The sequence below is a fragment of the Pseudomonas sp. genome, from assembly GCF_035554175.1.
GTDB lineage: Bacteria > Pseudomonadota > Gammaproteobacteria > Pseudomonadales > Pseudomonadaceae > Aquipseudomonas.
This window is the reverse complement of sequence record NZ_DATMIV010000007.1, coordinates 56,071-104,132: the sequence shown is the minus strand read 5'-3', so window position 1 is coordinate 104,132 and position 48,062 is coordinate 56,071. Positions and strand designations below refer to the sequence as shown.

At 59.4% G+C, this 48,062-nt stretch carries 46 protein-coding genes and 1 pseudogene (1 of these 47 running past the window's edge); 21 read left to right on the top strand and 26 right to left on the bottom strand.

All coding sequences use genetic code 11. The features are described 5' to 3' along the window. The 3 genes from VNV36_RS03195 to VNV36_RS03185 form a co-directional block, all read left to right on the top strand. Nucleotides 1-204, top strand: a 204-nt coding sequence (locus VNV36_RS03195; protein ID WP_325716170.1) for a hypothetical protein, incomplete at its 5' end; no start/stop codon positions are given. Between the two features lie 39 nt (nt 205-243). Continuing rightward, the gene (locus tag VNV36_RS03190; RefSeq protein ID WP_325716168.1) at nt 244-1,218 is read left to right on the top strand and encodes a 2-hydroxyacid dehydrogenase; all 975 of its coding nucleotides are present in this window, start codon (nt 244-246) and stop codon (nt 1,216-1,218) included. Between the two features lie 150 nt (nt 1,219-1,368). After that, nucleotides 1,369-1,878, top strand: a complete 510-nt coding sequence (locus VNV36_RS03185) for a DUF2165 family protein (RefSeq protein ID WP_325716166.1) — start codon at nt 1,369-1,371, stop codon at nt 1,876-1,878. Nucleotides 1,879-1,897: 19 nt separating this feature from the next. Here the strand turns inward: VNV36_RS03185 and VNV36_RS03180 are convergent, their stop codons facing one another. After that, nucleotides 1,898-2,800, bottom strand: coding sequence for a DMT family transporter (locus tag VNV36_RS03180; RefSeq protein ID WP_325716164.1), 903 nt, complete (start codon nt 2,798-2,800; stop codon nt 1,898-1,900). Between the two features lie 139 nt (nt 2,801-2,939). On the opposite strand from VNV36_RS03180, the gene VNV36_RS03175 reads away from it, so the two are divergent. Then, nucleotides 2,940-3,815 (top strand): helix-turn-helix transcriptional regulator, encoded by an 876-nt coding sequence (locus VNV36_RS03175; RefSeq protein WP_325716162.1) that lies wholly within the window; start codon nt 2,940-2,942, stop codon nt 3,813-3,815. Nucleotides 3,816-3,908: 93 nt separating this feature from the next. Here VNV36_RS03175 and VNV36_RS03170 read toward each other — a convergent pair whose 3' ends face one another. The 6 genes from VNV36_RS03170 to VNV36_RS03145 form a co-directional block, all read right to left on the bottom strand. After that, nucleotides 3,909-6,335: a TonB-dependent siderophore receptor gene (locus tag VNV36_RS03170; RefSeq protein WP_325716160.1), complete on the bottom strand. Its 2,427-nt coding sequence runs from the start codon at nt 6,333-6,335 to the stop codon at nt 3,909-3,911. A 194-nt stretch (nt 6,336-6,529) separates the two neighbouring features. Continuing rightward, the gene (locus tag VNV36_RS03165) at nt 6,530-7,519 is read right to left on the bottom strand and encodes a FecR family protein (protein ID WP_325716157.1); all 990 of its coding nucleotides are present in this window, start codon (nt 7,517-7,519) and stop codon (nt 6,530-6,532) included. Beyond that, nucleotides 7,516-8,082, bottom strand: a complete 567-nt coding sequence (locus VNV36_RS03160) for an RNA polymerase sigma factor (protein WP_325716155.1) — start codon at nt 8,080-8,082, stop codon at nt 7,516-7,518. The genes VNV36_RS03165 and VNV36_RS03160 overlap by 4 nt, the downstream gene beginning before the upstream one ends. Beyond that, nucleotides 8,076-8,249 carry a hypothetical protein gene (locus tag VNV36_RS03155; RefSeq protein WP_325716153.1) on the bottom strand — a complete coding sequence of 58 codons (174 nt, stop codon included), beginning with the start codon at nt 8,247-8,249 and terminating at the stop codon, nt 8,076-8,078. The genes VNV36_RS03160 and VNV36_RS03155 overlap by 7 nt, the downstream gene beginning before the upstream one ends. 265 nt (nt 8,250-8,514) lie before the next feature. After that, a complete protein-coding gene (locus tag VNV36_RS03150; RefSeq protein WP_325716151.1) occupies nt 8,515-8,922 on the bottom strand; it encodes an HPF/RaiA family ribosome-associated protein in 408 nt (135 codons plus the stop codon). A gap of 200 nt (nt 8,923-9,122) precedes the next feature. After that, on the bottom strand, nt 9,123-10,070 hold the full coding sequence (locus tag VNV36_RS03145) for a LysR substrate-binding domain-containing protein (RefSeq protein ID WP_325716149.1): 948 nt from the start codon (nt 10,068-10,070) through the stop codon (nt 9,123-9,125). A gap of 135 nt (nt 10,071-10,205) precedes the next feature. Between VNV36_RS03145 and VNV36_RS03140 the strand changes: the two genes are divergently transcribed. Both VNV36_RS03140 and VNV36_RS03135 read left to right on the top strand, forming a co-directional pair. Then, on the top strand, nt 10,206-11,582 hold the full coding sequence (locus tag VNV36_RS03140; RefSeq protein ID WP_325716147.1) for an L-serine ammonia-lyase: 1,377 nt from the start codon (nt 10,206-10,208) through the stop codon (nt 11,580-11,582). A 263-nt stretch (nt 11,583-11,845) separates the two neighbouring features. Then, nucleotides 11,846-12,163: a DUF3509 domain-containing protein gene (locus VNV36_RS03135; protein WP_325716145.1), complete on the top strand. Its 318-nt coding sequence runs from the start codon at nt 11,846-11,848 to the stop codon at nt 12,161-12,163. On the opposite strand, the gene VNV36_RS03130 is transcribed toward VNV36_RS03135, so the two are convergent. Continuing rightward, nucleotides 12,160-12,660, bottom strand: coding sequence for a phosphate-starvation-inducible protein PsiE (locus VNV36_RS03130; protein ID WP_016771633.1), 501 nt, complete (start codon nt 12,658-12,660; stop codon nt 12,160-12,162). The genes VNV36_RS03135 and VNV36_RS03130 overlap by 4 nt on opposite strands. Nucleotides 12,661-13,022: 362 nt before the next feature. Here VNV36_RS03130 and VNV36_RS03125 point away from each other — a divergent pair. Then, a pseudogene (locus VNV36_RS03125) lies at nt 13,023-13,277 on the top strand (YebG family protein); the annotation flags it as partial. A gap of 176 nt (nt 13,278-13,453) precedes the next feature. Here the strand turns inward: VNV36_RS03125 and VNV36_RS03120 are convergent. Then, entirely contained in the window at nt 13,454-14,473 is a 1,020-nt protein-coding gene (locus tag VNV36_RS03120; RefSeq protein WP_325716142.1) for a Glu/Leu/Phe/Val dehydrogenase family protein, read from the bottom strand. A gap of 182 nt (nt 14,474-14,655) precedes the next feature. Between VNV36_RS03120 and VNV36_RS03115 the strand changes: the two genes are divergently transcribed. Beyond that, a complete protein-coding gene (locus tag VNV36_RS03115) occupies nt 14,656-15,459 on the top strand; it encodes a SirB1 family protein (RefSeq protein ID WP_325716141.1) in 804 nt (267 codons plus the stop codon). A 144-nt stretch (nt 15,460-15,603) separates the two neighbouring features. On the opposite strand, the gene maiA is transcribed toward VNV36_RS03115, so the two are convergent. The 3 genes from maiA to hmgA are packed head-to-tail and all read right to left on the bottom strand — an operon-like array spanning nt 15,604 to nt 18,864. Beyond that, a complete protein-coding gene (gene maiA / locus VNV36_RS03110; RefSeq protein ID WP_325716140.1) occupies nt 15,604-16,239 on the bottom strand; it encodes a maleylacetoacetate isomerase in 636 nt (211 codons plus the stop codon). Between the two features lie 12 nt (nt 16,240-16,251). Next, complete coding sequence (gene fahA / locus VNV36_RS03105; RefSeq protein ID WP_325716139.1) at nt 16,252-17,556, bottom strand: fumarylacetoacetase; 1,305 nt, start codon at nt 17,554-17,556, stop codon at nt 16,252-16,254. A gap of 3 nt (nt 17,557-17,559) precedes the next feature. Next, nucleotides 17,560-18,864: a homogentisate 1,2-dioxygenase gene (hmgA, locus tag VNV36_RS03100; protein ID WP_325716137.1), complete on the bottom strand. Its 1,305-nt coding sequence runs from the start codon at nt 18,862-18,864 to the stop codon at nt 17,560-17,562. A gap of 164 nt (nt 18,865-19,028) precedes the next feature. On the opposite strand from hmgA, the gene VNV36_RS03095 reads away from it, so the two are divergent. After that, nucleotides 19,029-19,808: an IclR family transcriptional regulator gene (locus VNV36_RS03095; protein ID WP_325716135.1), complete on the top strand. Its 780-nt coding sequence runs from the start codon at nt 19,029-19,031 to the stop codon at nt 19,806-19,808. A 42-nt stretch (nt 19,809-19,850) separates the two neighbouring features. Here the strand turns inward: VNV36_RS03095 and VNV36_RS03090 are convergent, their stop codons facing one another. From VNV36_RS03090 to VNV36_RS03055, 8 genes are all read right to left on the bottom strand, one after another. Beyond that, nucleotides 19,851-23,315: a dermonecrotic toxin domain-containing protein gene (locus tag VNV36_RS03090; protein ID WP_325716133.1), complete on the bottom strand. Its 3,465-nt coding sequence runs from the start codon at nt 23,313-23,315 to the stop codon at nt 19,851-19,853. Between the two features lie 156 nt (nt 23,316-23,471). Further along, nucleotides 23,472-26,015 (bottom strand): helix-turn-helix transcriptional regulator, encoded by a 2,544-nt coding sequence (locus tag VNV36_RS03085; RefSeq protein ID WP_325716131.1) that lies wholly within the window; start codon nt 26,013-26,015, stop codon nt 23,472-23,474. 138 nt (nt 26,016-26,153) lie between these two features. Continuing rightward, entirely contained in the window at nt 26,154-27,521 is a 1,368-nt protein-coding gene (locus VNV36_RS03080; protein ID WP_325716129.1) for a DUF1329 domain-containing protein, read from the bottom strand. A gap of 23 nt (nt 27,522-27,544) precedes the next feature. After that, nucleotides 27,545-29,338 carry a DUF1302 domain-containing protein gene (locus VNV36_RS03075; RefSeq protein ID WP_325716127.1) on the bottom strand — a complete coding sequence of 598 codons (1,794 nt, stop codon included), beginning with the start codon at nt 29,336-29,338 and terminating at the stop codon, nt 27,545-27,547. Nucleotides 29,339-29,848: 510 nt separating this feature from the next. Next, nucleotides 29,849-30,760: an SDR family oxidoreductase gene (locus VNV36_RS03070; protein ID WP_325716125.1), complete on the bottom strand. Its 912-nt coding sequence runs from the start codon at nt 30,758-30,760 to the stop codon at nt 29,849-29,851. Between the two features lie 154 nt (nt 30,761-30,914). Beyond that, nucleotides 30,915-31,817 (bottom strand): alpha/beta fold hydrolase, encoded by a 903-nt coding sequence (locus VNV36_RS03065; protein ID WP_325716123.1) that lies wholly within the window; start codon nt 31,815-31,817, stop codon nt 30,915-30,917. Further along, nucleotides 31,817-32,599, bottom strand: coding sequence for a class II aldolase/adducin family protein (locus VNV36_RS03060; RefSeq protein ID WP_101159273.1), 783 nt, complete (start codon nt 32,597-32,599; stop codon nt 31,817-31,819). Before VNV36_RS03060 ends, VNV36_RS03065 begins: the two co-directional genes overlap by 1 nt. 175 nt (nt 32,600-32,774) lie before the next feature. Further along, complete coding sequence (locus tag VNV36_RS03055; RefSeq protein ID WP_325716119.1) at nt 32,775-33,230, bottom strand: flavodoxin; 456 nt, start codon at nt 33,228-33,230, stop codon at nt 32,775-32,777. Between the two features lie 152 nt (nt 33,231-33,382). Here VNV36_RS03055 and VNV36_RS03050 point away from each other — a divergent pair, with 152 nt between their 5' ends. Both VNV36_RS03050 and VNV36_RS03045 read left to right on the top strand, forming a co-directional pair. Next, nucleotides 33,383-33,859, top strand: coding sequence for a PAS domain-containing protein (locus VNV36_RS03050; protein WP_325716117.1), 477 nt, complete (start codon nt 33,383-33,385; stop codon nt 33,857-33,859). 54 nt (nt 33,860-33,913) lie between these two features. Then, entirely contained in the window at nt 33,914-34,519 is a 606-nt protein-coding gene (locus tag VNV36_RS03045; RefSeq protein ID WP_325716115.1) for a hypothetical protein, read from the top strand. Between the two features lie 3 nt (nt 34,520-34,522). On the opposite strand, the gene VNV36_RS03040 is transcribed toward VNV36_RS03045, so the two are convergent. Beyond that, nucleotides 34,523-35,482, bottom strand: coding sequence for a MerR family transcriptional regulator (locus VNV36_RS03040; RefSeq protein WP_325716113.1), 960 nt, complete (start codon nt 35,480-35,482; stop codon nt 34,523-34,525). Between the two features lie 211 nt (nt 35,483-35,693). On the opposite strand from VNV36_RS03040, the gene VNV36_RS03035 reads away from it, so the two are divergent. From VNV36_RS03035 to VNV36_RS03015, 5 genes are all read left to right on the top strand, one after another. Then, nucleotides 35,694-36,263, top strand: coding sequence for a putative antibiotic biosynthesis monooxygenase (locus tag VNV36_RS03035; protein ID WP_325716111.1), 570 nt, complete (start codon nt 35,694-35,696; stop codon nt 36,261-36,263). Between the two features lie 58 nt (nt 36,264-36,321). Beyond that, nucleotides 36,322-37,032 carry a dihydromonapterin reductase gene (folM, locus tag VNV36_RS03030; protein ID WP_325716109.1) on the top strand — a complete coding sequence of 237 codons (711 nt, stop codon included), beginning with the start codon at nt 36,322-36,324 and terminating at the stop codon, nt 37,030-37,032. 73 nt (nt 37,033-37,105) lie between these two features. Continuing rightward, nucleotides 37,106-37,477, top strand: a complete 372-nt coding sequence (gene folX, locus VNV36_RS03025; RefSeq protein WP_325716107.1) for a dihydroneopterin triphosphate 2'-epimerase — start codon at nt 37,106-37,108, stop codon at nt 37,475-37,477. Nucleotides 37,478-37,576: 99 nt separating this feature from the next. After that, nucleotides 37,577-37,873 carry a DUF1244 domain-containing protein gene (locus VNV36_RS03020; RefSeq protein ID WP_325716105.1) on the top strand — a complete coding sequence of 99 codons (297 nt, stop codon included), beginning with the start codon at nt 37,577-37,579 and terminating at the stop codon, nt 37,871-37,873. Further along, nucleotides 37,866-38,204 carry a HopJ type III effector protein gene (locus VNV36_RS03015; protein ID WP_325716103.1) on the top strand — a complete coding sequence of 113 codons (339 nt, stop codon included), beginning with the start codon at nt 37,866-37,868 and terminating at the stop codon, nt 38,202-38,204. The genes VNV36_RS03020 and VNV36_RS03015 overlap by 8 nt, the downstream gene beginning before the upstream one ends. 190 nt (nt 38,205-38,394) lie before the next feature. Here VNV36_RS03015 and trxB read toward each other — a convergent pair whose 3' ends face one another. Beyond that, complete coding sequence (gene trxB, locus VNV36_RS03010) at nt 38,395-39,357, bottom strand: thioredoxin-disulfide reductase (RefSeq protein ID WP_325716102.1); 963 nt, start codon at nt 39,355-39,357, stop codon at nt 38,395-38,397. Between the two features lie 313 nt (nt 39,358-39,670). Here trxB and cysZ point away from each other — a divergent pair, with 313 nt between their 5' ends. Continuing rightward, nucleotides 39,671-40,423 (top strand): sulfate transporter CysZ, encoded by a 753-nt coding sequence (gene cysZ, locus VNV36_RS03005; RefSeq protein WP_325716100.1) that lies wholly within the window; start codon nt 39,671-39,673, stop codon nt 40,421-40,423. Between the two features lie 41 nt (nt 40,424-40,464). Continuing rightward, nucleotides 40,465-41,664: a glycosyltransferase family 4 protein gene (locus tag VNV36_RS03000; protein ID WP_325716098.1), complete on the top strand. Its 1,200-nt coding sequence runs from the start codon at nt 40,465-40,467 to the stop codon at nt 41,662-41,664. A 109-nt stretch (nt 41,665-41,773) separates the two neighbouring features. Here VNV36_RS03000 and VNV36_RS02995 read toward each other — a convergent pair whose 3' ends face one another. From VNV36_RS02995 to VNV36_RS02985, 3 genes are all read right to left on the bottom strand, one after another. Continuing rightward, nucleotides 41,774-42,877 carry an NADH:flavin oxidoreductase gene (locus tag VNV36_RS02995; protein WP_325716096.1) on the bottom strand — a complete coding sequence of 368 codons (1,104 nt, stop codon included), beginning with the start codon at nt 42,875-42,877 and terminating at the stop codon, nt 41,774-41,776. 196 nt (nt 42,878-43,073) lie between these two features. Further along, complete coding sequence (locus VNV36_RS02990; protein ID WP_325716094.1) at nt 43,074-43,556, bottom strand: glutathione peroxidase; 483 nt, start codon at nt 43,554-43,556, stop codon at nt 43,074-43,076. A gap of 123 nt (nt 43,557-43,679) precedes the next feature. After that, the gene (locus tag VNV36_RS02985) at nt 43,680-44,165 is read right to left on the bottom strand and encodes an FKBP-type peptidyl-prolyl cis-trans isomerase (RefSeq protein ID WP_090281801.1); all 486 of its coding nucleotides are present in this window, start codon (nt 44,163-44,165) and stop codon (nt 43,680-43,682) included. On the opposite strand from VNV36_RS02985, the gene VNV36_RS02980 reads away from it, so the two are divergent. Genes VNV36_RS02980 through yihG form a run of 3 tightly spaced genes read left to right on the top strand, consistent with a single transcriptional unit; the run spans nt 44,134 to nt 47,514 of the window. Further along, nucleotides 44,134-44,460: a DUF3565 domain-containing protein gene (locus VNV36_RS02980; protein ID WP_325716090.1), complete on the top strand. Its 327-nt coding sequence runs from the start codon at nt 44,134-44,136 to the stop codon at nt 44,458-44,460. The genes VNV36_RS02985 and VNV36_RS02980 overlap by 32 nt on opposite strands. Before the next feature lie 51 nt (nt 44,461-44,511). After that, on the top strand, nt 44,512-46,611 hold the full coding sequence (pta, locus tag VNV36_RS02975; RefSeq protein WP_024011632.1) for a phosphate acetyltransferase: 2,100 nt from the start codon (nt 44,512-44,514) through the stop codon (nt 46,609-46,611). Continuing rightward, entirely contained in the window at nt 46,612-47,514 is a 903-nt protein-coding gene (gene yihG, locus VNV36_RS02970) for a 1-acylglycerol-3-phosphate O-acyltransferase, YihG family (protein WP_325716088.1), read from the top strand. A gap of 177 nt (nt 47,515-47,691) precedes the next feature. Here the strand turns inward: yihG and cysN are convergent, their stop codons facing one another. After that, on the bottom strand, nt 47,692-48,062 hold the final stretch of the coding sequence (gene cysN / locus VNV36_RS02965; RefSeq protein ID WP_325716086.1) for a sulfate adenylyltransferase subunit CysN. Its footprint extends 1,528 nt past the window's final position; the window shows 371 of its 1,899 coding nt (coding positions 1,529-1,899); its start codon lies beyond the right edge, outside the window; it ends in the stop codon at nt 47,692-47,694.

The window sequence follows — 48,062 nt, the reverse complement described above, 5'->3', positions numbered from 1 at the left end:
ATCCCGCAGCGAAGGAACCCGAGCCTGCGAGGGCCGAACGCAGGAGCAAGCCTTTTTGGGTACTTTTTCGGCGTCTGGAAAAAGTGCCTCGCCGTAAGGGCGAAACCGCCAGCAGCCGCTACCGAAGCAACGGATATTCACACCAGACAAACCCAAGGCATGGCCGGCCCGGACGCCGCCAAGACAACCCAAGCGAGAAAATGATAGCGTGCTTGCAATCAAGCCCCGACGAGCCCAAGCCCAATGAAAAAAACAGTCCTGGCCTTCAGCCGCATCACCCCGCCCATGATCGAACGCCTGCAAGAAGAATTCGACGTCATCGTCCCCAACCCGAAGAACGGTGACATCAACGCCCAGTTCAACGAAGCCCTGCCCCATGCCCACGGCCTCATCGGCGTCGGTCGAAAACTCGGCCGCGCGCAACTGGAAAACGCAACAAAACTCGAAGTGGTTTCCAGCGTCTCGGTCGGCTACGACAACTACGACCTCGACTACTTCAACGAACGCGGGATCATGCTTACCAACACCCCGGACGTGCTCACCGAAAGCACCGCCGACCTGGCGTTCGCCCTGATCATGAGCAGCGCTCGCCGCGTCGCCGAACTTGACGCCTGGACCAAGGCCGGCCAATGGCAAGCCAGCGTCGGTGCGCCGTTGTTCGGCAGCGATGTGCACGGCAAGACCCTCGGTATCGTCGGCATGGGCAACATCGGCGCCGCCGTCGCGCGCCGTGGCCGCCTGGGCTTCAACATGCCGATCATCTACAGCGGCAACAGCCGCAAGACCGCACTGGAACAGGAACTGGGTGCGCAAATGCGCAGCCTGGATCAATTGCTGGCCGAAGCGGATTTCGTCTGCCTGGTGGTGCCACTCAGCGACAAGACCCGTCACCTGATCAGTCATCGCGAACTGGCGCTGATGAAGCCCAGCGCCTTTCTGATCAACATCTCTCGCGGCCCGGTGGTCGACGAACCCGCGCTGATCGAAGCTCTGCAAAACCAGCGCATCCGTGGCGCAGGCCTGGACGTCTACGAAAAAGAACCGCTGGCCGAATCGCCACTGTTCCAGTTGAGTAACGCCGTCACCCTGCCGCACATCGGCTCGGCGACGAATGAAACCCGCGAAGCCATGGCCAATCGCGCATTGGCCAACCTGCGCAGCGCCCTGCTCGGCGAACGCCCGCAGGATCTGGTCAACCCGCAAGTCTGGCGCGGATAAAACAACGGGCCAGCGCACGAATGCGCTGGCCCGGTATATATTCCCCCTTACATAACTTGCAACCGAACAACAAAGCCAGACCAAGCACCCGCCCTATATGCTCTCGCAACTTATCAACTAACTGATTGATTGCCATGGAGAGCACATCCCGTGAACACCCTGACCACCGACAAACTCATTCGTTACAGCAAAGTCATCTTGATGGCCTATATAAGTTTCTTTGGCCTGCTGGTCATGTTCCACAACTTCACCGACTACGAATCAAATTACACTTACGTCGCGCACATTCTCAGCATGGACACTACCAATGCCAGCGAAAACATCATGTACCGAGCAATCGATTCGCCCATGATCCATCACCGCATCTATTGGTTCATCATCACCATGGAAGTCATTTACACGGTGCTTTGCCTGATAGGCACTTATCAGTTATACCGCTACGTCAATGCGCCGGCCGAAGAGTTCCATGAAGCCAAGAAGTTCTCGATCATGGGAATACTGGTCGCCATCTTCATTTATTACGTGTGCCTGCAAACCGTCGGCGTCGAGTGGTTCGACATGGACACTTCGCAATCATGGAATGCCAAAGACTGGGCAAGGCATATTGTCGACTTCATTTTTCCGGCAATGATTTACATTACCTTGAAAGTCGAGCGCTGAACTTCGGCGCTCACTTCAGTCAAGCCAACTTTGCCTGCGTCGGCGATTGCAACGCTCTGACTTTGCGAAACACCAGGACATTGCCCAGCATCACCATGACCAACCCGCCAAGGGCCGGCGCCGTCCACTGATACCCCTCGGCAAACGCCGACACATTCAGCGCCACCACCGGGAACAGCACCGTGCAGTAGGCCGCACGCTCCGGCCCCATGCGCCCGACCAGCGTCAGGTAAGCGGTGAAGCCAATCACCGAACCGGGGATCACCAGATACAACAATGCCCCGACATAACGCGGCGACCAATCCATGTCGAACGGAACGCCCTTGACCAGACACCACACCGACAACATCGCCGCACCATAAGCCATACCCCAGGCATTGGTGGTCAGTGGCCTCAGTCCTGCTTTCTGCTGCAAACTCGAGAGCATGTTGCCCGCCGAGAAACACAGGGTTCCGCACAGAGCCAGACCAAGTCCCAGCAGCGTTTGCGGACTGGCCTGATGCCCGGCCAGCTCCGGCCAGAACAACAGCCCCAGCCCGAGCAGCCCCAGCGCGCCGCCCATCAGCACATTGCGCGCAATGCGCTGGCCGAAGAACACCCGCGCATTCAGCGCGTTCCACAGCGTCGCGGTGGAGAACACCACCGCGACCAGGCCGCTGGGAATCCACTGGCTGGCGGTCAGAAAGCACATGAAGTTGACGCAGAACAGGCACAAGCCCTGTGCCACGCAGATCAGGTGTCCACGCCGGTTCATCGCTTGCAGGCGCCGGCTCAGCAACAACAGTGCGAACAACACCAGCGCGGCGAGGCCGAACCGATAAACGATCGACACCGCAATCGCCACCACGCCCAATTGCCATTTAAGGGCAATCCAGGTGGTGCCCCAGATCAGCACGGTCAGCAAGTACAACGACAGGTTCATGGCAACACTCCCTTAACAGGCCCTGAGTGTCTGCCTCGAGTGCGCATCCACGCTTGCACAATCTTGCGCTTTTGTCTGGCGGCAGGCTGGCAGCGCGACATCTACGGAGTAGGATGCAAGGCGTTGAAGAGAATCTGTCATGGCCGCCATCGATACCCTGCAAGTTTTTCAAGCGTTGAACAGCTCGCCGAACGCACGCCTGGTGCACAGCGCCGAACTCGGTGACGGCTTGTCTGCTGCTTTGTGGACCAACCACCACGATGCACAGGATTATGAAGCGCCGTCCCACCATACGTTGTCCTGCTATATCGCGGGTGGCACCGGCACGTTCCGCCGCGACCGGCCCGGTCAAACAGGCGGACCGGACAAGCTGTGCATCCTGCCGGCCGATCACCAGTCCGGCTGGGTGATCAACGGTGATATCCGCCTCGCACACCTGTATTTCAGTGCCGAACAATTCGCCCTCGGTTGCGTCACTTTGCTTGATCGCGAACCGCGCGAGATGCAGTTGCGCGAACAGACCTTTCTCGAAGATCCGCAACAGGCGCAACGCTTCCGGCAGTTGCTGACGCTGAACTGGGACGAACCGGCCGAGCGCTTGCTGACCAGCAGCCTCGCCCACGAATTGATCAGCCACACGTTGCTCAGCCAGGTAGGCGTGCGCCAGGGCTTGCGTTTGAAGGGCGGGCTTGCGCCGCATCAGCGTCGGCAGCTTGCGGAGTTCATCGACAGCCAGTTGAGCGAAGCGATCAGCCTCGGGCAGCTGGCCGGGTTGTGTGCGCTGTCGGAATATCACTTTGCGCGGATGTTTCGCGTCAGCTTCGGGTTGCCGCCGCATCAGTACGTACTGGCGCGCCGCTTGAGCCGGGCGCGGGAGTTGCTGCGCGGGACGGCGTTGCCGTTGGGTGAGATTGCACTGGCGTGCGGGTTTGCCAGTGCCAGTCATTTTACTAACCGGTTCAGGCAGGTTTTAGGTGGGACGCCGGGCGATTATCGGCAGGCGTTTTTGCGTTAAAAGGTCAAAAGATCGCAGCCTTCGGCAGCTCCTACAGGGGAAACGCATTCCAAATGTAGGAGCTGCCGAAGGCTGCGATCTTTTGACGTTGACTCAAAACTCCAGAGTGCTCGACAAGGAAACCTGCCGCGAATCCCCCATCGAGACAAAGAAGCGGCTCGCCGAAGAGGTGTAATACGTGCGGTCAAACAGGTTCTTCACGTTCAACTGAAACTTGACCTTCTGCCCCTCAACCGTGGTGTCGTAAGTGGCAAACGCATCCGCCACGGTATAGCTCGGCAGGTCAAAATCATTCACCGCGTTGCCGGCACGCTCGCCGACATAGCGCGCGCCCGCCCCGACACGTAACTGATCGCCGCCAAACACATTGCCGAAGTCATACACCGCCGACAGCGAGCCGGAATTCTTCGCTACGTTCTGCAGGCGCTTGCCTTTGTAATCCGGATCTTCGGTGACTTCGGCATCGGTGTAGGCATAGCTGCCGATCAGGTTCCAGTGCTCGCTGAGTTGCCCACTCAGGTCGACTTCCAACCCACGGGAACGCACCTCGCCCGCCGCACTGTAAATCGTTGTCGGACCTTCGGAGTTGGCCACCAGCACGTTGCGTTTCTTGATGTCGAACAGCGCGATATTGCCGGTGATGCTGCCGGGCATGTCCAGCCGCGCACCCAGCTCCCAGGACTTGGCCTCTTCCGGTGCGATGCTGCCGTCGAGCACGGTGCTGCTGCCACTGAGCGGGGCGATGGTCGAGTTGGGTTTGAACGATTCGGTGTAGCTGCCGTAGAACGACAACGCATCCGTGTAGCGATACACCAGACCGGCGCGCGGCACCCACTTCTGGCCGTTGCTGTCGGTGTTGGCCTTGAACGGCACGCCTTTGCCGGCGTACTGGTCGTACGCCTGAAAGCGTCCGCCGGCGACCAGAATCCACTGATCGGTGAGGTGAATCGAGTCCTGGACAAACACCGAGTCGCTGCGCAGTTCATCGGTCTGGGCGCTGTCGGGCGCGCTGACGGTGGTGCCCATCACTTCGCGGCCATAGACCGGATTGAGGTAGCTGAAGGTGCTCAGGCTTTTCTGCCGGATCAGATCCTCGCGGTAGATTTTGCGGTACTCATCGTCGACGCCAAACACCAGGTCATGTTGCATGCCCAGCACATTGACTTTGCCTTCGAGGCTGGCGGTGGTGAAACGGTCGGTGCTGATCGCGTTCTGTGTGCCGTCCATGCTGCGCGTCAGTGTGCCGTTGCGGGTGTTGATCGCGGTGACGCGAACCTGGCTGGCGTCATAGGTTTCGCGGTTCCAGCTGTAGCCGAAGTGAGCTTTCCAGTCGTCGTTGAGTTGGTGGTCGGCTTCAAAGTGGTACAGATCCGAGCGCCCTTCCATGTCGTTGAACGGCTCATCGAGACGCTCCTTGCGCGAGATGTCCAGCGGATGATTGGTGCGTGGATCGATCAGGGTGCCACGGTCGAACGGGGTGAGAAATTCGCGATGCTCGTAGGCGAACAACAGCTTGGTGCTTTCGCCGAACCAGGCCAGCGACGGTGCGATCAGGCTCTCGCGGTGCGTGCCGAAGTTGCGCCAGTAATCTTCGTCTTCATGATCGAGGACCATGCGATAGGCGAACTCGGAATCGCCCAGCGCGCCGGTGCTGTCAAAGGCGCCGCCGCTGCCGTTCTTGCCGTCGCCATAAGTGGAGCCGCGCAGGGTCAGGGCGTTGTATTGAGTGAGTTCAGGCTTCTTGCTGACCAGATTGACCACACCGCCCGGATCCTGAATCCCGTAGAGCAACGAGGCCGGGCCTTTGAGCACTTCAACACGATCTACGGTGGCGTTCATCCCCCGCCCCTGCACAAGCGGCATGCCGTCGCGCATGATCGAGCCGTTGCGGTTATCGCCGAAGCCGCGGGTCATCACCGAATCCTGTGTGCTGCCCAAGGTGTTGCCCTGAGTGATGCCGCTGACGTTGGCCAGTGCGTCGTCGAGATTGCGCGGCGCCTGATCACGGATGACCTGCGCCGGGATGACATTGACGGTTTGCGGGATCTCTTGCAGCGATGCCGATGAGCGCATCACCGAACTGGTCTGCGGCGGCTGATAACTCGTCGATTCATCGCGAGTTGAGGTGATGGTTGTGGCGCCAAGATTCAGCGCGCCTGCGGTCGGGGTCGGCTCCAGCGCCAGGGTGTGACTGTCGGTACGGCGATAGCTCAGGCCGGTGTTGCCGAGCAAGCGTTGCAGCGCCTGCTCGGCGCTCATTTGGCCGTTGACTGCCGGAGCATTGAGGCCGTACGGCGCATCATCGGTGTAAACCACGCTCTGCCCGGTCACGCGGCTGAAGTCGCTCAACGCTTGCGGCAGTGGTTTGGCGGCCAAGGCAAAATTGAACTGCTGCGACTGTTTGCTGACCGTTTCAGCGGCCTGCGCCACGCTCATCGGCAACAGCGCCGACACGGAAAAACTCAACGCCGACACGCTTAACCACTGTTTGACCGAACCGGATTTTGCCCTGGACTTCATTGCTCAATGACCTGTGTAGAACCGCAACGGATGCGAATGGCTCGCAGTTTCAGTCACTACACGGATGGGGCCCGGAGTTACCTCACCATAGAGTGAGAATAATTTTGAAGATCAAGAGATCGCAGCCTTCGGCAGCTCCTACAGGGGATCGCGTTCGAATGTAGGAGCTGCCGAAGGCTGCGATCTTTGCTGCTTCAGCGCAAAATAATCAGTTGCCCCAACACCCGATGCTGCTCAAACCCCAACACCCCCTGCAGCGAATTGAGCACCACCTGCGGATCCTTGCTCGGAAAACTGCCGCTGACCTTGCGCGCCGCCAGCTCATCGTTGAGCACAACGATCCGCCCTGGGTAATAACGACGCAGATCTTCCACGACATCGGCCAGCGTTGCCTTGTAGTACGTCAGCCAACCCTGCCGCCAGGCCAGTTGCGCTTCACTGTCCACGGCATGCAGTTTTCCCGCCGCGCCGTCAGCGTAGGCGACTTGCTGGCCGGCGCCGAGAATCTGCGGTTCGCCATGATCGTGCGCTGTCACCGCGACACGCCCTGACAACACTGTCACTTGCGCACCGTGAGGTTGCCGACGCACTTCGAATTGCGTACCCAGCACCCGCGCCTCGCCCTGCTGCGCCGCCACCACGAACGGTTCGCCGGTGTGGCTGACGCTGAAAAAAGCGGCGCCGCGGATCAATTCCACGCGCCGCTGGCCATGGCTGAAATCCACGGCAATCGCACTGTCGGCATCCAGGGTTACTTGCGACCGATCGGTCAAGGTCAGCGTGCGGATTTCGCCGGGCGCCGAGACATGATCGGCGCGCAAATCGTCGATCCAGCGCTGTGCCTGCCAGCCGCTGCCAACCCCGACCATCAGCAGCAGGCACGCCGCCATCGCCAACGCGCCGGACCAACGCAACAGCGGTGAGCGACGCGGGCGATCCATGGCTTGCAGGTAACCTTGCAGGGCAAGTGCGTCTTCGTCAGCCAGGGTGCGCGCCGGGCCTTCGCTCAATTCCCAGATCACCTGCGCCTGCGCATACGCTTGGGCGTGGGCCGGGTCGGCGCGCAGCCATTGACTGAACGTCAGTTGATCGCCGCAAGTCGGGCGGTCATGCAACAGGCTCAGCCAGGCGAGCGCAGCCTGCTCTTGGGCCGGCGTCGGTACGATCGTGTCTGATGGCTTCACGGTGCTTTCCCTGGCAGGCGTGGCGCGGGTTCGCGCAGGCTGGCCTTGCAGGCCTCGAGGGCGCGCATCATATGTTTTTCCACGGCACTTTGGGACAGGCCCATGGCCTCGGCGATCTCGGCGTATTTGCGCCCGTGAATGCGATTGAGCAGAAAAATCTGCCGGGTACGTTCGGGCAAAGCGCGCAACGCCGCTTCGACATGGCGCAGATCGTTGCCAGCTTCGAGCGCTGCCTGGGGTTCGCTGCCGTAGCTGTCGGGCTCGTCCGGCTGCCAGCCTTCGTTAACCCGCGAGCGTGCGCCCTCACTGCGCAAATGGTCGATGGCGATGTTGCCCGCACAGCGCAGCAGGTAGGTGCTGAGCTCCTCGACCTGCACCAGCGGCCGGCGCCAGAAACGCAGAAACAGATCCTGCACCAGATCTGCCGCCGTCGCTCGACAACCGACTCGCCGGTTCACCAGCGCTTCCATCTGCGCACGCTGGGACAGAAACACCTGCAGAAAATGCGCACGCGCTCCACGCGCTTCGTCGTCGCGCGATTCCGGTGGCAGGCCGATCAGCACCTCAGCACTGCGCCCAGGCTTTCCCGGCCCTGCACCTGGGCTCCGGTTTGTGCATCGAGGGTTCGCGATTCGAAGCGGTCGGACTTGCCCGGCGCCTGCTGCCAGCGCGAGCGTCCCCCGAGACAATCGCGAGAATCACGCTCGGTACTGGTGAATTTGCCTTTCATGTTTCGACCCTGAAACGAAAAACGTCCGGCTGACAAGCCGGATCTACAGGCGAGCGATATTAATGATAAATATTCTCATACGCAAAAGCATCCGATTGCCGGGCGCCTGCTCACTCGGTCGTTCAGGTCGATGTATCTCCTCAGACGCCTCGGTCGGCCCCTTTCCCTCCGGGAGAGGGCTGGGGCGAGGGTTGCGTAACCACTAAACAAAAACGGGCCTGCATTCGCAGGCCCGTTTTATTGGGTGGCTTATGAAATCAGCGCCTCAACTGTTGATCGCTGCCTGTTCGTTCTCGTCAAATTCTTCTGCCAACAGCTTGTCATTGGCTTTGCCGCTAAATGGCACTACCGCAGCGCGTGGCTTGCCTCGCAGTTTGCCGAACAAGTGCTCCAGTTTGTGCTCGAGTTTTTCGGCAGCTCCATCGATCGCCTGTTCCAGCGAATCGGCTTTGTGGGTCACGGAAATCGGTTGGTGGCCTTTTGGTCGCGCTTCCAGTTGGCAGCGCAAGTCATGGGGACCTGGTTTCTCGCCGTTCTCGTCGCTCAGGTGGACTTCGACACGGGTCAGGTCTTCTTCATAACGGTCGAGCGTGCTCTCAATAGTTGTACGTACCCACTCCTCCAGTCGCTTACTGCTTTGAATATGGTTATCGCTGTTGACTTGGATTTGCATAGTTCATCCCTTATTTCAGCTAGCTCGCTGGAGGCCTTGAGTTGAATTTCCTGACCTCCTGGTTACAACAATCGGCCCGACTGCCGAACATTTCAACCCCTGAAAAAAGAAAAATATTCATTCGCAAAAAAAGCCGGACAACCGAGTGAGGCGCTGGTAAGGTCGGGAGTTGACTCGCCTCGCCTCCCGGCAAAATCTACTCACAATTGACCGTCGTTCAGGGGATGCAGGCTGCGAAAAATCCCCGCTTCCTCCACCAGCCAGTCATGCACTGCGCGCACGCCCGGGTGGCTCAACGCTCCAGGCGCATACAGCAGCACATAGCGTTTATGGTTCGGCACCGACAGGCCGAACGGCACGATCAAAGTCCCGCGTTCCAGCTCATCGTTGAGCAGCGTACGCCGGGCAATTGCCACGCCCATGCCGGCAATCGCCGCTTCGATGGTCAGATGATTGCGATTGAAGGTATGCCCACGCCGCACATCCGCGCCTTCGAAACCGATGGCATTCAAATAGAACTCCCATTCCGCGTATTCATAACTGCCTCGCCAGGCGGTGATGTCGTGCAGCAGCGGGAAATGCACCAGATCCGCCGGCCCGTGCAGCGGCGGCCTCCCGCGCAGCAGGCCTGGCGCGCACACCGGGAAAATCTGCTCGTCGAGCAGTGCTGTGGATAACAATCCGGGGTAACTGCCATCGTTGAGGTCGATGGCCAGATCGAAATCGCCTTCATGCAACGGCACGCTGCTGTCCTCGGCCACCAGGCGCAACTGGATGTCCGGGAAACGCTGTTGCAGGCGCGGCAGACGCGGGGTCAGCCACTTGCTGAGAAACGACGGGATCGAACGCAGCCGCAGCGTGCCGCTGATCATCCCGGCGTCCAGCCGCTGCAGCTCGGCATCGATACTGCCATACGCTTCGTTGACGGTAATCGCCAGCCGCTGGCCCTCTGCACTCAACTCGACCCCGCGCGCGCGTCGGTGAAAAAGGCGAAAGCCCAGGCGCTCTTCCAGTTGGCGAATCTGCTGGCTGACCGCACCCGGAGTGATGTGCAGTTCTTCGGCACAACGGGTGAACGACAGGTGCCGCGCGGCACAGGCAAAAACCTGCAGCCAGACGTACGTCTGGGCATGCAATTGACGACTCATCGTTTAGTCCTGCTAAAGGCTGTCTTAGGAAGTTTCGTTGGTCACCTCGGACCGACGCAGGCAGTATCGCCGACATTGCGCTTGTCCGACAAAAAATGGCAGCGATTCCTCCTCCATTGCTTGTAAGGGTTTAGCATGGCTATCAGTGTTTTCGATCTATTCAAAGTCGGCATCGGCCCATCCAGTTCCCACACGGTCGGGCCCATGCGTGCAGCGGCGACGTTTGCCCAGGCCCTGATCGACCGGCATCTGCTCAATGACGTGCGGCGGGTGGTAATCCGTTTGTACGGTTCGCTGTCGGCCACCGGCGTCGGCCACGCCACCGACCGTGCGACGGTCATGGGCCTGATGGGCGAGTGGCCGGACAGTATCGATCCGTCGACCATCGAGCCACGCATCCAGCAACTGCGCGAAACCGGGCAATTGCCCCTCGCCGGTCAACGTGCGATTGCCTTCGACTGGTCGAGCGATCTGCTACTGCTCGACGAGAGCCTGTCCTACCACCCCAACGCCATGTCGCTGACAGCCTTTGGCGAAACCGCCGAGCTGTTCACGCAAACGTACTACTCGGTTGGCGGCGGTTTCATCATTGAGGCGGCAGAAGCCGAGTCCGGTGTGCCACCGGCCAGCGACGTGGTGTTGCCGTACGATTTTTCCAGCGCAGCTGAACTGCTCGGGCTGTGCAAACAACACAATCTGCGCGTGTCCGAGTTGATGATGGCCAATGAGCGCGCCTGGCGCAGTGACGCCGAGATCCGTCAGGGCCTGCTGCATATCTGGTCGGTGATGCGTGAGTGCGTCGAGCAGGGTCTGCGTCACGAAGGCATTCTGCCCGGCGGTCTGAAAGTGCCGCGGCGCGCGGCGAAACTGCACCGCAGCCTGCTGGAAATCGGAAAACCCAATGTGATCAGTTCGACCCTGTCGGCGATGGAATGGGTCAACTTGTTCGCCCTCGCCGTCAACGAAGAAAATGCCGCAGGCGGGCGCATGGTCACCGCGCCGACCAACGGTGCTGCCGGGATCATTCCGGCCGTTCTGCACTACTACATGAAATTCAATCCGGATGCTTCTGACGACGACGTCGTCGCGTTCTTTCTCGGCGCGGCCGCGGTCGGCATTTTGTGTAAGAAAAATGCCTCGATTTCCGGGGCCGAAGTCGGCTGCCAGGGTGAAGTCGGCTCGGCTTGCGCGATGGCCGCTGCCGGTCTTGCCGACGTGCTCGGCGCGACGCCGGAGCAACTGGAAAACGCCGCCGAAATCGGTCTGGAACACAACCTCGGCCTGACCTGCGATCCGGTGGGTGGTCTGGTGCAGGTGCCGTGCATCGAGCGCAACGCCATCGCCGCGGTGAAGGCGATCAACGCCACGCAGATGGCCCTGCGCGGCGACGGCAACCACTTCATTTCTCTCGACCGGGTGATCCGCACCATGCGCGACACCGGCGCCGACATGCACGACAAATACAAAGAAACTTCACGCGGCGGCCTGGCGGTAAATTGGGTGGAATGCTGATCTGCCGGTTTGCACTGACAACGTTCATCGACGCATTCCTGCCCTGAAAACGCGCGATAAAAAAAGGCGAGCTGTAGTGCTCGCCGACTTTTGCGCCGTGTTCATTGTTCGACAATTTTTCCGGCATGCCCCTTGCTATATCGCCTTTGAGGCAAACGGAGATTGCGAACCTCAGCGAACGAGATGCCAGTGGTCTGGTATGGCGAACCAAATCCGATCACGGCCGGTCAACAACTGCACGTTCAATCAGGCGGTGACGCATCATGGACAACCCATTTCAAATCATTACCGATGCCTTCGCGCCGGACTATCAGATCAATCTGAGCATTCAGGGCCTGGACGGCAGCATCATGCTGACCCTGTCCAACGCCGGCCGCGTCGTGGCCAAGCGCATGATCAGCGCCGAACAGCGCAATGATCCCGAGCGTTTGAAACGCTTGGTGCAAAGCATCCAGTTCGGCATCGCCATCGAGCAGGGCCACAGCGCCATGTCGATTCTCGAAGCCATGACCAGCGGTGCCGGGCTGACCCCGCCACCGCCTCGGGTCAAAGGCCAGCCCGGTCAGGCGGCGGGCCTTTAGAGCTCGCCTTTCTCGACTTCGGGATGCTCGCTGGAGCCCGTGCCGATCTTGCGCTGCGGGTTCTCGATCTTCACTGACGGGAACTGCGACGAAGCATAACGCACTACCAGAATCGCGAACGCCAGCAACAGAATGCCGCCGCACAGGTAGATGATGCCCATGTCCGGCGGGTTGTGGTGCGAGACGTTGGAGATCAGCAGCCGCGTCAGCGCGGTGATCGCGACGTAGATCAGGAAGCGCACTGGCATGTGGTTGGTCTTGAAATAAATCCCGACCATCGCGCCCAGTTCCAGGTAGATGAACAGCAGCAGGATGTCATCGATCTTGATGTGCCCGACTTCGAGCATGCCGAGAAACTCCATCACCGCTGCCCAGGCCGTCACCGCACCGATGGCGAACAGCGCCAGGTAGTGAAAGGTTTCGACGAACAGGTTGCCCAGCGACTCGGCCAGTTGATGCACGTTACGCCGCAGTTTCTCGGCCCAGTTGATTTTCACGATGAAGTTCCTTAGCCCGTTTCGGGCGGATGATGCGTATTGGACGTGACGGTTTTGCGCACGCGCCCTTTTGCTACGGTTTTCATGCAGATTCAGGGCCACGCATCATGGCGATCCGCCGCGAAACACGCGCCGTGGCGTTTGGTCGCAGGCTCGCCGCTCTGCACAATCCCTCTGACAGCGAGCCCTGTGGGAGCGAGCCTGCTCGCGAACAACAGCAACACCGCCCCCCTGACAAACGCCAAATCCGGTCTACATTGAAAAGCCACTACCCATGGCGCAGGGATTCGCTTATCCTTTTCGCTGTATATGGATACAGTAGTCGTCAAGACAACTTAATGTGAAGGCATGTGAGGTGGTGAATGGCCGTCGAAGTGGTATACCGCAGCAGCCGAGATCTGGAGCGCTTGTTCATGGATAAAGCCGAAGCTGATCGTCATGACAAAATGCTCGAACTGGCCGAATATCTGGCCGATGTGCTGCAAAAAGCCGTTCCGTCCCTGACCGAACAGCAAGTCGAAGAAGCCGGCATCTACATGGCGAAAAATCGCGATGTATTCGCCCGGGCGTTCAAGAGCCAGCCTGACGCGCTGTCGGAGCTGATCAACGCGCCGGCCGAACCGGTCGAAAAAGCCGAGGCAGCAGAACCTGGTGAGGCGCCAGCGAAGCCAGCCAAAGCAGCGAAAGCGCCGAAGTAATTCGCGCCCAATTAAAAGATCGCAGCCTTCGGCAGCGCCTACAGGGAATAGGCATTCCAGTGTAGAAGCTGCCGAAGGCTGCGATCTTTTGCTTTTTACCGATACAAAACCTTTTCCGCCAACTCATCCGCCACCCGCGCCGGCGAACGCTTTTCCGCCTGCGCGTGAGCAAAGACTTCAGTCAGGCGCGAACTGATTTTCGACAGATGCGCGGTGATGATCGGCAACGCTTCACCGCGATGCTTGAGCGAAACGTAGATCAGCCCGCCGGCATTGATCACATAATCCGGCGCATAAAGAATCCCGCGCCGTTCCAGTTGATCCGCCACATCCAGATGGGATAGTTGATTGTTCGCCGAACCGGCCACAGCCGAACAGCGCAGTTGCGAAACCGAGTGACTGTTGAGCACACCGCCCAGCCCACAGGGCGCGAGAATGTCGCACGGCGTGCTGAGCAGTGCATCGTTGGCGATCGGATGGGCATTGAGTTGCTCCATCGCCAGTTGCACCTTGCCGTGATCGATATCGCTGACCAGCAGCTCGGCGCCCGCCGCGTGCAGTTGCTCGGCCAACGCGTAACCGACATTGCCAAGGCCCTGAATCGCGATGCGCAAACCTTCGAGATTATCGCTGCCCAGGCGCGCCATCGCCGTTGCGCGAATGCCGGTGAACACGCCCATGGCCGCGTGTGGCGCGGGATCGCCCGCCGAGGTGGTGCTGGTAACATGCCGGGTCTGCTGGGCGATGCAGTCCATGTCCGCCACGGAGGTACCGCTGTCGATTGCAGTGATGTAGCGGCCGTCGAGTTGCTCGATGCAACGACCGAAGGCCTCAAACAACGCTGCGCGGTTCTCGACATGCACCGGGCGTACAATCACCGCCACCCCGCCGCCCTGCGCAAGACCAGCCAGTGCCGCTTTGTAGCTCATGTTTTGCGCCAGGCGCATTGCGTCCTCGACGGCGGATTCGTCATCGGGATAGGCCAGGTAACGGCACCCGCCCAGGGCTGGCCCCAGACGGCTGTTATGAATGGCAATGACCGCCTTCAACCCGGTGACCGGATCAACGCTCAGGTGCAGCGATTCCAGGCGAGTGCTTTGCATGAGAGCGAACATCGACAGGCTCCCGAATCACTTCTTGTAGAACGCCAGTATAGGCTTGCCCATGGAAATTGCTGGAGCGTGCCGGAATAAGCCGCCGAGCGGACAATCGCCTGCGGTATATCTGACGTACGCGGGCCAGGCACTGGACGAATAGCACGGACGGGGCTAAAACGAGGCATTGGAGGGAGATGTCGATGAGTCCGCGCCAACGCTTTTTCGAATGCTTGCACCGTTCACCGCCCGCCCTGCTGGAGGCCGCGCTGTGGATTGGCGCCGAGCATGAAAAAACCGTGGAGCCCGACGCGCTGCTGCGCAGCTTCAAGGATTTGCAGCAACGGGTCAGCTACGGCTTGCCGATGCTGCCGGTCAGCGAACTGGCGCAACCGCTGTTGCGGCGCATGGTCGATCTGGGCTTTGCACAGGATGATTTCCTGCCGTTGCGCCCGCAGGCGGCGTTGCTGCATCGTGTATTACAGACCCAACGCGGTCAGCCGTTGGCACTGGCGTTGATCGCACTGGAACTGGCGCATGGGCTCGAGATTCCCTTGGTCGGGGTCAACTTCCCCGGACATTTTCTGCTGCGGGTTCCCGGTGCCGACCATTTGCTCGACCCTTGCGGCGGGCGGCGACTCTATCCCAATGACTGCCGCGAACTGTTGCAGCGCCAATACGGGCCGAACCTGCAACTCAGCGCTGAGCATCTGCTGACGGCAACGCCTGTGCAGATGCTCCAGCGCCTGTCGCGCAACCTGCGCCAATTGCATCTGACCCACGACGATTTCATCGCCGCGCTGATCGATGCGGAACGGGTGCTCGAACTAGGCGGCGCCACGGCCGCCGACTATATGGCCCGGGCCAGTCTGTATCAACGGCTCGACTGCCCCAACGCCGAACGCTTCGATCTGGAGCACGCGCTGCTGCTCAGTGAAGACCCGATCCAGCGCCTGCGCTTGACCGAACGTCTCGGCCATTTGCCGCCCGACTCCGTCGTCCATTAACCACCTTCTGCAGGCTGGCCCCCATCCTTGATGGCCCACACAAAGTCTGTGTGGAAGCGAGCCTGCTCGCCAAAGCGGTGTGTGAGCTGAAGAAAAGCGACTGACATTCAGTCTTCGCGAGCAGGCTCGCTCACATTGAGAGGACTAAGGTGTGTCTGGTTGATTGGCGGGATGGGCTTTTGTGAACGCCGGGTGTTCAGCCGCCAGCGCAGCCACACGACGGATTCGCGGATAAGCCTCGAGGCTGACGTTGAATCGCTCAGCCGCATACAGCTGTGGGATCAGATATACATCCGCCACACACGGCCATTCGCCAAAACAGAATCCGCTATCGCCGATCAACAGTTCCACTGTCGCCAACCCCTGGCTGATCCAGTGGCTGATCCACTCCATCACCTGTGTTTCATCCTGCCCTGCCTGGCGCAGGCGATTGAGCACGCTGACGTTGTGCAGCGGATGCACATCACAGCCGATCAGCGCCGCGACAGCGCGCACCTGCGCACGCGCCACCAGATCATCGGGCAACAATGGCACCTGTGGATAACGTTCCTCCAGGTACTCGATGATCGCCGGTGACTGAATCAGCAGCGCACCGTCATCGGTGCGCAGGGCCGGCACCCTGCCCTGCGGATTGATCGCCAGATACGCCGCTTGCCGATGCTCGCCACCGGGCGGCGCGATCAGGTTGACCGGCAACGCCTGGTAATCGAGCCCCTTCAACGCCAGCGCAATTCGCACGCGATACGACGAGGTGGAACGGTAATAGGTATAAAGATCCATGAGCCGCTCCTGTCAGCGTGCCGCGACCACTGTGCCGCGACATTCGCCGAAGCCGATCGAGGCAAAACCATCGCGAGCGCAACGGGCACGCAGGATGATTTCGTCGCCGTCTTCAAGGAACTTGCGCACTTCGCCGGAGGCCAGTTCAATCGGCTTCTTACCGCCCTCAGTGATCTCCAGAAGGCTGCCGAACTGACCATTTTCCGGGCCGGACAAAGTGCCGGAACCAAACAGGTCACCGGCTTGTAACTGGCAACCGTTGACACTGTGATGGGCGACCATTTGTGCGACGGTCCAGTACATATAGCGAGTGTTGCTAAGCGTCAGGCGATGGGCCGGCAGGTTCTGCTCGCGCATGGCTTCGGTGAGCAGCAGCACCTCCAGCTCGATGTCGAAGGCGCCACCGTCCTGATCGCGCTTGTCGAACAGGTACGGCAATGGCTGCGGATCCCCTTCAGGGCGCGCCGGTTGCGCCGTGCGGAACGGCGCCAATGCCTCGGCCGTCACCACCCAGGGCGAGACGCTGGTGATGAAACTCTTGGACAGAAACGGTCCCAGTGGCTGGTATTCCCAGGCCTGAATATCCCGCGCCGACCAGTCGTTGAGCAGGCAGAAACCGGCAATGTGCTCGGCGGCGTCACCAATGGCAATCGGATCGCCCATTTCGTTGCCCGGGCCAATCCAGATGCCCAGTTCCAGTTCGTAATCCAGCCGGGCGCAGGGGCCGAACACCGGTTCGGTCTGACCGGCCGGTAGCGTCTGGCCCTTCGGCCGCCGCACGTCGGTGCCGGACGCCCGCACGGTTGAGGCGCGACCGTGGTAGCCGATCGGTACGTGCTTGTAGTTGGGCAGCAGTGGATTATCCGGGCGGAACAGTTTGCCGACGTTTTGCGCGTGCTCGATGCCGACGTAGAAGTCGGTGTAATCGCTGATCCGCGCCGGCAGGTGCATCTGGCAATCGGCAGCCAATGGCAGCACTGTCGCGCCTTGGGCTTCGATGCTGCCGCGCAGGGTGCTGCCCTCGCTGAACAGTTCGATCAGGCGTTCGCGCAGGGCAACCCGAGCTTCGCGCCCGAGTTCGAAGAAAGCATTCATTTGCCCGCCGTGCATCGCCTCCACCGCACTGCGCGCAACGCCGTCGAACAGACCGGCCTCAAGGGCGACTTGCAAATCGAAGATGTGCTCGCCAATCGCCACGCCAGCGCGCGGCGCCGAATCGTTGCGGCTGAACACGCCCAGCGGCAAATTCTGCAACGGAAAATCGCGGTGACCGTTGGCCGAAGCGACCCAGCTGCGGGTGATGGAATTCTGTGTCATGGATTATCTCCGGGTCGGGTCGAACGTGGCGGGCAGCGTAGCCCAGCAGGCGTCGTAACTGGATTGCAATTGTGGGCAGTCGAGGGCAAAACGGCTTGGGCGCAGCACCTGACTGGTCTCGAACATGAAGGCCATGGTGTTATCGATCTTCACCGGTTTCAGTTCGGCATTGATCGCTCTGGTGCAGGTTTCGCCGTCCGGGCCATGGGCGCTCATGCAGCTGTGCAGCGAAGCGCCGCCTGGCACGAAGCCTTCAGCCTTGGCGTCGTATTCGCCCTGGATCAGGCCCATGAATTCGTTCATCAGATTGCGGTGAAACCACGGCGGCCGGAAGGTGTTTTCGGCGACCATCCAGCGCGGCGGGAAAATCACGAAGTCGAGGTTGGCCAGACCGTGCACGCTGGTCGGTGAGGTCAGCACAGTGAAGATCGACGGATCCGGATGATCGAAACTCACCGTGCCGATGGTGTTGAAACGGCGCAGGTCATATTTGTACGGCACGTTATTGCCGTGCCAGGCGACCACGTTCAGTGGTGAGTGATTGAGCTCGGTGGCCCACAACTGGCCAAGAAATTTCTGCACAAGGGTGGTCGGGTGCTGCAGGTTTTCATAGGCGGCGACCGGCGTGAGGAAATCCCGCGGGTTGGCCAGACCGTTGCTGCCGATCGGTCCGAGATCCGGCAGGCGCAGGGGCGCACCGTGGTTTTCTGCAAGGTAACCGCGAGCTTGCGGATCGAGCAGTTCGACACGAAATTTCAGGCCACGCGGCAGTACCACGATTTCCAGCGGCGCCACTTCGAGCACGCCCAGTTCAGTGACGATACGCAGACGGCCGAGTTGTGGCACCAGCAGCATCTCACCGTCGGCATTGAAGAACACGCGCTCCATCGAGCGATTGGCAGCGTAGTTATAGATGCTGATGCCGGACGGTTTTTCGGCACCGGCATTAGCCGCCATGCTGATCAGTCCGTCGATGAAATCCGTCGGCTCGGTCGGCAGATCCAACGGATTCCAGCGCAGGCGATTGGGAGTCACTTCACCCAACGGTCCGCCCGCCAGTTGCCGCTCCAGTTTGACGAACGCTGGATGATTGGCCGACGGCTGAATCCGGTACATCCAGGTACGCCGCGCTTCACCGCGCGGCATGGTGAACGCCGTGCCGGAGAACAATTCGGTATAGAGACCGTAAGGGGCTTTCTGCGGGGAGTTCTGGCCAACGGGCAACGCGCCAGGCAACGCTTCAGTGCTGAACTGGTTGCCGAAGCCGGACTGGTAAACCAGGGCCTGCGCGGTTGAATCGAGGTTCATGGAGCCTCCTGAACAGGGAGTCGGCAGTGGCCCATCGCTCTGGCTCAGAGGTCTTGGCACGCCGGGGTTGTTATTATCGTAATCTGATTACGCATAACGTAATTTGCTCGCTATCCAGCGTCAAGCTATAAAGACGCCCATTCGAACCGGAACCGCCAGCCCCCATGGAAAAAACCAGCGACAGCAACGGCAAACAGAAAGTCCGCTCCGCCGAAGTGGGCACTGACATCCTCAAGGCTCTGGCCGAGTTGTCGCCCTCCACTTCACTGTCGCGTCTGGCCGAACATGTGCAGATGCCAGCGAGCAAGGTGCATCGCTATTTGCAGGCGTTGATTGCCTCCGGGTTTGCCGAGCAGAACGCCGCCACCAATCACTACGGCCTCGGTCGTGAAGCGCTGCGTGTGGGTCTGGCCGCGCTCAACAGCATGGACGTATTGAAAGTTGCCGCCCTGCCGCTTTCCGAGTTGCGTGACGAACTCAACGAAACCTGCTTCCTCGCGGTATGGGGCAATCAGGGCGCAACCGTCGTGCATATTGAACCGGCGGTGCGTGCGGTGACGGTGGTAACGCAATTGGGTTCGGTGCTGCCGCTGCTCAGTTCGTCCACTGGACTGGTGTTCAGCGCTTACCTGCCGCATCGGGAAACCGATGAATTGCGCGAGCAGGAAATTGCAGTAGGGCAACATCCGCTCAAGGATGAACAAACCTACGCCACCTTGTGTGAACAGATTCGCGAGCGCGGCCTGCATCACGTGCATGGTTTGTTGTTGCCGGGTGTGGATGCGCTATCGGCACCGGTGTTCAACGCAGTCGGACAGATCGCTGCGGTGCTGACCATCGTCGGTCCGACTTCGTTGTTCCACGCCGACGAAAACGGCCCGGCGGCGCAGCGATTGCTGGCGGCGACGCGGGCCGTAAGTTGGCGGATGGGGTATGAGCGCTAAATACCCTTATGCATTGAACGAGCAGTAGACGCTCGAAATCACTCAATGAACCGTAGTTTTACTCAGACTGGAATCGGCGCTCTCCATCAATGTCTTGAAGAACTCGACCAACATCTCTTGCGGCTCTTGCTGGCCGGTGTAATAAGTAACCACTTCCGCGACCGTCCGCGCATCCTCGAACAAACTCAGTAACGACCGTTGTGCATGGGTGATTTCCTTGGCAGGGGCACCCGCCGCCGCTGCCTTGCCCAACGTCAGCAGACCGACCAAGGTGTCTTGTACATGACCCAGCGCAGCGCGATAGTCACCGCGCCTGTGCGACTGGGACGCGTCATAGATACTTTTCATCATCTGCACGGCCACCACGACGGTGCCCACGGGGGGAACCAGCAGGCTAACGATGTTCGCGGCTTTCAACAGGTTGTCGTAAATCAGACCAGCGATTATTTCGTTCAAACTGATGGTGCGTTCATCGATATCACTGAGCACACGGCGAACGCGCTCGTGATGGAAAGTGAACAAATCAGTAAGTTTTGCTCGATTCTGTGTGCGGATAACCGGCCTGGTATCGACAGTCGCAACAAGTTGGTCGAAATAATCACTGATCACCTTTTGGTCGACCAGGAGTATCCGCTCACTGTAGTACTCCCTGAACGGGCCATTTCGGAAACGAATCGAAGGAATGAAATCGGCGACAGGCCGGAAGCTGACAAGATCCGGCGCATCAGGCGTATAGAGCAAATCATGGAAACCTGAAGCCAGCTTCAGGCGGAATATATAGACGCCACCCACCGTGCGGTCCCGAGCCGCGGTCAAACCCGACGGGCCGATGTTGAACTTGTACAACCCCATGTCACCTTCAAAGGTGTTATCAGGGATTGATTGATAGCCGCCACTTTCTTTCAGATCAGCAATGACGTGTTGCACTGCCGAAAAAAGCTCCGACGACAACCTTCCATTAACGAAGTCGGATAGTGCATTGCAGTGCATTTCACAACGAATTTTGCGGGCGTGTACCGCGCGTTTGAATGCGTAACCCGGATGAGTCTTGTCCTGATACTGCTCTTTCAGCAGCGCGGTATAACGATCACCGGGACGAAAGGTTTTCGACAGCGAAGAAAGGTCGCGGATGTCCAGTTTTTCAACAGCGGGATGCCCATTCACCAAATAATATTTCGGGCTGAATTTCGTTTCGTAGGCCGGATGTACCGCTTCAAACGCGAGCCCCTCAACCAGCAGGTCAGTCACACTCTTACGAAATTCTTCGGTCTGAACGATTATATGGTCAGGGTTGACCGCAACATGCCCCCCGCGAGCACGCAAGATATCTTCGATCTGTGCCTTCACCGAGTCATGGGTGAATTGTTCGAAGGTCGGAAATCCATTGTCTCGCGCATCAACCATCGACAGCGCCTTGAGCTCCGTCGTCAAACGGGAGTAGCGCTTTCGGCCTTCGACACCAAGCGCCCGATAACCGACCGGTGCAATGGCCTTGTGCAGGGCGACCTCGGCACGGTAAGCGACATTGACGTAGTCTGCCAAGGGTGCTTTTGGATCCAGCGCAAGATCGACCGTTCGGCCATCAAGCTTGTAGCGATAGTTGAGCTGTGTGCGAGCACTGCCGAGCAACTCACCAGCGCCGTGCAGGTAGTCTGGATGAATCATCAACGCTGCATATTCACGGCTCGCTGACAACGCCGACTCCAGCCAGCGATTCGCTGCGTAAATATCGGAAAATTTTCGCAGTTCGAATTCGCCTCCAGGCGTTCTGACAAACATCAGCGACGGAGCGTATTCTCTGGCTGCAATAATCAGGACATCTTTCAACGCGGGTCCGTGTAATCTGATTTTCAACCCATTAATAGATACCGCCGGGTCATTCGCCAAGGCTCGGGCGATGATATTGGCATCAGTGGAGTCCAGCGTTCCCGAATGACGGGCCACGAACACTGCAAACTCCATCTGGCTGAACAGATAGTTACGGTAAGCCTGCTGGTAAGCAACAGAGGGCGAGAATGGGAGACTGCCTGTGAACTCAAGTCGAAGATTGCGATTCTCCAGCCACTGCTCAAGGGCTAGTGGCGTCAGCCGACTTCCGGTGGGAGCACCAGTGATAGTGAGCTTGGCTTTATAACCGCTGTCATGCAGACCGAAAACAATAAACTCTGTCAGCGTCCGGGTTTCTTCCTGCTCGATAGTGCGACCGGCAATTTGCAGGGTGTACGAACTATGTACGCTAATCGTTTCGGGATTCAGTTGCTCCCCGAGAACCCGGTCCGCCCATGCAGCGAATGTACGCAATACATAATTCTTAAACGAAAAACACGTTTCGAAAACGCTGGAGTAATCGGCCTGGTACTTATCTTTGGATGCCTCAAGCTCGGAATACTGTTGTTGAATACTGCCGCCGGCGGCCTTCAACCAAAGAGGCCAATCGGTACGTTTCAATTCGGCCCACAAGAGAAAAAAGCGCGTATCAAAACCGTACTGCAGCACATGCAAGTTCTGATTGTCCTGCAGTGCAGACGTCAGCGTACTTTCCAATTGGTCACGCCCCTGACAAAGAGACGAAACACTCTCAAGCTGACCGTTGATATGCGACTCAACACAGTAGGCAGACAGACTCTGCGCGGCTTTCAAATACTTTATCTGATCGCCGCCAAGGGACAACCGAGCTTGCAGCTTGCTATGCAGATCGATGTTCTTGTCAAAAAACTCGAAGCCGTTTTCCGGGGTGTGCATAAGGTAACCGGTGGACTCGTTCACCAGAGGCATTTGTGTCTCCGGACGCTCGGCATTGTCCAGAACGAAACACGGCTGCAATGAGGCGAGGTAATCCTGGCGCGGTTGCAGGTGAACTTCGAACACACCCCGGCCAGTCGCGGAGTCGAGCAGGTCCGCAAATCGCTCGCCCAGATAGGCATCGAAGCTGTTGGCCATGACCGCCAACGATAACTCGGCACTGGTGACCAAGGCGTACGCCTCGGTGAAAGCCTGCTTATTGGTCCACGATGGATTGCCCGGACGAACGGGTTTCGCCGGCGCCGCCCAGAACTTCGCGATCTCGGTACGCAGCGTTTTTTCCAGTCCGGATGCCACAGCAGCGATCAGATCTTCGACAATCAAAGTGTTGAGCACATTGACTTTGAATTGCTCACTGAGCGTGTCAGGCAGAAAAAACACCCCGTCACCACCCATGATGTAAGCGGGGCTGACATTATTATCCAGACAATAAACAGTCACATCCCAGAGCGTTCCCGAAGGACGATTTTCATTGGCAGGGAAAGCAGGATCCGTATTGACATAAACATTATCGATATCGACAACTTTGCCCAGACGCCTCAACTCGCTTTCAAGCATGTTACGGAGGATATCCTTTACGCTTGGCATGGCCTCGACGATTTTGAAAAGATCCGCTTTAGCACGGCTTGCCTTTTCCCACTCCTCAGCCCAGGTGAGCTGTTCACCCCGCGTATTACGCATCAGACTCTTGAATAACTTAATCACGACCTATCCTTGTTTTACTATCCAGAGCTGCGATTGCAGCCACTGCAGATAGTTTGCAAGGTAGTTTCTTTTTCAATCAGCATGAAGCTCAAACAATTTACAAAACATGCACTACAGAAAAACAGATCCATCTGCAGACACCAGTATTAAAAATTACTAGACCAGTATGCCCATCAACTTTGCTTTCGCCACGGCCTGGGTTCTTCGCTCCACGCCCAACTTTCCGTTAATTCGTCTTGCGTGAGTTTTTACTGTATGTAATGAGATAAAAAGTTTTTCCGCGACTTGCTGATTCGAGGCACCTTGAGCAATCAACATCAGCACTTCGCGTTCACGCCGACTCAAGCCCGGCGCATGAGCACCGTCCGCGCATTGCAAGAAAGGAATCTGCGCGCCTGCGCTGCCTCTGCGTAATTCCCACTCGCGCATGGCTTGCTGCAACTGGCAGCGCTCCACCAGCATCCCCGCCCGCTGGAAAGCCTGCTGCGCCGCCACACTGTCGCCGCGCGATTCAGCCAGTTGCGCAAAGGCCAGCAGCAATTCCGTTTCCGCGGTCAACCTCCCTCTGGTCTGGGCCTCTTTCAACAATCGTTCAATGCATGGCAGACAGTTTTCATCCGGGTTCAATTGCGCCTGCGCGCAGGCCAGCAGGTATTCGATACGAGTAATCAGCTCGAACGTCGCGGGCGGCGCCTGCAGAGCAGAGGGGCCGCGATAATGTCGTAACAGCCTGCCCAGCGTTTCATGTGCCAGTTGCGCGCGGCCCTGCTGCAACCAGAACTGGCTGCTGACCTGCAGTACCGCACCGCGATAGACCGTATCGGGAATCTGCCGTTGCTGCATGACCCTTTCAGCCTCGCGCAAGCGTTCGAACGCGCAGGCGTAATCGCCTCGATTGCCGGCCAGTTGAGCCTGCCCCAGATAGCCATACAAGACTCGCTTGTCTTCACTGCGCAGGCAGTCTTCAAGGCCTCGGCGAAACAGCTCGGCAGCCTGTTCTTCAAGCCCCATGCACAACGCCAGACGGCCTCGACGAAGTGCAATTCGGCCCAGCAGTGGCGTGGGTACCAGGGTGCGCTGGCGTAACAGATGCTCGATGTCCGCCAGCAGATTTTCAGCACGTGCGGGCGCTCCTCGCTGCTCGAGCCATTGCGCATGGTCAAGCTCAAGCAACCCTTCGAACAGCAGGGAGCCATGGGCGCGTGCCAGGCGCAGGGCTTCGCGGTTGAGGGCATGGGCCTGATCGAGTTCACCGCACAGTAACGCCTGCTGAGTCAGCCCCGACAGACACATCAAACGATCCTGCCAGGCATCGCCGGCCAGCGCCGCCAACGCCTCCTGGAAACAGGCGCGCGCCGGTTCCATCCGCCCTTGCAGGTGACAGAGCCAGCCTTGTTGCGCTTGCCAACGAGCGAGCAGTTGTTGCTCCAGATGCGCTGCCGGCTGCGGCATGAAGCGGGAGAAGTGGGCCATGCATTGCGCGGCCTGTTCGAGCCGGCCGGCAAAAAATAATGCCGCCGCGACCAGCCCGATCAACTGCGGGGTCATCAGTGTCAGCTCCTGACTTTGTTGCTCATGCAAGCGCAACAACAGGACAACCGTCTGATCTTCAAGCAAATCCTCGAAGCTCAAATGTTGCAACAGGCTCACGGCGGTTTCGTATTCTTCGGCCAACAACGCTTGCTCGAACGCCGCTCGCCAATCCTGCGCCGTCGTGAACCACTGACAGGTGCGCCGATGCCAGGAACGCGCGCACGGCCAGTGCGACTCCTGGATGACTCGTGACAATGGCGGCGAGACCTGCAGCCAGTCGGCAGACGCCTGCCAGGGCTCGATAAAACACCCCAGCACTTGCAGATCATGCAAGAGCTGCGCGCCTTCGCCGGCGCCGAACAGGTGCTCGCATAACTGCGCGTTGAACCGTGGCAGGTGGGCCAACACGCGCCATGCCTCGTCCTGTTCCGGCGTCAGATTGCTGAAGAGTTCGTGCTGCAGATAATCCAGCAAGGTGTCGACGCGCTGCTGTGGCTGCAGGTTTTGCGACCAGTCGCACTGTTGCAGGAGCGCCATGCGCGCACCCGCGCACCACCCCCCGGTACGCTGAATGATGCGGGCCGCGACACGATCCGCCTGGTCTGGCGGTAAATGACGCAACACCGCGACAATTTCAGCGTGGGTCAGCGCCAGACTGGCGCGCTCGGATTCGTACAGTTCATCATCGAGCAACAGCCGCGGCCAGTTGCACTGTGGCCGGCGGCGAGTGCTGATCCACCATGTGAGCGCCGGGCTGCTGACCGCGAGCAGACGATCCAGCAAAGCATCCAGAGCCGGATCGGGCAGGCGACTGTAATCGTCGATAAACAGCGAAGTGGGCCGAGACCAACGTGCCAACGCCGCCGTCAGTCCCTTCTCGCCGAGATCATCGGCCAGGCCCAGCGCCCGCGTCAGACGCAGGCAGAAGTCCTCGCAGCCGAGCGCTGCTCCCGCCAGCGGCAACCAGATCGTCTCGCAGTCAGCCTGGACCTGAAGCAGGCACTCGGCGAGCAAAGCGGTTTTGCCACTGCCTGCGGGCGCGCACACCAGCCTGACACGCGCCGCCGACGTCAGCAGCGGTGCGCTCAGGCGACTGCGAGGCTGGTGATGGGAAGAGAGTCTGGGCAAAAATCCGGGTCGATCCAGGCACGGAGTCATGGCGGTCATCGGCTGAGCCTTGTTATCGTTGTGCGCCCACCCTAGCCCTCTCCCGCACGCTTGTTGACAAGTATTCAGCACGCTGATTGATGGTCATAAAAAAGGCGACCGTGCAGTCGCCTTTTGTCCAGTTGCGTGGCAGGGCAGCTACCGCACGCCCTCTGCACGCAGAGCCGATGGTGTGTAGTCAGCCGCCTTGGCTTCGAAGCCGAATTCGAAACTGTGCTTCTCTTCGTTCTTCATGCCCAACGCAATGTAGCGGCCGGCAATAATGTCGTAGAGCGCTTCGAGCGTGTAGGCCTGGGTCTGGTGATCGTAGTAGTACTGCGCATGACCTTCGGCGACGCGCCACAGTTGCCCGCGACCGTCATAGTGGTCAGCCAGTGCCACTTGCCAGCTGTCCTCGTCGATGTACATGTGGCGCTTGGCGTAGATGTGACGCTCGTTCGGCTTGACCGTGCCGATCACCTCCCAGACGCGATGCAGCTCGTAGCGGGTCAAGTCCTGATTGATGTGCCCGGCCTTGACGATGTCGTCGTACTTGAGTGTCGGCGAGTCAAGTTTGTAGCTGTTGTAGGGAATGTACATTTCCTTCTTGCCCACCAGCTTCCAGTCGTACCGATCGGGAGCGCCGGAAAACATGTCGAAGTTGTCGGAAGTACGCAGGCCATCGGCCGCCGTGCCCGGGCCGTCATAAGCCACTTGCGGCGCCCGCCGCACCCGGCGCTGACCAGCGTTGTAAATCCACGCCAGACGCGGTTCCTTCACCTGATCGAGGGTTTCGTGTACCAGCAGCACGTTACCGGCCAGCCGCGCCGGGGCGGTTACTGACTGCTTGAAGAAGGTCAGAACGTTGGCGGCTTTCTCCGGATCGATGTCCTTCATCAATTGCGGCACAGCGATCTCTTCTTCGAAGCGGATCGGCGTGTAGCTGCCGTTGGTCTGCGGTGTCACCTGGGTGATGATCCGCCGCAGGTTGCCACCGTGGTAACGGGTGATGTGGTTCCACAGCACCTCGACGCCATTCTTTGGAATCGGGAAGGCGTAGTAACGATTGCCGGTGAAATTGGCCAAGCCGTTGCCGTCGTTGATAGCGTTAACGTTCAGCGCGCTGCGCTTGGCCGACTCGTAGATTTGCGCCGGTGCACCCACGGTGCGGTGGGTCGGGTACACCGGGATCCTGTAGGTTTCCGGGTAGCGTTTGAACATCGCCACCTGGCCGTCGGAGAGCTTGCTCTTGTACTGCTCGACGTTCGCCGCTGTGATGGTGAACAGCGGTTTTTCATTGGCGAACGGGTCGGCAAGAAAGCCCTTGCTGTCTACCGCACCGGCGTTTTTCGCAATGCCGCCAGTCCAGGCCGGAATCGAACCGTCAGCATTGCCAGCCTTCTCGGCCCCCAGCGGGGTCAGACTGGTGCCGAGTTTGTTTGCCTCATCCGGCGACACCGCCGCCATCACGTTGGCCGCCAGCAGACTCAGGGCCAGCACGCCACATTGCAGAATCGTTTTGCGCATTGCAGTCATCCTTCTCGGGCAGATCAGAAGTTCACGCCGAAGCTCAGGGCCACGAAGTCACGGTCTTCGAGGACGTTGTAATCGCCACCGAAATAGTCGGTGTAACTCAGGCTCGCGGTGTAGGTATTGCGGTAGTCGGCATCGACGCCGACGCTCACAGCTTTCGCACCCTCGTTGAACAGCCCGTTGGGGCCGTAACCGGCAACGTCGTGCGACCACGACAGGTTGGGCTTGAGGTTGATCCCGCCGATGACGTTGGCGTAATCGAGAATCGCCCGGGCGCGATAGCCCCATGAGGTCGAGGTGACGAAGCCGTCGGTGTCACCGCCGAAACCGTACTGGCCGTAGACCGAATCACGGCCATAACGCAGCTCACTGCGCGACTCCAGGCCACCGACATGCACCACCGCCGCTTCGCCGACCACCGTCAGGCGCTCGGCGCCCAGTACCTGGTCGAAGAAGTGCGTGAGGGTGCTCTGGATCTGCGTGACTTCCTTGCGCCGGTAGCCCTTGTTGTCCGCGCCTGGCGAAGTCGCGAGTGGCGATGCGGCGCCGCCGGCAATCGGGTTGACCAGCGCCAGCGTCAGGTCGTTGGTGTTGACCTGCACCGGCGCATTCGGCCGATAGCTGATCTCGCCGGTCCACGCGGTGCCGGTAGGCAGAGTGGTGGAAAAACTCGCGCCGTACAGGCGAATGTCTTCCGGATATTCGAGGTAGTACTGACCGCGCCCGAGCATCACGCTTTGCGCCAGCCCGGCACCGCTGCCAGGCGCGAGGCCGTTGGCAATGCCGACCATGGCGGGCAGTGCCGCCAGCGTCGAAAGCCCCGCCGTAGTGGTGCCGACCGTTGGCGTACGACTGTGGTAATTCATGAAGTAGAGACCGTATTCGGTGTCCTCCCCTAGCCAGCGCAGTGCCGTGCCCCACTGTCCCGAATCGCGCGCATCGCGATCGCCGCCACGGGGGATCACCACGCCTTCGCGGGTGACCTGAATGCCTTGGCCGAACGCGGTGGTCAGCGGCACCAGTGGCGCTACCGCCGGGCTGCCTACGGTGTAGCCGTTGTTGCAACCGTCCGCTGCCACGTCAACGCCGAAAAACGTGCCGCAGTTGTCGAGAACGGTCTGGTCCCATTCCAGTTGGTAGAAGCCTTCGACCGAGAGTTTGTCGGTCAGGCTCTGCGAGCCGAACAGCATGTTCACCGGGATCAGGCCTTCCTTGATCTCCGCTCCGGGACGCCGGAATGCCGAGACGTCGATCGGGTTGATGCTGTTGATCGAGTTGCCGATGAAGGTACTTTCGCCCCAGCTCACCACCTGCTTGCCCGCTCGCACGGTGCCGGGCAAATCGGCGATGGCGTAGTTGTGATACACGAAGGCATCGAGAATCTGCGCGCCGGAAGACTTGGCGCCTTCCTTGCGGCCGCTGTCGCTGATCTGTTTGAACTCGCGGTCTTCGTCCTTGAGTTCGAAGTCGTACCAATACTTGCCACGGACGAACACGCCGGTATCGCCGTACTTCAGTTCGAGGTCGTGGATGCCCTTGAAGATTTTCGAGAAGGTTTCGCCCTTCTTGAAATTCAGCCGCCCGTCATCACCGGTCGAAGATTGCCCGCTGCCGCCATTGACCGTGCCGACCAGCGAGTTGTCGGCATCGCGCAGGCCCCAGCTCGCGCCGATCGACAGTGACGAGTCAAACGTGCCTTCGATTTCGCCGATGTTGAAGGCAACCGCGTACGCCTGGGCGCAGCAACCCATGGCCACCGCAGCGGCCAGCGCCTGCGGTTTGAAGATGGCGCGCATTGTTGTTTTTGTCATGCGTCTTCCCCGGTGAGTGACAGAAGGCCCCACCCTACTGCCGGCGGAAGCGGTCGATAAGCGCACCAAGGAGGTATTTGCGTTGTCGCTCGAAAGGATGAATGACCTTGTACGGCGGGGACTGGAGCGGTTCATGAACTGGCTGGATGGCGCATCATCAGCGCCATGCATGTGCACGCGACTGTTGCGCGCCCCGTAACAGTGCATGTCTGGAATTGGTATTTTTCCTACAGGCTCAAGCGCTTATTCTGCGCGTGCTTTCCCGGAACATGCCGGAAAGCGCCAAGCCCGCTTCGCTGAAGGCGCACGCGATGGGCTACAGATTTCGGATAAATCGATTTTTCGCTTTATCGCCCCGCTGTTCACTGACGTTGATTTGTAGCTCCTTGATCCAACGTCTTACCTTGGCCGCTGCGTTTGCAGCGGCCTTTTTTATGGGCGATTTGTTGTGCGATGCGCATGGGAGCGGGAATCAGGGCTCGCTGGAGCCCTGTCGATGGAGGGTAGGGCTTAAACCGAATACTTCTGCAAATTCGTCATCATCTCCTTCAGCGCCTCGATATTGTCCTTCGGGTGCGCCGCCCCTTCGAAATCACAAATCTGCTGCCAATGCGCCGCGACGTCTTCCGGCGAGAAGCCCTCGCGCGGATCGAAGCCGGCACCGAGGCTGCGCTCCCAGCGCACCTTGCCCATCCAGCCGCCGCCGACTTCGAACAGACCGGACGTTTCCTGGCATTGCTCGCTGGCCAGATACACCACCAGCGGGCTGACCAGCTCCGGCTTCAGTTGCTCGAATACTTGCGGGGGGATCAGGCCTTCGGTCATGCGCGTGCCGCCGGTAGGGGCGATGGCGTTGACCAGAATATTGTTCTTGCGTCCCTCGATCGCCAGCGTTCGGGTCAGACCGTAAAGTCCGAGTTTGGCCATGCCGTAGTTGGACTGGCCGAAGTTGCCGTAAATGCCCGAAGTCGACGCGGTGAAAATGACGCGACCGTAGTTTTGCTCGCGCAGATGCGGCCATGCAGCACGGGTGACTTTGTAGGCACCTTCGACGTGGACGCGATAGACCAGATCCCAATCGGCGTCGTCCATTTTGTGGAACGATTTGTCGCGCAGGATCCCCGCGTTGTTGACCACCACATCGACGCGGCCGAAGGCATCCAGGGCGTTCTGCACCAGTTTGTCGCCGTCAGTCACCGAGTCATGGTTGGCTTCAGCGATACCGCCAGCCTCGCGAATTTCCGCCACCACGCGGTCGGCAGCCGATGCGTTGGCGCCTTCGCCCTGAGTCGAGCCGCCGAGATCGTTGACCAGTACCCTGGCGCCCTGCCTGGCGAACAGCAGCGCATGCGCACGACCGAGGCCGCCACCGGCGCCGGTGACAATCACGACTTTATCTTCGAAACGCACAGGCTCATTCATCGCAGCAACTCCAGCAGGCCAAGGAATAATGATCCCGAGTGTCAGTCACGACGCTTTGGGTCACAACGAACACGGCTGGGGCTGAATGGTGTGCGATAAGGATGGGGGATGACGAAAGTGCGAACTCGCCGGGAGCTCGGGCTCCCGACGAACATCAGGAGTACGCCACTTTGCGCGGAGGCAATACCAGACGTTCACGAAACGCCAGATAGTGCTTGAGTACCTGCACCGGCGCCTCGGTTTGCGGATAGTGGCCGATGCCCGGCAACAGCACGGTGTCCGCATCAGCAATCAGCTCGCGATAACGCTCAACCATGTGCACACCGGAGATCGGATCGACTGCGCCGTCGATCACGCGCAAAGGAATGTCACCACGCTGCATGGCCGTCACCCAGCGCTCACGTTGAACCCGGCGCTCGGGGATGTAGGTGATCAGTTTGTGCAGGATGCGCGGGCCATGGTTGCTGTCGACCAGACTCCAGTAATCATCCAGTTCGCTTTCGCTCGGCTGGGTCTGCGGGCCGAATATTTTCCGGAAGCCCTTGACCAGCGCCTCACGGCTGAATGCGCGACCGAGCAGCCAGCCAATCGGGCTGAGCAGCAGTTTCTGCATCAGCAGCGGACGGTGGGTTTCCGGGAACAGCCCCCCATTGAGGAAAACGCAACTGGCAACTTCGATGCGCTTTTCGTAATGCCGTGCGAGCAGTTCCTGAGCGACGCTGTCGCCATAGTCGTGGGCAAGAATATGCAGCGGCTGCCGGATCTGCAGATGGGTGAGTAACGCCTGTTGCAGATCGGCCTGTTCCAGCAGGCTGTAGGTGTGATTGCGCGGTTTCGCCGAATCGCCGAAGCCGAGCATGTCGCAGGCGATCACCTGATAACGCTGCGCCAGTGGCTGCCACAGGTAATGCCAATCCCAACTGGCAGTGGGGAAACCGTGGATCAACAGCAGCGGTTCACCCTGTCCGACCATCCAGTAGCGGATCGACTGGCCACGAAAAACGAAGGTCCGGCTGCGCTTGCGCCAGACACTCAGAGGAATCTCGGCGAGTGGCATTAGAATTTATACCCCGGATCCTGTAGATCGAGTTTGCGCAGCAGCGCCGGCCACGCCAGCGCGCCGCCCATGCCTTGTGCGCTCTTGGTGACGCCGGCAATCATCGCCTTGGCGCCGGCGAGAATCTGCGGTTCGATCGCGATCAGTTCCGCCCCGCCCGTTTGCGCCATGACTTGAATGTCGCAGGCACGCTGGAAGGTGAACATCATCAGAAAGGTATCGGCAATAGTGCCGCCGCAGGTGAGCAGACCATGGTTGTGCAACATGAGAAAGTTGTTGTCGCCCAAATCGGCCTGCAGTCGTGCTTTCTCTTCGTGGTTCAGCGCCACGCCTTCGTAGGCGTGATAGGCCAGGCTCGACAATACGAATAGAGACTGCTGACTGATCGGCAACACACCCTGCTTTTGCGCCGACACCGCAACCCCTGAGGCGGTATGCGTGTGCAGCACGCAAACCACATCGTGGCGTACTTCATGGACGGCACTGTGAATGGTGTAGCCAGCCGGGTTGATCTCGTAGGGGCTGTCCATGAGTTTGTTGCCGGCCTGATCGACTTTTACCAGGCTCGACGCGGTGATCTCATGGAACATCAAGCCAAACGGGTTGATCAGGAAATCTTCAGTGCCGGGCACCTTGGCGGAGATGTGGGTGAAGATCAGATCATCCCAGCCGTGCAGCGCGACCAGACGATAACAGGCGGCAAGATCGACGCGGGTCTGCCACTCTGCGGCGCTGACCTGGTCTTTGACATTCGGCGACGATTGGACGGGGGCTACGCTCACTGTATGCACCTCTGCGTTCTTCTTGTTCTGCTCGTGTCAGCAGTCTAGTCAGGCGCAGGGCATCGCGTAGTTGCATTGGCAGCCAGCTTGATGACTGAGCGAGTCAGCCGGGCAAACAGCCGGGATCCCTTCCAACGCAATACGCTAACAGGGTGCGGCGAATACTTTTGCGCGATCAGCCCTTGAGCGCTGTAATCAATTGCGCCAGCCAGGGCTCGGCATCGGTTTCCGGCGTCACGCTTTCACTGGCGTCGATTCGAAGCATGTCCTGCAGCTCATTCACGCCCAGCTCGGCAAACAATTCACGCATCTGCTCGCCACCGCCGCAGAAGGTGTCGCCATAGCTGGCATCACCGAGGGCAATCACCCCACCCGGCAGGCCGCGCCAGGCAGCGGGCAATTGGTCGCGAATCGACGAATACAACGGTTGCAGGTTGTCCGGCAGTTCGCCCATGCCAGTGGTCGAAGTGACGGCCAGAAGAGCCTCAGGGCCGAACGCCAGAATATCGGCCAGCGTGGCGCGCGAGTTGTAGAAGGTTTCGAAGCCGGCGTCATTCAGCAGGTTCTGCGCGTGGCGGGCGACTTCTTCGGCGGTGCCGTAGACCGAGCCGGAGAGAATGGCAACTTTCATCAATCTGTTCCTGGAACTGAAAAAAGAGCGGCGATGGTACCAGTCCATGTCCCCAAGTTGCGATTGGCTCTCAATCTGCGCTGGTGGCCTATAGACAGCCTGCGCCTTTCTTCTAGAATGCCAGCCACTGACAATGCGCAAAGGACTCGCAAATGATCAACGCCAATCTGCTGCAAATGGTGATCAACGCCTCGAACGACGGGATCGTAGTCGCTGAAAAGGAAGGAGAACAGGACAACATCCTGATCTACGTCAACCCCGCTTTTGAACGTCTGACCGGTTACAGCAGTGAGGAAATTCTCTATCAGGACTGCCGTTTCCTCCAGGCGGGAGACCGCGATCAGCAAAGTCTGCAGCTGATTCGCGATACATTGCGAGAAGGTGGATCGTGCCGTGAAATCCTGCGCAACTATCGCAAGGATGGCACGCCATTCTGGAACGAGCTGTCGCTCTCGACCGTAAAAAATGCCGCCGATGGGCAAACTTATTTCATCGGTGTGCAAAAGGATGTGACGGTTCAGGTCAAGGCACAACAACGGGTCGCGCAGCTCGAAGCACAGGTTGCCGCTCTGCAAGCTGAACTCGCGGCATTGAAAGCGACGAATGGCGCAAACAAAACCGCGAACTGATGGTCATTAACTACAATCACCAATGACTTTGTAACTATTCACTTCGAGTTAACCATGCAGCGCGACGCCCTCCTGACCCAGGACGAGCTGGATTTTATCCAGACCATGCAGCACAACCCGCAACTGAACGTGCGGGATGCGACCTCGAGTCTGCTGGTCAATGGCGGTTCGCAGATTCGTGACCTGCTGACGCGCCTCGCGGCGCATGAACAAGTCACGATCCAGGCCAACTTCGAAAATCAGCAGATGACTTTCCCGCTGCATCTGGTGGAAGACGAATTCCACGCGCTGCATTTGCGTCTGGGCGTGCCGAGCATTTACGAAGACGGCCCGATGGTACGCCCATGGCGCCTGGTGCTTGACGAGCCGGTCGCTCTGGAGAATGCCAAAGGCCAGCCCGGCATGTTGTGGGTACACGAGGTTTCGCACAAAGGCGTGTTGTTGCAAGTGCGCAACAAAACCAAACCGCCGAAGCATTTCGCCCTGTGGTTCAGCCCTTCTGGTTATGAACGGATTTCACTGCGCGGTCATTTCGAACGGGAAACCGAGCAAGGTTTCTATGCCTACGAGCTGAGCCAGACCGATGCCGATGAAACCGAGCGCCTGCGTCAGTTCATCCTGCAACAACATCGTCTGAGCCACCCTGCCCTGCACGCCTGAATTTCAGGTATCCAGTTTGCCCGCCATGAATTGCTTCAGGCGTTGGCGCATTGTCGAACCTTCATTGCCCAGGCAGGCCACCGATGAACCGGCGAGACTGTCCTCGGCCAGTTCTGACGCGTCGCCGGCCAGCATCAACTGGCAATCAAGACTCATGGCCAGGCGATTCAGGCGTCGAGGCAGTTCCGGGCCGGGGGCATGATTTGAAAACAGTACGAGCGCATCAGGCCTGACCTTTTCGCACACCAGCGTTAACTCGTCGAACGGCTGACCAGTGGTCAGCACCCGCACGCCAGAATCGTTGCCACTGAGAAACAGTGCCGCTACCAGCAATTCAAGCTCACGACACTGGCCCGCGAGAGCGCTGACGATTATCCGTCGCGGCTGCGTACCGCGCAGCATGACGATGCGCTGCAATACGCGCGCTCTGAGAAAACCGTCGAGAAACAGCCATTCGCTGGTTTGGCCGAAGGCTTCCTGGCGCTGCAGCAATTGCCGCCACAACGGCATGATGATGGCTTCGAAAACCACCGGCAGCGTGTAAGACGAGAAAACCTGCCCGTAGACGCGATCCAGTTGCTGATCGTCGAACGCACTCACCGCCTGCTGAATTTGCTCCTGCCATTGCTTGTAGTCGGCCTGCACATGATCGTCGGGAATGAAATTCGCCAGGATCTTCAGCGGTTCGGTCTTCGCCAGTATTTTGCCGACCTTGCTCACGGCTACGCCGCGATCGATCCAGTCGACAATGCTGCGCACACGCTCGACATCGCTCATCGAATACAAGCGATGCCCGCTTTCGGTGCGAGTCGGCTGGATCAGACCATAGCGACGCTCCCAGGCCCGAAGGGTAACGGGATTGACGCCGGTCAAGCGGGCCACTTCACGTATGGGGAACAAGTCTTCGCGATCGAGTGCGACGTGAGCCGCCGAAGCTGGGCGAATGTCCGTGGTAACAGGCATCTGGCGATCAACTTCCATGTCGGTGAATTGGATCCCATTCTAACCACGATGGACCATAAACGTTCAAGTAATCATCTACGACGAAAGTGTCTGATTTAATCGGCATATTCAGGAATAATCCTTGCTTGTTGCAAAGCGCAGGCCTCTATCCCGGCCTGCGTCAGGCGAAGCTCTTATCCGGAGCGACGTACTCGAAATACGGAGATACAAAATGTCTGCTTCCCCTGTCACGCTGATGGTAGCGCGCCGCGTCGCCGATGGCCGTTATCACGACCTCATCGCTTGGCTGCGCGAAGGCGAGCAACTGGCCACCGACTTTCCGGGCTATCTTGGCTCCGGTGTCCTTGCACCACCGCCCGGCGATAACGAGTTCCAGATCATCTTCCGCTTTGTCGATGAGCAAACCCTGCATACCTGGGAATATTCTGCGTCGCGTACGGCGTGGCTGAACCGTGGCAGCGAATTGTTCGAACATCCCAAAGAACATCGAGTCAGCGGCATTGAAGGCTGGTTTGGTGCCGCCGGGCAGCGTCCGCCGCGCTGGAAACAGGCTGTAGCGATCTGGCTGGCGTTCTTCCCCGTGTCGCTGATTTTCAACTTTGTCCTCGGCCCGGTTCTCGCTGAGCTGAGCCTGTTGCCGCGCATATTGATCGGCACAGCGTGCCTGACTCCGCTGATGGTGTATTTCTTTATCCCGTTGTCGACGCGTCTGCTGGCGAACTGGTTGAACAGCACGCCGACGCGACCATTGCCAGCGACCCCATCGGCACCCAATCGCTGATCTCTGCGGGGCGGCGAGCCTGTTATAGTTTTCGCCTCCACCGCGATACGAGCCGTCCATGCCAGATTCAGCAGCCTCGATCCTTATCACCGGTGCCGGCCAGCGTGTCGGCCTGCACTGTGCCCAGCGCTTGCTCGAGGATGGCCACCCGGTCATTTTCACTTACCGAACCGAGCGACCGGGCGTGCAGGCACTGCGCGATCTCGGCGCGACCGCTCTGTTCGCAGATTTCTCCAGCGAAGCCGGGATTCTGGCCTGCATCGACGCTGTGAAGGCCCAGACCGACCGCTTGCGCGCCATCGTGCATAACGCCTCTGAATGGCTGGCGGAAGCCCCGGGCAGCGAAGCTGAAGCGTTCAACCGCATGTTCAACATTCACATGCTCGCGCCGTACCTGATCAACTTGCACTGCGCCGAATTATTACAGCGCTCGACACCCGCCGACATTGTCCATATCAGCGACGACGCCACCCGCAAAGGCAGCAGCAGGCACATTGGCTACTGCGCCAGCAAGGCCGGGCTCGACAGCCTGACCCTGTCGTTCGCCGCGCGCTATGCACCTTTAATCAAGGTCAATGGTATCGCCCCGGCCCTGTTGCTGTTCAACCCGGATGACGATGCGGCGTACCGTGCCAGGGCGCTGGCCAAATCCGCGCTGGGCATCGAGCCCGGCAGCGAAGTGATCTACCAGAGCCTGCGCTATCTGCTCGATAATCCCTATGTCACCGGCACCACGCTGACTGTGAATGGCGGACGACATGTCAAATAAGGCCGTCCCGCTTCAGCCGCGAGTCGAGTAAGATCCATCAGAACGCCTGCAATAGACTGGACGGAGCAAATCAATGCCACAACTTCAACCGGGAATGGCGCGCATCCGGGTCAAGGATCTGCGCCTGCGCACCTTTATCGGCATCAACGAGGATGAAATCCGTAACAAACAGGATGTGCTGATCAATCTGACCATTCTGTACGCGGCTCAAGAAGCTGTGCGCGATAACGATATCGACCACGCGCTGAATTACCGCACCATCACCAAAGCCATCATCGCCCACGTCGAAGACAACCGCTTCGCGCTGCTCGAACGTCTGACGCAGGAGGTGCTCGATCTGGTGATGAGCAATGCGTTGGTGTTATACGCCGAAGTCGAAGTCGACAAACCCCACGCGCTGCGCTTCGCCGAATCGGTTTCAATCACGCTCGCGGCAAGCCGCTGAGCTTCAAGCTTCAAGCTTCAAGCGGTAAGCTAACGGCCGATTCCGATCCAATCTTGCAGCTTGAAGCTTTCCGCTTGAAGCTGTCTCGCAGAGACCCCCATGAACGATCAACAACGCCTCGAACTCGAAGCCGCCGCCTTCCGCCGACTGGTCGCCCACCTCGACAGCCGCAAGGATGTGCAGAACATCGACCTGATGAACCTCGCGGGGTTCTGCCGCAACTGCCTGTCGAAGTGGTACAAGGCCGAAGCCGACGAACGCCAGATCGATGTCAGCCTCGATGACGCCCGCGAAGTGGTATATGGCATGCCCTACGCCGAGTGGAAAGCCCAGTACCAGCAAGAAGCCAGCGCCGAACAGCAAGCAGCGTTCGCCAAAGGAAAAACCCATGACTGACCTGAACACCCTGCGCGCCAGCCTGAAAAGCGGCGGACACGCTTTTGCCGACACCCTGGCGTTCATTGCCGACAATTACGACTACCAGCCTCAAGCGTTCAACAACGGTGGCGTGGAAAACGCCGCTGGGCAGAACGAAGGCTCGTGCAAAACCCTGGGTCTGGCGCAGCTGGAGGGTCTGAGCGATGAAGAAGCGCTGCTCGCTTTCGGCGAGCACTACCGCTCGGTGCTGGCGACGCCTGAGGGCAGTGATCACGGCAATATTCGCGCGTTGATCAAGCATGGGCTGGCCGGGGTGAAATTCACCGCTCAGCCCCTGACCCGCCGCTGATCCTATCGGCACACACACCTCCTGTGGGAGCGAGCCTGCTCGCGAAGACGGACTGATAGTCAACTTTGATGTCGACTGATACACCGCATTCGCGAGCAGGCTCGCTCCCACATTAGATGTGCAGCGGCGATGAATAGCGGACATAAAAAAACCGGCCAATCTCTGGCCGGTTTTTTTGTGCCCTGCGGTGTCAGAACGTAGCGTTCTGCAGACCGTCCAGGTAGCGTTCGGTGTCCAGTGCCGCCATGCAACCGGCGCCGGCCGAGGTGATGGCCTGACGGTAAACGTGGTCGGCCACGTCACCGGCGGCGAAGATGCCTTCGACGCTGGTGGCCGTTGCGTTGCCTTCACGGCCGCCGTGCACCACCAGGTAACCGTCTTTCAAGGTCAACTGGCCTTCGAACAGCGAAGTGTTCGGGGTATGGCCGATGGCGATGAACACGCCGTCAACCTTGATTTCGTCAAAGCTGCCGTCGTTGTTACGCAAGCGCGCACCGGTCACGCCCATGTTGTCGCCGAGGACTTCGTCCAGATTGGCGTTCAGCTTGAGGATGATCTTGCCTTCGGCCACACGGGCGTTGAGCTTGTCGATCAGAATCTTCTCGGCGCGGAAGGTTTCGCGACGATGGATCAGGGTCACGGTGCTGGCGATGTTGGCCAGATACAGCGCTTCTTCAACCGCAGTGTTGCCGCCGCCGACCACGGCGACCGGCTTGTTGCGGTAGAAGAAACCGTCGCAGGTCGCACAGGCCGACACGCCTTTGCCCATGAACGCTTCTTCCGACGGCAGGCCCAGATAACGGGCACTGGCGCCGGTTGCGATGATCAGCGCATCGCAGGTATAGACGGCGCTGTCGCCGGTCAGGGTGTACGGCTTGGCAGCGAAGTCCACGGCGTTGATGTGATCGAACACGATCTCGGTTTCAAACCGCTCGGCGTGCTCGCGCATACGCTCCATCAGCGCCGGACCGGTCAGACCGTGCACATCGCCCGGCCAGTTGTCGACTTCGGTAGTGGTGGTCAGTTGACCGCCGGCCTGCATGCCGGTGATCAACAGTGGCTTGAGGTTGGCGCGGGCGGCGTAGACTGCGGCGCTGTAACCGGCAGGGCCGGAACCGAGAATGATCACTCGCGAATGACGGACTTCAGACATGAATCTGCTCCTGTTGGCCGGGCCATGATGAAACTGGCGCGGACGCCGGACAGCCGGCGGAATAAAAAAGGACCGTGGATACCTTGGGGAAGGCTGGAACTCGACAGTCCTGTAAAAAGTTGGGTGCAGCGTATCGAGGGGGGCAAGATTAAGGAAATACCGTTTAACAATCCAGCTCATAGGTGGTCTCTATGCCCAGTTGCTGACCAGATGAGCGTCTTTGTTACAGTGAATGTCGATCGCTCTACCGCGCTTTCGCCGTTGTCACAAAGCCGGTAACGTCGGCGCGTTTTCCCCTATTACGGAGCACCTTATGCCCGCCCCTGTTCTGTCCGGCTCGCAATATCTGCGCGAAGGCCTGAAACTGGTCTTGAGTCCAGGCCTGCGCCTGTTCGTGCTGCTGCCGCTGGCGATCAACCTGGTGCTGTTCGTCGGATTGATCTATCTGGCCGGCCACCAGTTCAGCCTGTGGGTCGACACGCTGATGCCGTCGCTGCCCGAGTGGTTGAGTTTCCTCAGTTACATCCTGTGGCCGCTGTTCGTCGTTCTTGTAGCACTGATGGTGTTCTTCACTTTCACAATGCTGGCCAACGTGATCGCCGCGCCGTTCAACGGCTTCCTCGCGGAAAAAGTCGAAGTGGTGGTTCGCGGCACCGATGATTTCCCGGCCTTCAGCTGGGGCGAACTGATTGCGATGATCCCGCGCACCCTGGCCCGGGAAATGCGCAAGCTCGGCTACTTCCTGCCACGCGCCATCGGTCTGTTCATTCTGTCGTTCATCCCGGTGGTGAACATCATCGCCGCGCCGCTGTGGTTGTTGTTTGGTGTGTGGATGATGGCGATCCAGTACATCGACTACCCGGCGGACAACCACAAACTGGGCTGGAACGAGATGCTTGCCTGGCTGCGCCAGAAGCGCTGGCAGAGCATGAGTTTTGGCGGGATCGTCTATCTGGTGCTGCTGATTCCGGTGGTCAACATCTTGATGATGCCGGCCGCCGTAGCGGGTGCGACCCTGTTCTGGGTGCGCGAACGCGGGGCCGAGAATCTGGTGACGCAACACTGACTCTGGTCACAAATCCATCATCCGAACGTCACAATGTCGACATGGCCTCAGCCGACACTGAGGTCATGACGACAGCTCTGCACATCACCCTGATCAGCGAAACCTTCCCACCGGAAATCAACGGCGTGGCCAACACCCTTGGCCGCTTGTGCGATGGACTGCGCGCGCAGGGGCATCAAGTGGATCTGGTGCGCCCGCGCCAGGCCGGCGATCCGCAGCGCAGCGAGGACGATGCCTTGTTGCTGTGCCGGGGCTGGCCATTGCCGGGTTATCCGGGGCTGCAGTGGGGACAATCGTCGATGCATAAACTGCTGCGCCGTTGGCAACGTCAGCGTCCGGATGTGCTGTACATCGCCACCGAGGGCCCACTCGGTTTGTCGGCGTTGCGCGCGGCTCGGCGCCTGGGGATTGCTGTCGTCAGCGGTTTCCACACCAACTTTCAGCAGTACACCAGCCAGTACGGCCTCGGTTTGCTGACGCGCATGCTCACCCACTACCTGCGCTGGTTCCACAATCGTTCGGCGCTGACACTGGTGCCGAGCGTCAGCCAGCGCCTGGAGCTGGAGCGTCGGCATTTCGAGCGCCTGGCGTTGTTGTCGCGGGGGGTGGACAGCCAGTTGTTTCATCCGAGCAAACGCCAGAATGCGTTGCGTGAGCAGTGGGGACTGTCTGAGCAGGACATCGCCGTAATCCATGTAGGACGGCTCGCGCCGGAGAAGAACCTGGGTCTGCTCAAGCGCTGCTTTGAAAGCCTGCGTGAGACTTATCCACAGCGCCATCTGAAGCTCATCGTGGTCGGTGACGGGCCGCAGCGGACGGCGCTGGAAAAGGATTTGCCCGAAGCGATTTTCTGCGGTGCACAGCGTGGTGAAGCATTGGCGGCGCATTATGCGTCAGGGGATGTATTCGTGTTTCCCAGTCTGACCGAAACCTTCGGCAATGTGGTGCTGGAAGCTTTGGCCTCGGGGTTAGGCGTGGTTGCCTACGATCAGGCTGCGGCGGCGCAGCATATTCGCCATGGGTACAACGGCGTGTCAGCGATGCCGGGCGATGAGCAGGCGTTTTGCGAGGCGGCGGCGTGGTTGCTGGAGGAGGATGAGCGGTTGCGCTGTGTAAGGCTGAATGCGCGACAACATGGCAGTCGCCAGGGATGGGGGGCGATTATCGAGCAGTTCGAGGGGTATCTGCGTGAGGCTTGTGTGGGACATTTGGGGGCGCCCGCGGCTCAGGCACAACCTTAGATTTTCGTCCATGCCGCTACCGCTTTCGCGAGCAGGCTCACTCCTACAGGGGGAACGCGTTCCAAATGTAGGAGCGAGCCTGCTCGCGAACAGGTCGAACTGGCGCCGCTTAAACCAGCGTCATCAACGCCTCCCGGCTGAACGGCAAGATATCCTGCTCACGTCCCTCACGGACTTTCTGCGCCCAGTCCGGGTCCACCAGAAGCGCACGCCCCACCGCCACCAGATCGAATTCCTCCTTGTTCAGGCGCTCCAGCAGATTTTCCAGACTGGCCGGCTGCGCGACCTTGTCGGTGTTGACCATGAACTGCAGAAATTCCCCGTCCAGGCCCACGCTGCCCACGGTGATGGTCGGTTTGCCGGTCAGCTTGCGCGTCCAGCCAGCGAGGTTCAGATCGGAACCATCGAACTCCGGCTCCCAGAAACGGCGGGTCGAGCAGTGGAAAATGTCCACGCCAGCGTCGGACAGCGGCTTTAGAAACTCACCCAGCGCTTCGGGGGTTTGCACGAGCCGTGCGGTGTAATCCTGCTGCTTCCATTGCGAGAAACGGAAGATGATCGGGAAGCCTTCGCCGACTGCCGCGCGCACCGCTTGAACCAGCTCGATGGCGAAACGCGAACGGTTGGCCAGGCTGCCGCCGTATTCGTCAGTGCGCTGGTTGCTGCCTTCCCAGAAAAACTGATCGACCAGATAACCATGAGCACCGTGGATTTCCACGCCGTCCATACCGATGCTTTGTGCATCTTTGGCCGCCTGGGCGAACGCAGCGATCACGTCCTGAATATCCTGTTTGCTCATGCCGTGAACGACGACCTGACCATCCTTGAGTTTTTCCGATGGCCCGTAGCCCGGCACACTGGCGTCCGGCTCGGTGCCGAGGCGGCGCACGCTGCCGACATGCCACAGCTGCGGAACGATCTTGCCTCCCTCGGCGTGCACAGCGTCGACAACCTTTTTCCAACCCGCCAGCGGCGCGTCGCCAAAGAACTGCGGTACGTTCGGATAGCCGTTGGAAGCGATATGGCCAACGGTGGTGCCTTCGGTGATGATCAAGCCGACGCCGGCCGCAGCGCGGCGGCGGTAGTATTCGATGACTTTGGAATTAGGTACACCGCCGGGCGAGAACGAGCGGGTCATGGGCGCCATGACTACGCGGGTCGGCAGTTCGAGGGCACCGAGGTGGAATGGTTTGAACAGGGCTTGAACGGGCATTGGAAGACTCCACGGAGAAGGGCTTTATGACGGCGATAATATGGAGTGTTGCAAGGCTTTAACAGGATTATTGATTTTGGTGATTAAGGATTAAAAGATTTAAAAGCAAAAGATCGCAGCCTTCGGCAGCTCCTACACGGGATTCGTGATCCCCCTGTAGGAGCTGCCGAAGGCTGCGATCTTTTGATCCTGCTTTTCAGCTCAGCGCTTTTTCAATCGCATGCACGATGGTGGGATCATCCGGCGCCGTGCGCGGCGAGAATCGCGCCAACACTCGGCCATCCTTGCCAAGCAGGAACTTCTCGAAATTCCAGGTGATGTCGCCGGGAAACTCGGCGCCCTCGCCCGCCAGCAGGCGATATAACTGATGCCGCTCGTGGCCGTTGACTTCGAGCTTGCTCGACAACGGAAACGTCACGCCATAGTTGAGGCTGCAGAACTCCTGGATTTCTTTTTCAGAGCCCGGCTCCTGACCTGCAAACTGATTGCACGGCAGGCCCAGCACAGTGAAGCCTTTGGTTTTGTATTGCTGGTAGAGGTTTTCCAGTGCCGCGTACTGGGGGGTCAAGCCGCATTTGGAGGCCACGTTGACCACCAGCACGACTTGGCCTTTGAACGGCGCCAGCGGTAGCTCCTGACCATCCAGGGCTGTCAACTTCAGGTCGTGAAAAGCACTCATGCCGAACTCCAGGATTCTCGTGTTCTACTCGAAACAGCCACTTGGCGACGCCACCAAGGACAGTCGCGGACTAAAAAGGCGCCTACAGGCGCCTCTCCAGTACTCGAAGCTTAGCGCAGAAAATCAGTGGTGATGGCCACCTTCGCCATGGACGTGACCATGAGCGATTTCTTCCTGGCTGGCGTCACGGATATCAACGATCTTCACCTGGAAGTTCAGGCGCTGACCGGCCAGTGGGTGGTTGCCATCAACGGTAACGTCGTCGCCGTCCAGATCACGGATGGTAACGATCTGCATCTGTCCGTCCGGCGCCGAGGCGTGGAACTGCATGCCGACTTCCAGCTCGTCAACGCCTTCGAACATGCTGCGGCTCAGGGTGCTGACCAGTTCGGCGGCGTATTCGCCGTAAGCGTCTTCCGGCTCAACGGCAACTTTCAGCTCGTCACCGACAGCTTTGCCTTCGAGGGCTTTTTCCAGGCCCGGGATGATGTTGCCTGCGCCTTGCAGGTAAACCAGCGGAGCGCCGCCGGCGGAGCTGTCGATGACCTCACCAGCGTCGTTGGTCAGGGTATAGTCGATGGAGACAGCCTTATTGGCGGCGATCAGCATGGGGCGAGACCTTTTGCATAAGAATATAGAAAGGCCAAGTTTAGCGAAGCAATCGCGTGAAAGCGACCACAACCCGGACAAACGGGTTTCGACCATCACCGGCTTTCATCAGGACGAAGACGGTCATTGGGTGGTCGAGCTTTCCTGTGGCCACACCCAGCACCTGCGTCACCAGCCGCCCTGGCAAACCCGCGCCTGGGTGCTGGATCCGGCGCAACGTATTGAAAAAACAGGTCAACCCTTTGCCTGCGGTTGGTGTGCACAAGGCCCGGTTAGCGATAACCTTGGCGACTGAATTTCGGTAGTCGGCCAGACATAGGCTGGCACCCTTGCATAGAGAATTCCCATGCAAACTTTTTTTATCGCACCCACCGATTTCGGCGTGGGCCTGACCTCCATCAGCCTCGGGCTGGTGCGCACGCTTGAACGCGCCGGCCTGAAAGTCGGCTTCTTCAAACCGATCGCCCAGCCGCATCCGGGTGACACCGGGCCTGAACGCTCCACCGAACTGGTGGCGCGCACCCACGGCCTGAAACCGCCGCAACCATTGGGCCTGGCGCATGTCGAGCGCATGCTCGGCGACGGTCAGCTCGACGAACTGCTTGAAGAAATCATTGCCCTGTATCAGCAAGCGGCGGTCGGCAAGGACGTGCTGGTGGTCGAGGGCATGGTGCCGACCCGCAGTGCCAGCTACGCCGCGCGGGTCAATCTGCACCTGGCCAAAAGCCTGGATGCCGAGGTGATTCTGGTCTCGGCGCCAGAAAACGAAGTGCTGGCCGAGCTCTCCGGCCGTGTCGAGTTGCAGGCGCAATTGTTCGGCGGTCCGAAGGATCCGAAAGTCCTCGGTGTGATCCTCAACAAGGTCAAGACGGACGAGAGCATGGACGCCTTCGCCACGCGTCTGAAAGAGCATTCGCCGTTGCTGCGCAGCGGCGATTTCCGCCTGCTCGGCTGTATCCCGTTTCAACCTGAACTCAATGCACCGCGCACCCGCGACGTTGCCGATCTGATGGGCGCGCAGGTGCTCAACGCCGGCGATTATGAAACCCGGCGCATGAGCAAAATCATCATTTGTGCGCGAACCATGCGCAACACCGTTGAGCTGCTCAAGCCCGGCGTGCTGGTGGTAACGCCGGGGGATCGCGACGATATCATCCTCGCCGTCAGCCTCGCGGCGATCAACGGCGTACCGCTTGCCGGTCTGCTGCTGACCAGCGACACCCTGCCCGACCCGCGCATCATGGATCTGTGCCGTGGCGCGTTGCAGGCCGGTCTGCCGGTGCTGTCAGTGAGCACCGGCTCCTACGACACCGCCAACCTGCTCAACGGCCTGAACAAGGAAATCCCCATCGATGACCGCGAGCGCGCGGAAATCATCACCGACTTTGTCGCCAGCCATCTCGACGCCAACTGGCTGCATCAGCGCTGCGGTACGCCACGGGAAATGCGCCTGTCGCCGGCGGTGTTCCGCTATCAATTGATCCAGCGCGCGCAAGCGGCCAACAAGCGCATCGTCCTGCCCGAAGGCAGCGAGCCATTCACCGTGCAAGCGGCGGCGATCTGCCAGGAACGCGGCATCGCTCGTTGTGTATTGCTAGCCAAACCGGAAGACGTCGAAGCGGTCGCCCGCGCCCAAGGCATCGTGTTGCCGCCGGGTCTGGAAATTCTCGACCCGGACCACATCCGCGAACGCTACGTCGAGCCGATGGTGGCCCTGCGCAAAAGCAAAAGCCTAAACGCGCCGATGGCTGAGCAACAACTGGAAGACACCGTGGTAATCGGCACCATGATGCTCGCGCTGGATGAGGTCGACGGTCTGGTGTCCGGGGTGATCAATACCACCGCCAACACCATTCGCCCGGCCCTGCAACTGATCAAAACGGCCCCCGGCTGCACGTTGGTGTCGTCAGTGTTCTTCATGCTCTTTCCCGAAGAAGTGCTGGTCTACGGCGACTGCGTGATGAACCCGCACCCGAGCGCTGCGGAACTGGCCGAGATTGCCCTGCAAAGCGCCGATTCAGCGGCGGCCTTCGGCATCACCCCACGGGTGGCAATGATCAGCTATTCCAGCGGCGAATCGGCCCGTGGTGAAGAAGTCGAGAAAGTCCGCGAGGCGACCCTGCTCGCCCATGAGCAACAAAACTCGCTGTTGATTGACGGCCCGTTGCAGTACGACGCCGCCGCCAACGCTGACGTCGCCCGCCAATTGGCGCCGAACAGTCAGGTCGCCGGGCGCGCCACGGTGTTCGTTTTCCCTGATCTGAACACGGGCAACACCACGCACAAAGCCGTACAACGCAGCGCCGACTGCGTCAGCCTCGGGCCAATGCTGCAAGGCCTGCGCAAACCGGTGAATGACCTGCCACGCGGCGCGCAAGTCGATGACATCGTGTACACCATCGCGCTCACCGCGATTCAAGCCGCCAACCGACCTATGGATGTGTAAATGCTGGACTTTCTCCCTGCACCGCTGCGCGGCGTAATCGCTTCGCTGCTGCTGGCGCTCAATACTATTGCGCTGTGCTCGTTCCTGTTCTGTGTGGCGCTGATCAAAGTGCTGCCGTTCGACCTCGCCCGGCGTGCCTCACTCTGGCTGATGAGCCACACCCACGAGGCATGGATCAGCAATAACAAGGGCTGGATGAACCTGGTGCGTCGCACGCGCTGGCACGTCAGCGGCCTGCAAGGTCTGGACTATCAGCACTCGTACCTGATCACCAGTAACCACCAGAGCTGGGTCGATATTCTGGTCCTGCAATACGTCCTCAACCGGAAAATTCAGCCACTGAAATTCTTCCTCAAGCAGGAGTTGATCTGGGTGCCGGTGATCGGTCTGGCGTGGTGGACACTGGGTTTTCCGTTCATGAAGCGCTACTCCAGGGCGTACCTGGAAAAGCACCCGGAAAAGAAAGGCAAGGATCTGGAAACCACCCGCAAGACCTGCGCGAAGTTCCGAAACAACCCGGTGGGAATTTTCAACTTCGTCGAAGGCACACGCTTCACGGAAGGCAAGCAGGCGCAGCAGCAATCACCCTTCAAATACCTGCTCAAGCCCAAGGCTGGCGGAATTGCCTTTGTGCTGGATGCGATGGGTGAGCAACTGGAGTCGATTGTCAACGTGACGATTCACTATCCGGCTGGCCGTCCGGGGTTCTGGGACTTGCTCTGCGGCAACGTGCGCGATGTGGTGGTGCATTTTGAAGAGCTGCAAATTCCGCCGGTTTTCATCGGCAGGAACTACGACCAGGATGGCGATTACCGCTTGCAGTTTCAGGGCTGGATCAATCAGCTGTGGCTGGACAAGGATGCGCTGCTGGAACAGATGCACCGCGAGCACCCAAAGCGCTGAAGATCAAAAGATCGCAGCCTTCGGCAGCTCCTTGTATGCACGCCGAGCCAATGTAGGAGCTGCCGAAGGCTGCGATCTTTTTGCCGTTCTCCAGGTAATAAAAAACCCACCGATGATCACTCATCGGCGGGCTTTTTCTTGCCGCTTGCAGCTAGAAGCTTGCCGCTGCCTTATCGCTTATATGGCGCCACGCTTGCGCAGTAGCTCCAGCACTTGCCTGACGCTTTCTTCCACACTCAGCGACTGCGTGTCGATCACCAGATCGGCATTCAGCGGCACGTCGTACGGGAAGGATTCGCCAGGGATGTTATCGCCACCAGCGGCATACAGACCTTGCGGATCACGCTCGGCGCACACGGTTGGCGAGGCCTGTACATAGACCGTCAGCAGACGATCCTTGCCGATCAGATCCTTGGCTTGCTCACGACCTTCAGCACTCGGCGCAACGAACGCGGCCAATGTCAGCAGCCCCGCTTCGTTGAACTGACGCGCGACATGCGCGGCACGACGCCAGTTCTCGGTGCGACCGGCGCGGTCCTGCGGCAGAC

Coding starts and splice junctions, on each gene's coding strand:
- VNV36_RS03190 (WP_325716168.1), top strand. CDS start 244: ATGAAAAAAACAGTCCTGGCCTTCAGCCGCATCACCCCGCCCATGATC.
- VNV36_RS03180 (WP_325716164.1), bottom strand. CDS start 2,800: ATGAACCTGTCGTTGTACTTGCTGACCGTGCTGATCTGGGGCACCACC.
- VNV36_RS03175 (WP_325716162.1), top strand. CDS start 2,940: ATGGCCGCCATCGATACCCTGCAAGTTTTTCAAGCGTTGAACAGCTCG.
- VNV36_RS03170 (WP_325716160.1), bottom strand. CDS start 6,335: ATGAAGTCCAGGGCAAAATCCGGTTCGGTCAAACAGTGGTTAAGCGTG.
- VNV36_RS03155 (WP_325716153.1), bottom strand. CDS start 8,249: ATGAAAGGCAAATTCACCAGTACCGAGCGTGATTCTCGCGATTGTCTC.
- VNV36_RS03150 (WP_325716151.1), bottom strand. CDS start 8,922: ATGCAAATCCAAGTCAACAGCGATAACCATATTCAAAGCAGTAAGCGA.
- VNV36_RS03145 (WP_325716149.1), bottom strand. CDS start 10,070: ATGAGTCGTCAATTGCATGCCCAGACGTACGTCTGGCTGCAGGTTTTT.
- VNV36_RS03140 (WP_325716147.1), top strand. CDS start 10,206: ATGGCTATCAGTGTTTTCGATCTATTCAAAGTCGGCATCGGCCCATCC.
- VNV36_RS03135 (WP_325716145.1), top strand. CDS start 11,846: ATGGACAACCCATTTCAAATCATTACCGATGCCTTCGCGCCGGACTAT.
- VNV36_RS03120 (WP_325716142.1), bottom strand. CDS start 14,473: ATGTTCGCTCTCATGCAAAGCACTCGCCTGGAATCGCTGCACCTGAGC.
- VNV36_RS03115 (WP_325716141.1), top strand. CDS start 14,656: ATGAGTCCGCGCCAACGCTTTTTCGAATGCTTGCACCGTTCACCGCCC.
- maiA (WP_325716140.1), bottom strand. CDS start 16,239: ATGGATCTTTATACCTATTACCGTTCCACCTCGTCGTATCGCGTGCGA.
- fahA (WP_325716139.1), bottom strand. CDS start 17,556: ATGACACAGAATTCCATCACCCGCAGCTGGGTCGCTTCGGCCAACGGT.
- hmgA (WP_325716137.1), bottom strand. CDS start 18,864: ATGAACCTCGATTCAACCGCGCAGGCCCTGGTTTACCAGTCCGGCTTC.
- VNV36_RS03095 (WP_325716135.1), top strand. CDS start 19,029: ATGGAAAAAACCAGCGACAGCAACGGCAAACAGAAAGTCCGCTCCGCC.
- VNV36_RS03085 (WP_325716131.1), bottom strand. CDS start 26,015: ATGACCGCCATGACTCCGTGCCTGGATCGACCCGGATTTTTGCCCAGA.
- VNV36_RS03080 (WP_325716129.1), bottom strand. CDS start 27,521: ATGCGCAAAACGATTCTGCAATGTGGCGTGCTGGCCCTGAGTCTGCTG.
- VNV36_RS03075 (WP_325716127.1), bottom strand. CDS start 29,338: ATGACAAAAACAACAATGCGCGCCATCTTCAAACCGCAGGCGCTGGCC.
- VNV36_RS03070 (WP_325716125.1), bottom strand. CDS start 30,760: ATGAATGAGCCTGTGCGTTTCGAAGATAAAGTCGTGATTGTCACCGGC.
- VNV36_RS03065 (WP_325716123.1), bottom strand. CDS start 31,817: ATGCCACTCGCCGAGATTCCTCTGAGTGTCTGGCGCAAGCGCAGCCGG.
- VNV36_RS03055 (WP_325716119.1), bottom strand. CDS start 33,230: ATGAAAGTTGCCATTCTCTCCGGCTCGGTCTACGGCACCGCCGAAGAA.
- VNV36_RS03050 (WP_325716117.1), top strand. CDS start 33,383: ATGATCAACGCCAATCTGCTGCAAATGGTGATCAACGCCTCGAACGAC.
- VNV36_RS03045 (WP_325716115.1), top strand. CDS start 33,914: ATGCAGCGCGACGCCCTCCTGACCCAGGACGAGCTGGATTTTATCCAG.
- VNV36_RS03040 (WP_325716113.1), bottom strand. CDS start 35,482: ATGCCTGTTACCACGGACATTCGCCCAGCTTCGGCGGCTCACGTCGCA.
- VNV36_RS03035 (WP_325716111.1), top strand. CDS start 35,694: ATGTCTGCTTCCCCTGTCACGCTGATGGTAGCGCGCCGCGTCGCCGAT.
- folM (WP_325716109.1), top strand. CDS start 36,322: ATGCCAGATTCAGCAGCCTCGATCCTTATCACCGGTGCCGGCCAGCGT.
- folX (WP_325716107.1), top strand. CDS start 37,106: ATGCCACAACTTCAACCGGGAATGGCGCGCATCCGGGTCAAGGATCTG.
- VNV36_RS03020 (WP_325716105.1), top strand. CDS start 37,577: ATGAACGATCAACAACGCCTCGAACTCGAAGCCGCCGCCTTCCGCCGA.
- VNV36_RS03015 (WP_325716103.1), top strand. CDS start 37,866: ATGACTGACCTGAACACCCTGCGCGCCAGCCTGAAAAGCGGCGGACAC.
- trxB (WP_325716102.1), bottom strand. CDS start 39,357: ATGTCTGAAGTCCGTCATTCGCGAGTGATCATTCTCGGTTCCGGCCCT.
- cysZ (WP_325716100.1), top strand. CDS start 39,671: ATGCCCGCCCCTGTTCTGTCCGGCTCGCAATATCTGCGCGAAGGCCTG.
- VNV36_RS03000 (WP_325716098.1), top strand. CDS start 40,465: ATGGCCTCAGCCGACACTGAGGTCATGACGACAGCTCTGCACATCACC.
- VNV36_RS02995 (WP_325716096.1), bottom strand. CDS start 42,877: ATGCCCGTTCAAGCCCTGTTCAAACCATTCCACCTCGGTGCCCTCGAA.
- VNV36_RS02990 (WP_325716094.1), bottom strand. CDS start 43,556: ATGAGTGCTTTTCACGACCTGAAGTTGACAGCCCTGGATGGTCAGGAG.
- VNV36_RS02980 (WP_325716090.1), top strand. CDS start 44,134: ATGGAGACAGCCTTATTGGCGGCGATCAGCATGGGGCGAGACCTTTTG.
- VNV36_RS02985 (WP_090281801.1), bottom strand. CDS start 44,165: ATGCTGATCGCCGCCAATAAGGCTGTCTCCATCGACTATACCCTGACC.
- pta (WP_024011632.1), top strand. CDS start 44,512: ATGCAAACTTTTTTTATCGCACCCACCGATTTCGGCGTGGGCCTGACC.
- yihG (WP_325716088.1), top strand. CDS start 46,612: ATGCTGGACTTTCTCCCTGCACCGCTGCGCGGCGTAATCGCTTCGCTG.